This window comes from Sporolactobacillus shoreicorticis (genome assembly GCF_024125445.1).
GTDB classification, from domain to species: domain Bacteria; phylum Bacillota; class Bacilli; order Bacillales; family Sporolactobacillaceae; genus Sporolactobacillus; species Sporolactobacillus shoreicorticis.
Map to the genome: position 1 here is coordinate 57,672 of NZ_JAMXWM010000009.1, position 57,671 is coordinate 115,342.

At 40.1% G+C, this 57,671-nt stretch carries 62 protein-coding genes (2 of these 62 cut by a window edge); 10 read left to right on the forward strand and 52 right to left on the reverse strand.

Going from position 1 to position 57,671, the window contains the following annotated elements:
- The 42 genes from NIE88_RS09335 to NIE88_RS09540 form a co-directional block, all read right to left on the reverse strand.
- Positions 1-250: the 5' end (the start) of a chemotaxis protein CheA gene (locus NIE88_RS09335; protein WP_253061482.1), read on the reverse strand. The gene continues 1,832 nt to the left of window position 1, outside the view; the window shows 250 of its 2,082 coding nt (coding positions 1-250); it begins with the start codon at positions 248-250; its stop codon lies beyond the left edge, outside the window.
- A gap of 2 nt (positions 251-252) precedes the next feature.
- On the reverse strand, positions 253-1,326 hold the full coding sequence (locus NIE88_RS09340; RefSeq protein WP_253061484.1) for a protein-glutamate methylesterase/protein-glutamine glutaminase: 1,074 nt from the start codon (positions 1,324-1,326) through the stop codon (positions 253-255).
- Positions 1,323-2,210 carry a P-loop NTPase gene (locus NIE88_RS09345; protein WP_253061486.1) on the reverse strand — a complete coding sequence of 296 codons (888 nt, stop codon included), beginning with the start codon at positions 2,208-2,210 and terminating at the stop codon, positions 1,323-1,325. Before NIE88_RS09345 ends, NIE88_RS09340 begins: the two co-directional genes overlap by 4 nt.
- Positions 2,200-3,306: a flagellar biosynthesis protein FlhF gene (locus tag NIE88_RS09350; protein ID WP_253061488.1), complete on the reverse strand. Its 1,107-nt coding sequence runs from the start codon at positions 3,304-3,306 to the stop codon at positions 2,200-2,202. The genes NIE88_RS09345 and NIE88_RS09350 overlap by 11 nt, the downstream gene beginning before the upstream one ends.
- On the reverse strand, positions 3,303-5,336 hold the full coding sequence (flhA, locus tag NIE88_RS09355) for a flagellar biosynthesis protein FlhA (protein ID WP_253061490.1): 2,034 nt from the start codon (positions 5,334-5,336) through the stop codon (positions 3,303-3,305). The genes NIE88_RS09350 and flhA overlap by 4 nt, the downstream gene beginning before the upstream one ends.
- An 18-nt stretch (positions 5,337-5,354) precedes the next feature.
- A complete protein-coding gene (gene flhB, locus NIE88_RS09360; RefSeq protein WP_253061492.1) occupies positions 5,355-6,443 on the reverse strand; it encodes a flagellar biosynthesis protein FlhB in 1,089 nt (362 codons plus the stop codon).
- A 4-nt stretch (positions 6,444-6,447) separates the two neighbouring features.
- The gene (fliR, locus tag NIE88_RS09365; protein ID WP_253061494.1) at positions 6,448-7,221 is read right to left on the reverse strand and encodes a flagellar biosynthetic protein FliR; all 774 of its coding nucleotides are present in this window, start codon (positions 7,219-7,221) and stop codon (positions 6,448-6,450) included.
- Between the two features lie 18 nt (positions 7,222-7,239).
- Positions 7,240-7,509, reverse strand: coding sequence for a flagellar biosynthesis protein FliQ (fliQ, locus tag NIE88_RS09370; RefSeq protein ID WP_253061496.1), 270 nt, complete (start codon positions 7,507-7,509; stop codon positions 7,240-7,242).
- A gap of 15 nt (positions 7,510-7,524) precedes the next feature.
- Positions 7,525-8,199: a flagellar type III secretion system pore protein FliP gene (gene fliP / locus NIE88_RS09375; protein WP_253061498.1), complete on the reverse strand. Its 675-nt coding sequence runs from the start codon at positions 8,197-8,199 to the stop codon at positions 7,525-7,527.
- Positions 8,196-8,876 carry a flagellar biosynthetic protein FliO gene (locus tag NIE88_RS22605; RefSeq protein ID WP_253061500.1) on the reverse strand — a complete coding sequence of 227 codons (681 nt, stop codon included), beginning with the start codon at positions 8,874-8,876 and terminating at the stop codon, positions 8,196-8,198. The genes fliP and NIE88_RS22605 overlap by 4 nt, the downstream gene beginning before the upstream one ends.
- 6 nt (positions 8,877-8,882) lie before the next feature.
- Positions 8,883-9,245 carry a response regulator gene (locus NIE88_RS09385; protein WP_253061502.1) on the reverse strand — a complete coding sequence of 121 codons (363 nt, stop codon included), beginning with the start codon at positions 9,243-9,245 and terminating at the stop codon, positions 8,883-8,885.
- Between the two features lie 98 nt (positions 9,246-9,343).
- Positions 9,344-10,534, reverse strand: coding sequence for a flagellar motor switch phosphatase FliY (gene fliY / locus NIE88_RS09390; protein WP_253061504.1), 1,191 nt, complete (start codon positions 10,532-10,534; stop codon positions 9,344-9,346).
- On the reverse strand, positions 10,527-11,525 hold the full coding sequence (fliM, locus tag NIE88_RS09395) for a flagellar motor switch protein FliM (RefSeq protein WP_253061506.1): 999 nt from the start codon (positions 11,523-11,525) through the stop codon (positions 10,527-10,529). The genes fliY and fliM overlap by 8 nt, the downstream gene beginning before the upstream one ends.
- A gap of 31 nt (positions 11,526-11,556) precedes the next feature.
- Complete coding sequence (gene fliL / locus NIE88_RS09400; protein WP_253061508.1) at positions 11,557-11,991, reverse strand: flagellar basal body-associated protein FliL; 435 nt, start codon at positions 11,989-11,991, stop codon at positions 11,557-11,559.
- Positions 11,970-12,206 carry a flagellar FlbD family protein gene (locus NIE88_RS09405; RefSeq protein WP_253061510.1) on the reverse strand — a complete coding sequence of 79 codons (237 nt, stop codon included), beginning with the start codon at positions 12,204-12,206 and terminating at the stop codon, positions 11,970-11,972. The genes fliL and NIE88_RS09405 overlap by 22 nt, the downstream gene beginning before the upstream one ends.
- Before the next feature lie 58 nt (positions 12,207-12,264).
- Positions 12,265-13,059: a flagellar hook-basal body complex protein gene (locus NIE88_RS09410; protein ID WP_253061512.1), complete on the reverse strand. Its 795-nt coding sequence runs from the start codon at positions 13,057-13,059 to the stop codon at positions 12,265-12,267.
- A 77-nt stretch (positions 13,060-13,136) separates the two neighbouring features.
- On the reverse strand, positions 13,137-13,538 hold the full coding sequence (locus NIE88_RS09415) for a TIGR02530 family flagellar biosynthesis protein (protein ID WP_253061514.1): 402 nt from the start codon (positions 13,536-13,538) through the stop codon (positions 13,137-13,139).
- Complete coding sequence (locus tag NIE88_RS09420) at positions 13,531-14,004, reverse strand: flagellar hook capping FlgD N-terminal domain-containing protein (protein ID WP_253061516.1); 474 nt, start codon at positions 14,002-14,004, stop codon at positions 13,531-13,533. Before NIE88_RS09420 ends, NIE88_RS09415 begins: the two co-directional genes overlap by 8 nt.
- A 1-nt stretch (position 14,005) precedes the next feature.
- A complete protein-coding gene (locus NIE88_RS09425) occupies positions 14,006-15,361 on the reverse strand; it encodes a flagellar hook-length control protein FliK (protein ID WP_253061518.1) in 1,356 nt (451 codons plus the stop codon).
- A 32-nt stretch (positions 15,362-15,393) separates the two neighbouring features.
- Positions 15,394-16,014, reverse strand: coding sequence for a MotE family protein (locus tag NIE88_RS09430; protein ID WP_253061520.1), 621 nt, complete (start codon positions 16,012-16,014; stop codon positions 15,394-15,396).
- A gap of 14 nt (positions 16,015-16,028) precedes the next feature.
- A complete protein-coding gene (fliJ, locus tag NIE88_RS09435; RefSeq protein ID WP_253061522.1) occupies positions 16,029-16,463 on the reverse strand; it encodes a flagellar export protein FliJ in 435 nt (144 codons plus the stop codon).
- Positions 16,453-17,781 carry a flagellar protein export ATPase FliI gene (fliI, locus tag NIE88_RS09440; protein ID WP_253061524.1) on the reverse strand — a complete coding sequence of 443 codons (1,329 nt, stop codon included), beginning with the start codon at positions 17,779-17,781 and terminating at the stop codon, positions 16,453-16,455. Before fliI ends, fliJ begins: the two co-directional genes overlap by 11 nt.
- Positions 17,781-18,542, reverse strand: a complete 762-nt coding sequence (gene fliH / locus NIE88_RS09445; RefSeq protein ID WP_253061526.1) for a flagellar assembly protein FliH — start codon at positions 18,540-18,542, stop codon at positions 17,781-17,783. The genes fliI and fliH overlap by 1 nt, the downstream gene beginning before the upstream one ends.
- Entirely contained in the window at positions 18,535-19,551 is a 1,017-nt protein-coding gene (gene fliG, locus NIE88_RS09450; RefSeq protein WP_253061528.1) for a flagellar motor switch protein FliG, read from the reverse strand. The genes fliH and fliG overlap by 8 nt, the downstream gene beginning before the upstream one ends.
- 16 nt (positions 19,552-19,567) lie before the next feature.
- Positions 19,568-21,160 (reverse strand): flagellar basal-body MS-ring/collar protein FliF, encoded by a 1,593-nt coding sequence (gene fliF / locus NIE88_RS09455; protein ID WP_253061530.1) that lies wholly within the window; start codon positions 21,158-21,160, stop codon positions 19,568-19,570.
- Between the two features lie 50 nt (positions 21,161-21,210).
- Positions 21,211-21,516, reverse strand: coding sequence for a flagellar hook-basal body complex protein FliE (fliE, locus tag NIE88_RS09460; protein ID WP_253061533.1), 306 nt, complete (start codon positions 21,514-21,516; stop codon positions 21,211-21,213).
- Between the two features lie 10 nt (positions 21,517-21,526).
- Positions 21,527-21,973, reverse strand: a complete 447-nt coding sequence (gene flgC, locus NIE88_RS09465; protein WP_253061535.1) for a flagellar basal body rod protein FlgC — start codon at positions 21,971-21,973, stop codon at positions 21,527-21,529.
- A 5-nt stretch (positions 21,974-21,978) separates the two neighbouring features.
- Positions 21,979-22,356 carry a flagellar basal body rod protein FlgB gene (flgB, locus tag NIE88_RS09470; RefSeq protein ID WP_253061537.1) on the reverse strand — a complete coding sequence of 126 codons (378 nt, stop codon included), beginning with the start codon at positions 22,354-22,356 and terminating at the stop codon, positions 21,979-21,981.
- Between the two features lie 370 nt (positions 22,357-22,726).
- The gene (codY, locus tag NIE88_RS09475) at positions 22,727-23,503 is read right to left on the reverse strand and encodes a GTP-sensing pleiotropic transcriptional regulator CodY (protein WP_253061539.1); all 777 of its coding nucleotides are present in this window, start codon (positions 23,501-23,503) and stop codon (positions 22,727-22,729) included.
- Between the two features lie 447 nt (positions 23,504-23,950).
- Positions 23,951-25,258, reverse strand: a complete 1,308-nt coding sequence (gene trmFO / locus NIE88_RS09480; protein WP_253061541.1) for an FADH(2)-oxidizing methylenetetrahydrofolate--tRNA-(uracil(54)-C(5))-methyltransferase TrmFO — start codon at positions 25,256-25,258, stop codon at positions 23,951-23,953.
- A 41-nt stretch (positions 25,259-25,299) separates the two neighbouring features.
- A complete protein-coding gene (gene topA, locus NIE88_RS09485) occupies positions 25,300-27,384 on the reverse strand; it encodes a type I DNA topoisomerase (protein ID WP_253061543.1) in 2,085 nt (694 codons plus the stop codon).
- 139 nt (positions 27,385-27,523) lie between these two features.
- Complete coding sequence (dprA, locus tag NIE88_RS09490; RefSeq protein ID WP_253061545.1) at positions 27,524-28,399, reverse strand: DNA-processing protein DprA; 876 nt, start codon at positions 28,397-28,399, stop codon at positions 27,524-27,526.
- A gap of 223 nt (positions 28,400-28,622) precedes the next feature.
- Positions 28,623-28,907 (reverse strand): EscU/YscU/HrcU family type III secretion system export apparatus switch protein, encoded by a 285-nt coding sequence (locus tag NIE88_RS09495; protein WP_253061547.1) that lies wholly within the window; start codon positions 28,905-28,907, stop codon positions 28,623-28,625.
- A 2-nt stretch (positions 28,908-28,909) separates the two neighbouring features.
- Positions 28,910-30,424, reverse strand: coding sequence for a hypothetical protein (locus NIE88_RS09500; RefSeq protein ID WP_253061549.1), 1,515 nt, complete (start codon positions 30,422-30,424; stop codon positions 28,910-28,912).
- A 24-nt stretch (positions 30,425-30,448) separates the two neighbouring features.
- Entirely contained in the window at positions 30,449-31,210 is a 762-nt protein-coding gene (gene rnhB / locus NIE88_RS09505) for a ribonuclease HII (protein ID WP_253061551.1), read from the reverse strand.
- Positions 31,211-31,279: 69 nt separating this feature from the next.
- Positions 31,280-32,155 carry a ribosome biogenesis GTPase YlqF gene (gene ylqF, locus NIE88_RS09510; protein ID WP_253061553.1) on the reverse strand — a complete coding sequence of 292 codons (876 nt, stop codon included), beginning with the start codon at positions 32,153-32,155 and terminating at the stop codon, positions 31,280-31,282.
- Between the two features lie 87 nt (positions 32,156-32,242).
- A complete protein-coding gene (locus NIE88_RS09515; protein ID WP_253061554.1) occupies positions 32,243-33,508 on the reverse strand; it encodes a tyrosine-type recombinase/integrase in 1,266 nt (421 codons plus the stop codon).
- Positions 33,509-33,589: 81 nt separating this feature from the next.
- Positions 33,590-33,838, reverse strand: coding sequence for a hypothetical protein (locus NIE88_RS09520; protein ID WP_253061555.1), 249 nt, complete (start codon positions 33,836-33,838; stop codon positions 33,590-33,592).
- A gap of 347 nt (positions 33,839-34,185) precedes the next feature.
- A complete protein-coding gene (locus NIE88_RS09525) occupies positions 34,186-34,503 on the reverse strand; it encodes a rolling circle replication-associated protein (RefSeq protein WP_253061556.1) in 318 nt (105 codons plus the stop codon).
- Between the two features lie 688 nt (positions 34,504-35,191).
- The gene (locus NIE88_RS09530; protein WP_253061557.1) at positions 35,192-35,422 is read right to left on the reverse strand and encodes a helix-turn-helix domain-containing protein; all 231 of its coding nucleotides are present in this window, start codon (positions 35,420-35,422) and stop codon (positions 35,192-35,194) included.
- Complete coding sequence (locus NIE88_RS09535) at positions 35,419-35,841, reverse strand: RNA polymerase sigma factor (RefSeq protein WP_253061558.1); 423 nt, start codon at positions 35,839-35,841, stop codon at positions 35,419-35,421. The genes NIE88_RS09530 and NIE88_RS09535 overlap by 4 nt, the downstream gene beginning before the upstream one ends.
- Before the next feature lie 957 nt (positions 35,842-36,798).
- Positions 36,799-37,002 carry a hypothetical protein gene (locus NIE88_RS09540; protein WP_253061559.1) on the reverse strand — a complete coding sequence of 68 codons (204 nt, stop codon included), beginning with the start codon at positions 37,000-37,002 and terminating at the stop codon, positions 36,799-36,801.
- 250 nt (positions 37,003-37,252) lie between these two features.
- Here NIE88_RS09540 and NIE88_RS09545 point away from each other — a divergent pair, with 250 nt between their 5' ends.
- Both NIE88_RS09545 and NIE88_RS09550 read left to right on the forward strand, forming a co-directional pair.
- On the forward strand, positions 37,253-37,552 hold the full coding sequence (locus tag NIE88_RS09545; protein WP_253061560.1) for a helix-turn-helix domain-containing protein: 300 nt from the start codon (positions 37,253-37,255) through the stop codon (positions 37,550-37,552).
- Positions 37,553-37,646: 94 nt separating this feature from the next.
- On the forward strand, positions 37,647-38,771 hold the full coding sequence (locus tag NIE88_RS09550; RefSeq protein ID WP_253061561.1) for a hypothetical protein: 1,125 nt from the start codon (positions 37,647-37,649) through the stop codon (positions 38,769-38,771).
- Positions 38,772-38,977: 206 nt separating this feature from the next.
- Here the strand turns inward: NIE88_RS09550 and NIE88_RS09555 are convergent, their stop codons facing one another.
- The 3 genes from NIE88_RS09555 to NIE88_RS09565 form a co-directional block, all read right to left on the reverse strand.
- Positions 38,978-39,682, reverse strand: coding sequence for a DUF3644 domain-containing protein (locus NIE88_RS09555; RefSeq protein ID WP_253061562.1), 705 nt, complete (start codon positions 39,680-39,682; stop codon positions 38,978-38,980).
- Positions 39,679-39,966 (reverse strand): DUF3644 domain-containing protein, encoded by a 288-nt coding sequence (locus NIE88_RS09560; RefSeq protein WP_253061563.1) that lies wholly within the window; start codon positions 39,964-39,966, stop codon positions 39,679-39,681. The genes NIE88_RS09555 and NIE88_RS09560 overlap by 4 nt, the downstream gene beginning before the upstream one ends.
- A gap of 521 nt (positions 39,967-40,487) precedes the next feature.
- Positions 40,488-41,378 (reverse strand): ArsR/SmtB family transcription factor, encoded by an 891-nt coding sequence (locus tag NIE88_RS09565; protein ID WP_253061565.1) that lies wholly within the window; start codon positions 41,376-41,378, stop codon positions 40,488-40,490.
- A gap of 209 nt (positions 41,379-41,587) precedes the next feature.
- On the opposite strand from NIE88_RS09565, the gene NIE88_RS09570 reads away from it, so the two are divergent.
- Together NIE88_RS09570 and NIE88_RS09575 are read left to right on the forward strand one after the other, a co-directional pair.
- A complete protein-coding gene (locus tag NIE88_RS09570; RefSeq protein WP_253061567.1) occupies positions 41,588-43,264 on the forward strand; it encodes a glycoside hydrolase family 43 protein in 1,677 nt (558 codons plus the stop codon).
- Between the two features lie 35 nt (positions 43,265-43,299).
- Positions 43,300-44,571 carry an MFS transporter gene (locus tag NIE88_RS09575; protein WP_253061569.1) on the forward strand — a complete coding sequence of 424 codons (1,272 nt, stop codon included), beginning with the start codon at positions 43,300-43,302 and terminating at the stop codon, positions 44,569-44,571.
- 795 nt (positions 44,572-45,366) lie between these two features.
- Here the strand turns inward: NIE88_RS09575 and NIE88_RS09580 are convergent.
- Positions 45,367-45,519 (reverse strand): hypothetical protein, encoded by a 153-nt coding sequence (locus tag NIE88_RS09580; RefSeq protein WP_253061571.1) that lies wholly within the window; start codon positions 45,517-45,519, stop codon positions 45,367-45,369.
- 43 nt (positions 45,520-45,562) lie between these two features.
- Complete coding sequence (locus tag NIE88_RS09585) at positions 45,563-45,946, reverse strand: helix-turn-helix domain-containing protein (RefSeq protein WP_253061573.1); 384 nt, start codon at positions 45,944-45,946, stop codon at positions 45,563-45,565.
- Between the two features lie 375 nt (positions 45,947-46,321).
- Between NIE88_RS09585 and NIE88_RS09590 the strand changes: the two genes are divergently transcribed.
- The 4 genes from NIE88_RS09590 to NIE88_RS09605 all read left to right on the forward strand — a co-directional run bounded on the left by NIE88_RS09590 (position 46,322) and on the right by NIE88_RS09605 (position 48,773).
- Complete coding sequence (locus tag NIE88_RS09590; protein ID WP_253061575.1) at positions 46,322-46,522, forward strand: hypothetical protein; 201 nt, start codon at positions 46,322-46,324, stop codon at positions 46,520-46,522.
- On the forward strand, positions 46,519-46,725 hold the full coding sequence (locus NIE88_RS09595; protein WP_253061577.1) for a hypothetical protein: 207 nt from the start codon (positions 46,519-46,521) through the stop codon (positions 46,723-46,725). The genes NIE88_RS09590 and NIE88_RS09595 overlap by 4 nt, the downstream gene beginning before the upstream one ends.
- 523 nt (positions 46,726-47,248) lie before the next feature.
- Positions 47,249-48,103 carry a DUF6973 domain-containing protein gene (locus tag NIE88_RS09600; protein WP_253061579.1) on the forward strand — a complete coding sequence of 285 codons (855 nt, stop codon included), beginning with the start codon at positions 47,249-47,251 and terminating at the stop codon, positions 48,101-48,103.
- Positions 48,104-48,353: 250 nt separating this feature from the next.
- A complete protein-coding gene (locus NIE88_RS09605) occupies positions 48,354-48,773 on the forward strand; it encodes a hypothetical protein (RefSeq protein ID WP_253061581.1) in 420 nt (139 codons plus the stop codon).
- Positions 48,774-49,010: 237 nt separating this feature from the next.
- Here the strand turns inward: NIE88_RS09605 and NIE88_RS09610 are convergent, their stop codons facing one another.
- Positions 49,011-49,574: a conjugal transfer protein gene (locus NIE88_RS09610; protein ID WP_253061583.1), complete on the reverse strand. Its 564-nt coding sequence runs from the start codon at positions 49,572-49,574 to the stop codon at positions 49,011-49,013.
- A 79-nt stretch (positions 49,575-49,653) separates the two neighbouring features.
- On the opposite strand from NIE88_RS09610, the gene NIE88_RS09615 reads away from it, so the two are divergent.
- On the forward strand, positions 49,654-49,827 hold the full coding sequence (locus NIE88_RS09615; RefSeq protein ID WP_253061585.1) for a hypothetical protein: 174 nt from the start codon (positions 49,654-49,656) through the stop codon (positions 49,825-49,827).
- A 542-nt stretch (positions 49,828-50,369) separates the two neighbouring features.
- Here the strand turns inward: NIE88_RS09615 and NIE88_RS09620 are convergent.
- The 3 genes from NIE88_RS09620 to NIE88_RS09630 form a co-directional block, all read right to left on the reverse strand.
- Complete coding sequence (locus NIE88_RS09620) at positions 50,370-51,686, reverse strand: preATP grasp domain-containing protein (RefSeq protein WP_253061587.1); 1,317 nt, start codon at positions 51,684-51,686, stop codon at positions 50,370-50,372.
- Positions 51,683-52,828, reverse strand: a complete 1,146-nt coding sequence (locus tag NIE88_RS09625; protein WP_253061589.1) for a hypothetical protein — start codon at positions 52,826-52,828, stop codon at positions 51,683-51,685. Before NIE88_RS09625 ends, NIE88_RS09620 begins: the two co-directional genes overlap by 4 nt.
- Before the next feature lie 160 nt (positions 52,829-52,988).
- Positions 52,989-54,152: a cytochrome P450 gene (locus NIE88_RS09630; RefSeq protein ID WP_253061591.1), complete on the reverse strand. Its 1,164-nt coding sequence runs from the start codon at positions 54,150-54,152 to the stop codon at positions 52,989-52,991.
- A gap of 512 nt (positions 54,153-54,664) precedes the next feature.
- Here NIE88_RS09630 and NIE88_RS09635 point away from each other — a divergent pair.
- Complete coding sequence (locus tag NIE88_RS09635) at positions 54,665-55,906, forward strand: MDR family MFS transporter (RefSeq protein WP_253061593.1); 1,242 nt, start codon at positions 54,665-54,667, stop codon at positions 55,904-55,906.
- 151 nt (positions 55,907-56,057) lie between these two features.
- On the opposite strand, the gene NIE88_RS09640 is transcribed toward NIE88_RS09635, so the two are convergent.
- Positions 56,058-57,671: the 3' portion of an acyltransferase family protein gene (locus NIE88_RS09640; protein WP_253061595.1), read on the reverse strand. It continues 273 nt past the right edge of the window; 1,614 of the gene's 1,887 nt are visible here — the last part of the coding sequence; its start codon lies off the right edge, out of view — the gene reads right to left on this strand; it ends in the stop codon at positions 56,058-56,060.

Genomic DNA, 57,671 nt, shown 5'->3' on the forward strand with positions numbered 1-57,671 from the left:
CTGAATTGACACTAATGTTCTGATGACGAAGTGCGTCGAATACATTTTCCATGATGTGCGTCAGTTCCATCATGTTTTGAAAGCCCATTTGTCCGGAGCTTCCTTTTAATGTATGTGCAGATCTGAAAATACTGTTAATCAGTTCAGGATCATCCGCATTTTGCTCCAGCGTCATCAACTTATCATTCAGATTTTGCAAATGTTCTCTTGCCTCGTCAAGAAACACGCCTAAATATTGACTCATGTCCATGATTATTCATCTCCCTGTAATCCGAATTGACTGCAGATCGCTTCGGAAATATGGTATAGAGGCTGAATTTCATTCACTTGTCCAGTCTCAATCATTGCCTTTGGCATGCCAAACACTGTACAGGTCTCTTCGGACTCAGCGATGGCGTGCACATAATTTCCTGTGGCACATAATTCGGTAAAGCCTTTTGCACCGTCTTTACCCATTCCGGTAAGTATTGAGACAACATAAGAATAACCACGCAATGCCGCGAGTGATTGCAGTGTAACATCTATAGACGGCCGTACACCATTTACTGGCGGTGATTCTGAAAGACGAACTTTAAGACGCATACGCTCATCCTCTTCAATCAGCATATGCAAGCCGCCGGGTGCAATATAAGCGTGTCCATTTTTAAGCAACTCTCCTTCTGCTGCCTCAGTTACAGAAAGAGGCGACATTTGATTGAGCCGTTCAGCGAGTGATTTTGTAAATCGAGGCGGCATATGCTGAACAATGAGAATCGGCGCGGGTAGGCTGCTGCTTAATTTAGGAACAACAGACTGCAATGCCTTCGGTCCGCCGGTAGAAGTACCAATGAGTACAATGGGAGAGCTGTTTAATGAATTGATTAACAAATTTTGTTGCGATACCTCTAATTCGTTCTTCGTTCGTATGGGCTCTTCCACTCTAATTTTTGATACTGCCGCCTGTCTGATTTTCGCCTGCAGCTCATGTTCAATATGTTCCAAATCAGAACGTTTCCCAGACGGCTTAAATATAAAGTCAAAAGCGCCTCTGCTCATCGCTTCAATGACATAATTTGCGTTCTCATCCGAGGCACCGCTGACCATAATCGTCGGTGTAGGCTGCAGCCCCATAATGTCATTTAAAACCCCAAGACCGTCTTTATCTCCCGGCAGAATGATATCAAGTGTGATCACATCAGGATGATAGCGGAATAATTTCTCAAGGGCATCCTTGCCGTCCCTGGCAACTGCTACCACTTGCAGCATAGAATCCTCTTCAATCATTGCCTTAATCGTTTGCCGCATAAATGCTGAATCATCAACAACGAGCACTTTGATCGGATTCATCGCCCGTTCCTCCCTAGCAGCCCAAAATATTTTCTGACTTTATCCGTGAATGTTGCCGTTTTTCGATGACTTACCTGTCCCATACACTGAGCGAGAAAGGAACGAGCAAGCAGTCTCATATGAATACAATAGCGAGCGCGCGGCCTGCTGAGCATACACGGAATCTGTTTTCGCACGGACATCAGAAGATCATGATCTCTTGGTAAAGAAGCAAGCCAAGTCGGTGAAGTACCTAAAAACCGGTCAGCAACCGACGACAATCGTTTCCATGCATCAATGCCTTCCCTGCGATTAAAGATTTGATTAACAACACAGGAAATCTCCAAATCTTTCTTCAGAGCATACACCATTTTCATCAATGAATAGCTGTCTGCCATAGCCGGCGGTTCAGGCGTCGTGATTAAAATCAGACGATTTACCGCAAGCATAAAATGAAGCATATCCGTTGATGCACCTGCACCAAAATCCAATAGAATGAAATCAAATTGTCGTTTCATTTGATCAAGCTGTTCTAAAAAAAAATACAAATAATTTTGATTCATATGAAACAGGCTGGAAAGTCCAGTACCACCCGCGATGAATGAAAGATTTGGTGTCACGACCATCTGAACATCCTGAAACGGCAACTTGCTCTTTATTGCGTTTACAACATTATTTCTTGCATTCTTATCGATTAACTGTTCGATATTTCCCATCCCGACATCCAGATCAATAATCAAAACTTTTTTATTCAATTCACCAAGTGCCAAGGCAAAATTGACACAAAAAACGGACTTTCCAACTCCGCCTTTGCCGCTTGCAACACCAATGATTAGCCCGGTCTGTGATGTATCTTTTTCTTGGGAAATGCGCATTCTTAATTTTTCCGCCTGATCATTCACCATTTGAATCACCCAATAACTGATTAATCAATTCTCGAAGATTAGGATTGCTTAAATCATCAGGTACATCTTGCCCGTTTGTTATGTATGAAACAGTTAACTGCCGATGTTTCAAAAGCATACTGATTACTGACCCATAAGATAAAGTCTCATCCATTTTAGTGAGAATTAAATGTGAAAGATGCAATGAGTCAAACTGCTCGATCACCATGTTCATATCCTCACATTTCATCGTTGCTGAAAGGACTAAAAACATGCCGATTTGAGATTCATCATGAATCAAGCGAATTAATTCGTTTATATAAGCGCCCTTCTTAAAGTTACGGCCCGCAGTGTCAATAAAAATCTGATCAAAGTGAGCAAGTTTTTGCATCAACTGATGAAAATCGCCATCTGTGTAGGCAATTTCAATAGGCACGCCGAGAATATTGGCATACATCTTTAATTGATCAATAGCGGCGATTCTGTACGTATCCGTAGTAATAAAAGCTATTTTTTTCCCTTCATCCAAGACTGCGCGACTCGCAAGTTTGGCCAAGGTTGTCGTCTTGCCGACGCCGGTCGGCCCAACGAGCATAATATAGCGATCATGAAGCACAGATGCTTGAAAACGCGTTGGATCAAGATTTTGGATTAGCTGCCCTTTTAAAACCTGAACCATTTCTTCTCGGGTCATTCGCTCGTCACTTTGATACCATTTTTTGATCAAAACCTGTGTCAATGCGTCTAGATCATGGTTCAGTACACCCTGCTCTAAAAGCTTGCCGCGTAATTCTTCAACGAAAACTGGTGCCGAAAAAAAACGATCCACTTTTTTATTTACGCGTCTAAATGGCATTCCGCTATCGGCCGGTGAATGGTGGTGCGCCATGACTTCCTTATCTCTTACATCGGTTATTTTGCTCGGTTTATTAATCTGCATATCCATTTCAGCATCACTGGCGGCCAAAACCTCGACATTCTCTTTTTTGAACAAATTGAAAAATTTACCTGTGGTCACTTTTTTTGTATGGAAAATAACCGCATCGCTTCCCAATTCCTGTTTTACTTTTTCAATTGCTTGAGCCATCGTTGGTGCAATAATCTTTTTCATTTTCATGCTGCGCTCAGCACCCCAATGCTTTGAACTTCAACATTCGTCTCTAATTCGTTGTAAGATAGAACCCGAACATTAGGAAAATACCGTTCGGTTAACTGACGGACATACATACGTACTGCCGGTGAACAGAGTATAACGGGATCACTTTCCAAGTCCGTCCATTTTTCAATAGAAGCAGACAGATTCTTGAGTAATTGCGATGTCGTCGGTCCATCTAAAGCAAGAAAATTTCCATGCTCTGTTTTCTGTACGGAATCAGATACTTTCCGTTCCAAGTCGGGACTTAGTGTCAGAACCTTGAGCGTTTCTCCCGGATTTGTAAACTGTTCTGTAATTTGTCGCGACAATGACTGACGGACATACTCTGTCAGCAAGCCTGTCTCTTTAGTCATCTGTCCATAATCCGCCAGCGTCTCAAAGATAATCGGCAAATTTCGAATTGAAAGGTTTTCCTTCAAGAGATTAACCAATACTTTTTGTACATCACCAACAGTTAAAGGATCCGGTACCACGGCATCGACCAGAGCCGGATACTGCTCTTTTAAATGATCAACAAGCTGCTGTGTTTCCTGCCGCCCGACAAGTTCATATGCATGTTTTCTCATGATTTCAGTCAAATGAGTTGATACAACAGACGGAGGATCAACCACCGTATAACCTGCCAACTCTGCCTGCTCTTTCGTCTGTTCATCAATCCAAAGTGCTTTAAGCCCAAAAGCAGGCTCCAAAGTCTCAACCCCCTTGATTGACTCATCGTCAATCCCCGGGCTCATCGCTAAATAGTGATCCGGAAGTAGTTCGCCCTTAGCAACTTCGCTCCCGTTGATTTTTATTCGATAACTGTTTGGTTCAAGCTGTATGTTATCGCGAATTCGAACAACCGGCAGCACAAACCCGAGTTCCAGCGCCAATTGACGCCTGATCATGACGATTCGATCAAGTAAATCCCCACCCTGTGAACTATCGGCAAGAGGCACAAGTGCATAACCAAATTCAAATTCAACAGGATCCATATGTAAAAGGTTCATCACGTTTTCTTGACTTTTAAATGTTTCCTCAGCTTTTTTGTCCTCTTCCGCAGCCGCATCCTGCGCGACATTGCCTCTACGTCTGCGAATAAGCAGACCAGAAACAACGAGAACTAATGCGATCGGAAGCGTAGCTAACAGACCGATCGGTGTCAGTCCTAAAATAAAAATGACGCAGCCGGCAATAATCAGCATGATCGGGTAGGACAGGAGCTGGTCTGATACTTCTTTACCCATGTTGTTCTCAGATGATGAACGCGTCACAATAATACCCGTGGCTGTTGAAATCAGCAAAGCAGGTATCTGGCTGACGATTCCATCACCCACCGACAACAGGCTGAAGTTCTGTGCCGCGTCGGCAAGACTCATTCCTTGCTGCATAACACCGATGATCATACCGACAATCAGATTAATAGCTACAATGATCATGCTGGCAATGGCATCACCCTTAACAAATTTGCTCGCTCCGTCCATCGCCCCGTAAAAGTCGGCTTCGCGTGTTATTTTTTCTCGCCGCCGCTTAGCTTCTTGATCGTTTATCAGTCCTGCGTTCATGTCGGCATCAATACTCATCTGCTTTCCCGGCATGGCGTCTAAGGTAAAACGAGCAGCTACCTCAGCCACACGTTCAGCACCTTTCGTGATAACGATGAACTGAACAATAATCAGGATCAGGAAAACGACAAGACCGACAATAATATTTCCTTCAACAACAAATTGCCCGAACGCTTCGATAACACGGCCGGCATCACCTTCAGTAAGGATTAAGCGGGTCGTTGACACATTAAGTGCGATTCGGAACAGAGTCATAATCAACAGCAGTGAAGGAAATACCGAGAAATCGAGAGATTCCGTTACATTAAGTGTGACAAGAAGAACAACAAGAGCAAGCGAAATATTTATGATGATCAAGAAGCTCAGTAAAGATGCCGGCAGTGGAATAATCAGCATCATCACAATTAATACAACACCAATCATCACAATATAATCTCTCGTTTTCATCGATTTCCTCCTTTCCGATCAGGCTTTGCCTTTTAAACGGTATACATAGGCAAGAATCTCAGCAACCGCTTTGAAAAATTCCTCAGGTATGCTGTCGCCGATCTCAAGATGATGGTAAAGCGCCCGTGCAAGCGGCTTTTTTTCAACAATAACAATCTGATTTTCTTTGGCTATTTCCTTGATCCGAAGAGCGATAAGATCCGCTCCTTTTGCGATCACTTTCGGCGCGTTCATTTCTTTCGCGTCATACTGCAGTGCAACGGCAAAATGTGTCGGATTGGTAATAATGACATCTGCGTTCGGCACTTCCTGCATCATACGGTTGAGTGCCATCTGCTTTTGCCGTTCTTTAATCTTTGATTTGATTTGCGGATTTCCTTCAATGGTTTTGAATTCATCCTTAATATCTTGTTTCGACATGCGCATGTTCTTCTCATAATCATATTTTTGGTAAAGATAATCAAGCAGAGACAGCGCAATCAGCGCAATTGAAACAGCAATACCCATGTTCAGCATGATCTGCGACAAAGTACGAACACTTTCTGTGAGCGGCTGACTGGCAGATTGGGCAATTGATTGACGATTCATCCAAAGAATGACAAATGTGATCATTCCAACGAAGATAATCTTGAGCATTGATTTTAGTAGTTCGACAATCGCACGCAACGAATAGGTTCGTTTAAGTCCTTTAAGCAAGCTGATTCGTTCTGATTTAAACATCAATGAATCCGGCAGAAAAAGAAAGCCTACTTGAAAAATTTGCGATGCCGCACCGACAACCAAGGCAATGATAAGAGTCGGCAGAAGCAATTTCAACACTTGAATCGAAAGATCGGAGAACATCTTGTGCACATTCTGCTCAGTTACGGACATATCCAAATTTACATTAAAGAACTGCCCCATCATTTTCGCAAGCTGTTCAATGACTCCGCCACCGGCAAAGCGAAAATATAAAAAGATAGCAAGCATACTGACAGCCGTACACAAATCAGCACTTTTAAAAACCTGTCCCTTTTTCCTGCCCTCTTCACGTTTATGCGGCGTTGCTTTTTCCGTTTTTTCACCTGCGAAGTATTGCAGGTCTACTGAGTAGCGCAGCTTCGTCATCCATCTAACTCCCTAAAAGGCGCATAAAATCACTGAATATTGACGTCATGGATTCAAAAATAATTTGAAACAGGCCGATCAGCGATGGAAAAACAACCAGCATCACAGCAAAACCGACAAGCAGTTTAAGCGGCAGACCAACAACAAATACATTGATTTGCGGCACAGTCCGCGCGACTAGTCCAACGGCCACATCAACAAGAAAAAGGCATCCGACAACAGGTATTGCGAGCTGTGCTGAAATCAGAAACATTTGTGCTGTGACACGAGCAACAAATTCAGCGGTGGAGCCGCTGTCAAACGCAACACCAAGCTCGTTCACTCGTATCAATTGAAAGCTGTAGAGAACACCATTGATCAGCATATGATGCGCATTAACGCCAAGAAAGAAAAGCAACTGCAGTACATAAAGAAACTGACCGGTCAATGGTGTCGGTACTCCGCTTTCAGGACTGATCACGTTCGCAATCGCAAATCCGATCTGCATATCAATAAATGCTCCGGCAAGCTGTACGGCATAGGTAATGATCCCGGCAACAAATCCCATGGTCAAACCGACAAGGATCTCTTTCATCAAAAGCAAAACGTAGCGTCCGTCAAGAGGAACAGACTGGCTGTTAAGCAGAGTCACATCCACCAGCAATGCGAGTGCCGCTGCAAGCCCGATTTTCACCGGTGCGGGAACCGTCCGATATGAGAAAATAGGCATCGTAACAATAAAACTTGTCATTCGCGCTAAAATTAACAGAAATAATGGGATCGCATTAACTAGTGACAAGGCTTCTCAATTCCTTTTCTATCGAATAAAATTCGGTAGATTTGCAAAAATATTTTGAGCGAATGCAAGCATTTTTGAAAGCATCCATGGCCCGAACAAAATTAATCCAAACAGCACTGAAACAATTTTCGGTATGAATGCCAGTGTCTGCTCCTGAATCTGAGTTGCCGCCTGAAAAATACTGACAATCAGGCCAACCACAAGTGAAAGAACGAGAATCGGGCCGCCGATCATTAATATCGCCATAACGCTTTGATCGGCAATGGACAGGATCATTTCAGAACTCATCGTACCTCACCTTTCTCAAAAACTCTTAAGCAATGATTCGACGATCAGATACCAGCCATCTACCATGATAAAGAGAAGAATTTTAAAGGGCAGCGAAATCATGACCGGCGGGAGCATCATCATACCCATTGCCATCAAAATACTTGCCACTACCATATCAATGACCAAAAAAGGAATGAAAATCATAAAGCCCATTTGAAAAGCCGTTTTCAATTCACTGATTGTAAAAGCTGGAACCAATGCGGTAAGCGGGATGGAACTTACCTTTTTCGGCTGCTTATACTTTCCATAGTCAAGGAACAGCTGCAGATCTTTTTCCCGTGTCTCTTTTGCCATAAATTCCTTTATGGGTATCTGGGCTCTTGTCAGTGCCTGCTGTTGCGTAATCTCTTTCTTCATGTAAGGCTGCACCGCATCAGTATTGATTTGTCCGTAAACAGGAGCCATCACAAAAAAAGTTAGAAACAGCGCCAGGCCAACAAGAACCTGATTCGGCGGCATCTGCTGGGTCGAAAGCGATGTCCGGACAAAGGAAAGGACAATAATGATCCTCGTAAAACAGGTCATGAGCACCAAAATGGCCGGAGCAAGCGAAAGCACGGTCAATACAAGCAGCAGCTGTAAGGTTGTTGCAACATCCTGCGGCTGACTCGTGAAAAAATCAGCGGATATACCGGGTATACTGTTCATTTTTTCACGACCTCCCGAATCAGAGCACTTAATTTCTTGGAACGTTCTTTATTTGCCAAAATCAGCTGCTGATGAAAAAGCTGGTTGCCGGTCATTGGTGGTTTTTCTTGTTCCCTCTTCCTCGCAGTCGAGCGGCGAAGTGCGTGATCCGTCGTCCATTTTAAAGCCTTCATCACATTCTCTTCAAAGGGATCTGGAGCGTCTGATTTCTGAGTCAGTGCTTCAATGACTTCCGGGTCCTTAATTTCTTTGAGCAGTTGAACCGTTTCGCCCACACCGACGACAAGAATTTCATCTCCGACACGAACCAATTGCAAGGAACGATTGGTGCCCAGCGAGACGCCGCCCATGTTTTTCAGAGCTGCGACTTGAGCAAATCTTCCTGAACGCTTCGCGACGAAATGATACAGCAAGTAAATCAGTGCGAGTACGATCAGTAAAGCAAAAAATAATTTAATAAAAGTAACGAATAAATTCGTACTGGTACCGGTCACTGATTTTGTTTTTTGAGTGTCGCTGCTGTTCGGCGATGTTTTTTGCGCTTTTTGTCCGTTTTCAATCCAATCCTTAACGGTGCCATTCTCAGAATCCGCATAAGAAACAGAGCTGTGGCCGACGCAGAAAAATATAAGAATGAAAAGCGCAATAATCACTTTAAACCAATGAGACTTCTTCACAGATACTCATCCAATCGCTTTCTTAATTGCCTCGATAACACGGTCCGGTTGAAATGGTTTAACAATAAAATCCTTTGCTCCTGCCTGAATGGCATCAATAACCATGGATTGTTGTCCCATAGCAGAGCACATAATTACTTTGCAATTCGGATCAATACTCTTAATTTTTTTCAGCGCATTAATTCCGTCCATTTCAGGCATCGTTATATCAAGAGTGACTAAATCAGGTTTATATTCCTCATATTTTGCTACTGCTTCATTACCATTTGCGCCCTCGCCGCAAACCTCATAACCATTTTTTGTCAAAATATCTTTCAACATCATTCTCATAAAAGCAGCGTCATCAACAACAAGTATGCGTCCTGCCACGCCAATCCCTCCAGTTACCTTCATATGAAATATAATAATCCGACCAATCGTCTGAGCGAATCGGTCAGAAAAAAACGAGTTAACTTTTATAAGACTGCTTACAGATTTTTCAACCGATCACTTTGATCAAGAATCTCCGTAATCCGAATGCCGAAGTTTTCATCAACGACAACAACTTCGCCTTTTGCGATATATTTTTGATTGACCAAAATATCAATTGCTTCACCTGCAAGCTTATCCAGTTCAATAATTGATCCCGGACCAAGTTCTAATACCTCTTTAATTGTTTTCTTGGTATGTCCAAGTTCAACACTAACATCAAGAGGTATGTCCAAAAGCAGGTTCATGTTTCTGGGCATTGTTTGATCTTGAGAAGGAACATCTTCGTCAAAATCGGAAAATTGAACCGGATGAACATCTTCCTTAGGTACCGCGCGGTTATTAATAGCCTGATGAGCCGCTGCTTCCGGTGCTAATGTTGCAGCAGCTTCATTATGTGAAGGAACATCTGCATCATTCTTACCCTGAGCCCCATCCATAGACTGCATATCCGTTTCTGATTGCCCGGAAGAAATTTGTCCGCCTGTTTCTGTAATCAATGAATTAACAAGTTGTTTGCCAAAGTTAATCGGAATTAATTGCATAATGTGTGAATCGACTAGATCTCCGATTTTCAGCTGAAATGAAATTTCAAACATGGTCTCATCTTTTGGAATATAATCGATTCCCTGCTTTGCTTTCACATCCATCAGACTCAGCTTCGGCGGCGATATATCAATTCGCCGATTAAAAACAGTCGACATTGCGGTCGATGACGAACCCATCATCTGATTCATCGCTTCCTGCACCGCACTCATTTCCATATCACTGATTTGATCAGCAATATTCGTTCCGTCTCCCCCCATCATTAAGTTGGCAATGACGCTTGCATCATGAGTTTTAATGACAAGCATGCATGACCCCTGAAAGCCATCCGTATAATTGACAAGCACAGAAACATGGGGAACCGGAAACTCCTCCGAAAGGTTATTTCGATTGACCAAATGCACTTTCGGTGTCGTAATTTCGACTTTCTTGTTTAAAATGGTGGAGAGTGCGGTTGCTGCACTGCCAAATGAGATATTTCCGATCTCACCAAGTACATCTTCGTCTAAATCAGACATATCATCTTTTGCTTTTTCATTTTCCTGTTCAGACCGATCATCATCTTTGGATGATCCTGAATCCGATTCTGGTTGTTTCCCAAGAAGAGCATCAATTTCTTCTTGTGAAAGTTGTCCGTCACTCATCGACGTCATCCTCCTCTGTTAATTTTTTTATTATTTGGACAGCAATTCGTTTCTCGCGTTTCCCCGCCTGGGCAGTAAACTTCGGGAGACTGCCGACCTCAATAACGATTGGCTGCTCCAAATGCTGATCCAGTTTGATGACGTCCCCGATACTCAAATGCAATAGCTCATTTACTGTTATTTGCGATTGACCTAGTTTAGCAGTTACATTGACATATGAATGCTCAACACTTTTTTTCATTGCCCGGTACTCATCCGTCGTAGCGTCATTCTTCTTTTCGTTCATCCAATAGTGCATCGATAATTTTGGAATGATCGGTTCCAACACCACATGGGGCAGACAGAGATTAATCATACCGCTCGATTTTCCGATCATTGCAGACAGCGAAATAACAATCACCGTTTCATTTGGCGAAACGAGCTGAAGAAATTGTGGATTTGTCTCTAGTTCAACAAGAAAGGGATTAATATCATGTTCGACAGAAGTCCATGCTTCTTTTAGAGCAGGCAGACTGCCTTCAAATAATCCTTTCATTAAATCCGTTTCAATTTCTGTTAAATTCTCGATTTTATTCATGCTCTCACCACTGCCGCCAAGCAGACGATCGAGCATTGCATAGGCAATGTTCGGGTTCACTTCAATAATCAAGTGCCCTTCAAGCGGCGGTGCCTCAATAATATTCAAGACTGTCGCTGAGGGTATTGAGCGAATGAATTCCTCATATGGCAATTGATCAACCGATGCAACGGATATTTGAACATAGGTCCTCAATTGTGCAGAAAAAAATGAAGTGAGCAATCGCGCATAATTCTCATGAATCCGTGTCAAACTCCGGATTTGATCCTTCGAAAAGCGAAGTGCACGCTTAAAATCATAGACACGGACTTTTGATTTTTTCTCTTCATCCTTTAGTTCTTCTGCATTCATTTCTCCTGTTGAGAGTGCGGAAAGCAGTGCGTCAATCTCAGATTGTGAAAGTATATCGGCCATGTTTCTTCACCACCTCCGCCTTTGGCTAAGATCATTGCACAATCTTTTCAGTTGTATATACATGTGTCACCGTACCATTCTTAAGGAAACCATTAATTCTCTTTTTAACCATATTTTCTAAATTTGATATACCTTGCTGATCCTGCAAATCATCCGGAGTCATTCCAGACACCGTATAAATAACTGCATTTTTCACTTGAAAAGACCGCTTTTCGAGTTCCTCTTTCGTTTCTTTACTTGAAACTTGAATGTTAAAATCGAGTTTAATAAAGTGATCTCCTTTTATGTTCGTCGTGATTTCTCCAGTTGCAACGGTTAGATTTTTCACAATCTCATCAATATCCGGGTCTTTCCCAGCTTCCTCGCTGTGACCCGTATTCGACATAATAAAGAAAGTCGCAACCGTTCCGATGATCACCAGAACCATAAAGATAAAAAGGATATTCATTCCTCGGCTTTTGAACATTTACGTACACCTTCTTCCGCAGACAAGCCCGATACTAGTGAAATTTGCTTTAGAAAAACCATCATGATCCGGCTGACTTCTTCCGGGGATTCTCTGACAATGAGCTTCTTTCCATTAGTCAGCGTTATGGTCGTATCGGGCAAAGATTCCACTTGCTCAATTAAAAAAGGATTGAGCATAAACGGCTGGTTGTTAAAATGAGTTAACTGAATCATCCTCGTAACAAAATGTGCCGGGCAAAAAAGAGCCCAGCGCATCATCTCCTTCATTTATTTATCGTTTCAATTGTACTAATTCTTGAAGGATCTGGTCAGCTGTCGTTATTGTACGCGCGTTCGCTTGGTACGCACGCTGCGCTTCGATAAGGGCAGTCATTTCATCAGTCAGGTCGACGTTGGACGACTCAAGGGCAGATTGCTGAATATAGGTTGATGCCCCTAACGCCGGTGTCGACGTATTATTTATACCAATCGGTGCCCCAGAAGCACTTGATTGTTTATATAAGGAATTTCCAGCTTTTTCAAGACCTGCAGGATTATTAAATGCTGCTAATTCCAACTGTGCGAGCGTAGTCGTCGTATTATCATCATGCAATATTGTAATTGTACCGTCCTTCGCAATCGTAAAAGATTGTACATCATCTGGTATGGCAGGAATGGGTGTATTCCCTGTGCCAAGTAAACGGAGTCCCTGGGAATTTACCAATTCTTTAGCATCAGTCAGATGAAAGTCACCAGCTCTAGTATAATAGATAGCTCCCGATGCATCCTGAACTTTAAAATATCCTTCTCCGCTAATAGCAAGATCATAAGGGTTTCCTGTTGAATTGATCGGACCACCTGTAACAATATTGTCAATTGCAGAGGTCTGTGATCCATTTCCTATTTGTATTGCATTACGTGTCGCTTCCGCTCCTTGCATTGACTGACTGAACGTATCCTGAAAATTAACGCGACCTTTTTTAAAACCAGTAGTGCTGACATTGGAAATGTTATTTCCGATAACATCCAGATATGTTTGGAAGTTTTTTAACCCTGAAACACCTGATCCTAATGAGCGTAATAGCATAATGAAATTCCTCCTTTTTTATTTGACTGCTTCTGTCATTCCACAGTCTCAGCTCTCCTTAAAAAGGTCCGGCTGCCTTATTGATTAATGACGATTGTTCCGTTAATGTTTGAAAAAATTCGAGTGCCTGCTTCATCAAGACCCATTGCTGTAATCACAGTCTGATTCGATGTGTTCACTACTAGAGCCGCGTCCTTTGTCAAAACGAGTGAATCATTGATCCCCATTTTTCTCGCTTCCTGCATTTTGGAATGGATAAGCTGCCATTCAGACGATGAGATTTGAATATTTCGTAGATTCATACGTTCACGCGCATGCTTTGACAGCTTTACAGGTAATCGTTCACATTCGGTTTCGAGACTTTTCGAAAATGTTTGATTTGCGTTCTCCTGTTTTGGTTTTTCATCAACTGCTGGCTTTCCGCGAACCGAAGCAGAAATCGGGAATGGACTATAGGTAAAAGCATTTATTTTAGTCACCCTGAACGCCTTCTGCTGCATTACTGATCTCCGAAATCGAATCCGGATTAACTTGATTTCCATCGCTTGTCACGTATAAAACAGAACCGTTTTTCAAGGTTACTGACTGTACAATTCCGCTTAATGAATGAGTGGACGAATTTCCATCGCTATCTATGATCGTTTCATTCCAGCTAATCTGTTTGCCAATCATTGACGCTTGTTCAGATAATGATTGATTCGACTGGGTCGCCACCAGCTTATCGATCGCATCGCTCATGTTCTGTGTCTGTTCAAGTGTCGTAAATTCCGCCATCTGTGAAACAAATTGCGATGTATCCATTGGTGATGTCGGATCTTGATTCGTCAACTGCGCAATCAGAAGTTTTAAAAAAGAATTTTTATCAAGAGCTCCATTCACACTCGATGTCGACGATTGCGTATTCGTTGCTGCTGTTCCTGAGTTTACTGTTATATCACTGCCCATTTCAAATCCCTCCTCCCGTCATGAATTCAAGAAACGAATGGTCATTCTGCTCTGCTTCCGTGTCCATGCGATGGCTTTGCTTATGCTGGTCCTGATTTTCCTCCTGCGGATTTCCCTGTCGGGACGAGCCTTGCTGCTGTCCCTGGCTTGACGAACTGTCGGAAGAAGGTTGATAAAGCTGCCGATTGACATCAATCTGTGTCAAAGTAATGCCTCGGCCTGCACAGTCATGCTTCAGTTGGCCAAGTCCGCTTTCCAGCAAATCTTTCGCTCTTTGTGTTTCGGCGGTTAATTGGGCCGTTAAGCCTTGCTCTCCGCGACCGACAGAGATAACCAGTTTACCAAGATGTTCAGGATACAGTGTGACTGTAAAAGACTGTGTACCGTTTTTTTCCAGCTTAAACGATGCCTTTCCAAGCCATTCGCTGAGATGATTTGCGACTTGTTCATGTACAGATCCTTGACTTTCTACATTTTTTCCAGATTGAAAAGCTGTCCACAGTTCCAATTTACTCATTTGTCCTGTTGCTGCACGATGATTTTCCAACCCGATTTGTATTTTTGAATGATCTGTCTGTGCTGGTGAATCTTTTGCATTCACTTTTTTCGATGAGCTCTGATTATAGTCACCGGAAAATTCTTTTTCTTGACCGCCCAGCAGCATTCGTTGACTGGTGACCGAATCCCTTTCATTTTTAGCATGATTGTTTAACTGGTTGACATGTGGCTGTAAAAGCAGCCTTGTCTTATTTAGTGTTGCTGTTTCAGCGTTCTGTTGCCCTTTAGCTAAGGAATCATGCATAGTTTGCTGTTCAGCAGTTCCCGATCTCAGCCGATTAATGTTTAAGTGCGTGTCACTGTTGAGGTCTGTCTTAGTTTGCCCCTGTTTTGTATTTGCGGTATGAATCATTAACAATGCATCGCTATTTTTGCTTGTTCGATGAATGTGGTTTGGCTTAGGGCTCGGAATCAGTGCTTGGGCTTTCTGAAAATCATTATTTTTATGATCGAAGCCAACTTTTCCAATTATATCTTCCTTTGCCAAACCGTGCACCACTGTTTTCTTCTCTGCACTTTTTATTTTCGTCGCTGCGGGCTCCAATACGTGATTCATTTTTTGCGTATTTTTTGCTGCTGAAGATTTTTGAGATAATAAAGATTTACTGTTATTAAGTTCTGCATCTGAAGAAGCAGGCTGTGCTGCTGTACCGCTGACCATAGCTGCTCCGGCTTGCTGCACAAGCTGCATGATTGATAGAAAAGAATGCTTTGTATTTTTAGCGTTCTTATTCTTTTTTTTCGCTGCAGGCAGTGTCTCTGACTTTTCAGCTTTAATATCGCTCACATTCGTATTCATGTTCTCACCTCCTTTCAAAGATTTCTTATTTACTAAGGTGTTGTAGTTGTCGTTGCTGCAGTTGATGATGAAGAATTTGTACTGGCTGTATTTGCCTTTAGTCGCTGCGTCAGCGCAGCGGCTTTTGCTACATCCATGTTTTCAAGTATCGAAGCCTTCGTTTTGTCATCAAGTAGGTTCATATATTCAGCAGCTTGTTTAACCGACAATTTGTTAAAAATAGCTGCTGCTTTAGCCGGATCCATTGCCTTATATGTCTGAGCATACACCGCTTGACGAGCCGAAGCCGCCTGACTTTTTGTTTGTTTATCTGTGTCATTTGCTTCGCTTTGTGCCTGTTTTAACTGATTTTTCAGTTCTGCAATTTGGTCTGTTAATTTATTTTTGTCGCTTTGCAGCTTCTTAATTGTTGCTTGCTGAGCAGAATTTTCCGTTTTTAACCGTGCCATTTGTGAAGCATCCACTGATGTTGTTTGCTGCGTCTTATTTGTATTGTGACGAAAAATGAAACTTTTGGCTTCGTCGATCGGATCAAGACCGGATAATTTTAGAAACAAGGCCGCAAGCAGCAGCAAAAAAATAATTGGAACAAGAATTGCTGAAATTATTTTGATCAATTTCACTCCCAAACGTGTAGGTCTCCTTTCTTCCATTCCCCTGTACCTCCTCAGCGTGCCGTACGTTGACCAGCTATTTCATCCATCCGTTTGATTTCTGCCTTTTGAGTTAGCCGCCGATAAATACTCTGCTGTTTTTCCTTTATTTTTTCATATTTTTTTACTTCCATTGCTTTTTCCTGCAATTTGGTTTGGAAATCTTCTACTCTGGCTTTCGCTCTTATGTATCGTTTATTTGTTTCATCAATGAGAGAATCCATCGTATTGACATCTGTTATTCCCATCTTCATCTGATCAATTGTAATCGCCTGACTCATCTGATTCTGAAGCTCCGTTTGCGCTTTTTCCTTCAGATCCATCAGCTCGATTAATTTGCGTGCAAGGCTTTCAAACTCATCAAACAGACGTTTATACTGAACTTCCAGGTTGTACTTTTCATTCTCCGCCAGCTTCATCACACGTTCAAAGCGATATTCAAACCCCATTGGTGCTCATCTCCTGCCCAAAATCATGAAACAATTGGTTGACCGAATCCTTAATCGTTACACGAACCTTTTCTGACTGACGTAAAAAGTCCAGCATTTTCGGATGAAAATGAATTGCTTCATCGATCGCCGATGAACTGCCTTGCTTATATGCACCAATATTAATAAGATCCTCGGATTCAGTGTATTGAGACAGCAAGGTACGAAATCTTTGAGCAGCCTGTAAATGTTCTTGTGAACAAATTTCGTTCATGACACGACTGACACTTTTTAATAGGTTAACTGCCGGATATTGGCCCTTCTGCGCTAACGCGCGATCCAGTACAATATGCCCATCCAAAATACCTCGTGCCGTATCGGAAATCGGTTCGTCAAGATCGTCCCCATCAACCAATACCGTGTAAAAAGCAGTAATCGTGCCATTGTTGTCGGTACCTGCCCGTTCTAACAACTTAGGGAGCATAGCGAATACCGAGGGAGGATACCCCTTCGTTGTAGGTGGTTCCCCTATGGCAAGACCGATTTCACGCTGGCTCATGGCAACGCGCGTCAGTGAATCCATCATAAGGAGAACATCCTTTCCCTTAGCACGAAAGTATTCGGCAATCGCTGTCGCGACCATCGCCCCTTTGATCCTCATCAGTGCAGGCTGATCACTGGTCGCAACAATAACGATGGAATGCTTCATACCTTCCGGACCAAGGTCCTTTTCAAGAAATTCCCGAACCTCTCGTCCTCGTTCGCCAATCAATGCAATAACATTCAGATCGGCCGATGTATTCCTTGCGACCATCCCCATTAATGTACTTTTTCCTACACCGCTGCCAGCAAAAATGCCAACACGTTGACCTTTTCCAACCGTGAGCAGGCCATTGATCGAACGAATACCGAGTTCAATCGGTGTCGTAATACGAGGCCGGCTCATTGGATCGGGCGGTTCCTGATTCGTCGGTACACTGTCTGTTGGTTTCGAAAAGGTCATGCCAGAAACCGGTCGTCCCAAACTGTCGCACACTTGACCGAGCAATTCTTCATTTACTTTCACCTCAAGCGGTTTGTCCGTTGCTTCAACTAAACAGCCCGGCGCTATTTGAGCAACCGACGTATATGGCATCAGTAAAATATTTTCATCCTTGAACCCAACAACTTCTGCCATTATTTTTTTTCTTCCTGACTGGATATAGATCAGACAAACATCGCCGACTGATGCCGATGGACCTTTTGATTCAATCAAGAGACCAACAACCCGATTAATTTTCCCATATCGCCGATAGCTGTCAATCGTTGCCAGTTCGTCAATCAGATGCGCCACATTCATCAGCCTTTTTCCTCCATCAACTCGGCAAGTTTCTCCTTAATAACCTGAAGCTGACTATCAACACCAGCGTCGATTTTCCCGAAAGAGGTCTCGATCGTACATGCCTCATCCGAAAAGTCACTGTCGGCATAAACATAGACTTTAGCATCCTGGACTATTTTATCGAATTCCCAGCGATTTTGATTGAGATGATCAAAGTGTTTTGGAGCAACCGTTATTTTAATTGTTTCTTGATCCCGGACTTCACGGACTGCCTTGGCAACCAGAGCAAACCATTTGTATTCATCAAGAGCCAGAGAAGTACCGATTATTTTCTCAGCAACAGCGATTGACAGCTTCAAAATTTCTGGTTGTGCTTCCTTGATGGAATCATTTAAAAAACTTTTTGTTTGCTCAACAAATTGGTTTCCTTGATCAATAAGCGAATCATAATGTTCTTTCGCCGCTTTTGTCCCCTTACTGAATCCTGCCGCATAACCTTCTTTTATTTTCTTTTCATAGGCTTCCGCTCGTTTTTGCTCTGCCGTTTCCTCATCACGGGCAATCTGCTGCCGTATTTCGGCTGCCTTCGTTTCTGCCTCCTTAATCAAACGATTGGCTTCACGCTTCGTTTCATCAATCTTTTCATTTAGTGTTTGTTCAATTGCATCCGAATCCATTCCGGAATTTTTTAATGAATCTAAATGAGGATCGATGACAGCAGAGATATGCACAACCTTTGCCTTTCCCTCAGAGCGAGCCTGTTTGATCAAATTAGACAATAACGTCATCTCCCTTCCCGCGAGCGATCACAATTTCTCCGGCATCCTCAAGCTTGCGAATCGTGTTGACAATTTTGGTCTGCGCTTCTTCGACATCATGCAGTCTCACTGGCCCCATATATTCCATTTCCTCTTTGAAACTGGCGGCCATTCGTTCAGACATATTTTTAAACAGCAGATCTTTGACTTCATCGCTGGCCGTTCTCATCGCAAGAATTAAGTCCTCGTTCTCGCTCTCACGGATAACGCGCTGAATGGCCCGGTCATCTAGCACAACAATGTCTTCGAAAACGAACATACGCTTTTTGATTTCCTCTGCGAGATCAGGATCATGAGTCTCCAATTTTTCCAATATATTACGTTCGGTTGTCCGATCAACTCCGTTCAAAACACTGACAATGGAAGAAATTCCTCCGATCTGAGTATAATCTTCGTTCACTGATGAGTTGGAAATCTTTTTCTCAAGAATCCGCTCAACTTGCGTAATTGTTTCCGGTGACGTACGATCCATTTGTGCAATTCGCCGAGCAACATTTGCTTGCTGTTCAACAGATAGAGCAGATAAAACCGCCCCTGCCTGATCAGGATCCAAATAAGAAAGAACAAGTGCAATCGTTTGCGGATGTTCATTTTGAATAAAATTTAAAATTTGCTGCGGATCACTTTTGCGCATGAAGTCAAAAGGCTTAACCTGAAGCGTTGAAGTCAGCCTTTGTATGACCTTGTTCGCTTCGTCGGATCCGAGTGCTTTCTCTAAAATTTGTTTTGCGTAGCCAATACCGCCTTGAGATATGTACTCTTGTGCAAGAGCTGTCTGAAAAAACTCGTCAATGACTTGTGCCTTAGTTTCCGCATCTATTTTTCGTGCATTGGAAATTTCCAGGGTCATGTCTTCAACTTCTTGTTCCGTGAACTGCTTAAAAACAGTAGCAGAGACATCAGTCCCAAGCGCAATCATCAAAATGGCTGCTTTTTGTTTTCCGGTTAATTTTGTTTTTCGTGTAGGCATAACGGCCAGCTCCCCTTTACTTGTCCTCAGCCATCCAGCTTCTAAGCAGTTTGACAAATTGATCCGGTTTTTGTCTTGCCATTTTTTCAAGTTCGTTGTACTTTTTCTTTTCCGGATTTTCCTTATTCAGCATTGCTTCATAATCTTCCTGTTGAGGTATATCCTCTACAACAGTCTGATCCTCAGCTGCATCTTCAGCCATTTTTCTTCGACGCAGAACAAACCAGATTATAAGACCGATCACTAATGCCAGTAAAATTCCTCCGATAATATAGAACCAATTAAATCCGCCATTCTGTGTCTGCATTGCTGCTTTACCATTAAATTGACCAACGGTTACCGAGGTCTTTTGATTAATCATATTATTTGGCAATTCTTGGCCTTGCGCGTCTGAAACAGATGTTTTAATTATTGAATTAAGAATTTGACGGACATCGTTAATCCTTTGAGCTGATAGAGAATTATTGTTATTCGCAGTTGGTGGTTCGATCATCACCTGTATCCCAAGATCAGTTACTTTATACGGACTGTTGACAACTTCACGATGAATTCTGTTGAATTCATTATTTACTCGGTCTTCAACCTTTTGATAAGTGCCATTGCCATTGGTTCCATTTTGATAAGTCGGAACATCGTTGGTTCCTGTCCCCGCTTGTCCCTGAGCTCCTTGACCCGTGTAAGTTTCAGTGATATGCTCGGTGCTGGTTTGAAGACCTTCCATTGTTTGTTGATTTACAGGCTCTACTAGGTCCTGCTTTTCCTTTGACTGAGTAAAATCAACATCGGCGGTAACATTTACCATAACTTTGCCCTCGCCCATCATCATCGTCAGCATTTGTGTCACTCGCCGCTGTACATTGCTTTCAATGTCGCGAATGATTGACTGCTGTTGATCATAAGTTGATTTTACAGATCCGCTCGATGTACTGTTTTTCAGATCATAATAGTTGAAATATTGATCCATGATCACAATATTACTGGTAGGCAGATTAGGAACACTCTTTGAAACCAAGTGATATAGTCCGTTTACTTGATCCGAGCTCAGCTGTCCCCCAGATGCAAGGTTCAATACGATCGAAGCCGATGCCTTGCTTTTATCATTCTGATCGCTGACCCAGACATCATTTTGCGGCAGCGTAATCATAACCTTCGCTGATTTAACACCCTTAGTATTAGAAATTAAGTTTGCCAATTCCGTCTGCATCGCGGCACGCTGGACAACATCAAACTGCTTATCCGTCATTCCAAATCCTGCATTTTGACTAAAGAATGAGTAATCGATCTGCCCGGTCTTGGGAAGGCCCTCTGAGGCAAGTTCAACCTTAAGCTCATCAACCTGGTTCTTCGGAACACTGATCGTTGTTCCGCCGTCCGAAAGCTTATAAGGGATCTTCTTGCTGTCAAGAGTATCTGTAATTTGACCTGCTTCGCTTTCTGACAGATCGCTGTACAATGGTGTATAATGTTTTACATTTGTTAAAAGCAGCAGCACGATAACTACAATGATGATTGCTGAAGTGCCGCCAATGATCCAAATTTTGTTTTTTTTCGGTAATTCGATCCAGAATTTCTTTAATCGATTTATCCACGCCGACAGCCGTTCCTTCATATCTTCTTCCTCCGTTCATTTTCGAGCCGGATACTAGATACCAATATCAATCAAACCTGCATTCTCATGACTTCTTGGTATGCCTCGACCACCCGGTCGCGAACCTGAACGGTTGTCTTAAGCATGACATCCGCTTTCTGCATGGCAATCATTACATTATGTAAATCAACATCGGTGCTTCCGTTTGCGAGCTTAGTAACCATTTGATCGGCAGTCTGCTGGGAGTTATTGACCGTACCAAGTGCATTTTCCAGTGCATCGGCAAAACCTTGTTGTGCTTGAGCAGTTGTCTGCCGACCGGAAGATGCGGCAGCATCCGTTGCTGCTGTATTAATACTGATAGGTGTGATGTTCACTGTCTAAAACCTACCTTCCTATGTCTAATGCATGTGTAAGCATGTTTTTATTTGCATTCAATACTGTAACTCCGGCTTCATATGAGCGGTTCGCGTCCATTAAATCAACCATTTCCTTAAGAGGATCGACATTAGGCTCTTGAACATAGCCGTTCGCATCAGCATCCGGGTTCTCCGGATCATACTTAACCGGAAAAGCAGATGGGTCTTCGCTTACCGAAGAAACTTCAACACCACCTGCCGAACTTCCAAGGGAAGATTGCAGCATAGAACCGAAGGTATTGGGTCCTATTGTTTTCAAGTTCACCACTTTCCTCGTGTAGGGTTCCCACTTTCCGTTGACATACCGTCCACGTGTTGTATCCTGGTTGGCAATATTTGCCGAAACAACATCCATTCGAAACCGCTGCGCCGTAAGACCTGAAGCAGATATATTAAGGCCGCTGAACATTCCCATCTTAATCAAGCTCCCCCTAACACTATATTAAACTTTTTAAACTGATCGCTGGCAGCTTGACTCAGTGTCTGATAGAGCAATTGATTTTGCGCCAAATCAGACATTTCATGGTCAAGATCAACGTTATTTCCATTATTTTGAACCGTTCCATAGTTGTCGGTCACTGTTCTGTATCCCGAATCTTCAGAGGATGAGAAACTTATATGTGACGCGTTCGTACGATTCGCCTTTAATTCGTTTTGCAATACACGGTCAAATGTAACCTTTTGTGCTTTGTAGTTGGGTGTATCGACATTCGCGATATTTTGTGCAATTGCATTCTGCTCCGCCATTGATCCGTTCAGTGCACGTTCAATTGCGGTTAGGGGTGTGACTGAAATCATCGATCAATATCCTCCTTATTCCAAATATTGGCATAGATCAGTTAGAGTACCTATGTCTATTTTATCAACTTTTTAACCATTGTCTACGCGAATGTATACGATTCGACTTTATTCAACTTTTATTTCGCGTCCAATAATAGTCATATAGTCTTATATATTCGACATATATTTTCAATGTTATTTAATAAGTATGTAATGTAAGCGTGATTATTATTTTTTTCGTCACAAAAAACAGGCCATGAGCACTATATTATATTTATGACTGATACATGTGAAAAAATTGTAACAAAAAGGGGCTCATGGTCATAAATACTCATGGCCAAAAGTCCCTTTTATGTTGCTTAATATGGATCAATTTAAAACTGTGCTATTATTCTCCCTTAATCCGATTCAACTCATAAAGAAATTTATCGTTAAGCACTTTAATATAGGTGCCTTTCATTCCGAGAGAACGTGATTCAATAACTCCTGCACTCTCCAACTTTCTCAGCGCATTGACAATAACCGAGCGCGTGATGCCGACACGATCAGCAATTTTGCTTGCAACCAGCAAACCTTCCTTGCCGTCCAGTTCTTCAAAAATATGTTCAATAGCTTCAAGTTCACTGTACGACAATGAACCGATTGCCATTTGAACAATTGCCTTTTCACGAGCTTCTTCTTCAACCTCATCCGTTTTTTCTCTCAGAATTTCCATACCGACAACGGTTGCTCCATATTCGGCAAGAATCAGATCTTCATCTGTAAACGTTTCGTTAAGTCGAGAAAGAATCAATGTACCGAGCCTCTCTCCTCCACCGACAATCGGCACAACCGTTGTCAATCCATTTTCAAACAGATCTTTGTTTTCATCAGGGAATACACTGAATTCACTGTTAACATCCAAATTCGGTGATGTCTGCGCTACCATAAAAAGATTTTGTGTATACGTATCCGGAAGCTGCCTGCTTTCAAACATCTTTTGCATGCGTTCGTTCTCAAATTCAAGTTTCAATGAAAGACCGAGTATTTTACCGCGACGACTAACCACAAATGTATTTGTTTGAATGACATCACGTAGTGTTTGCGCCATTTCATTAAAATCGACCTGTGTTTTTGTTCCTTGAAGCAGTTGATTAATTTTTCTAGTTTTTTCTAATAAAGTCATCTTTATTCCTCCTGAGTAACGTAAATTCTGGTTTATTAATAAACTGGTTGAGATTATGGCTTGTACAATGGTCAGAGATTCTATTGTTCACAAATTCGGCAAGACATCGCGTAAAAAAACGTAGTCAATTGCTTCGAACGGGCAAACTTAAACAATTTTCCCAAATTTGTATGTAACCTTCTCGTACCAATATTATCTGATATTGCTCGGGTACTTGCGAAGCCATGTCGTTTGTTTGCAGTTTCGTCAGAATATTAAAACTTTATACATAATCACAATAAAGCTGAAATACGATTGACGAACATTCTATTGAGCATTCTTAATCACAAATAGCTTTACTATTTGCAAATCTCGTCTCAAAACGATTGTTTTCAATCATCATTTCGTAAACACTGACAAATCCTGCCTATCTATGTTAGCACAAGGTATTTGAATTAGCAATAATATTTACAATTTTATAATAACATCCCGGAGCAATTCCAAAGCTCTGGATGCATAGTGTTCCGCTCGCAGTTTCTTGTCTTTAACTCGCTCGGTAAGTGGAGGAAGCAGTCCAAAATTGGCATTCATCGGTTGAAAATTCTTTGAACTTGTTGTTGTTATATAATGAGCCATGCTTCCAATTACTGTTTCTTCTGGAAAAGTAACCGGATTCTTATCCAAATACAGCTTCGCTGCGTTTATTCCGGCGATTAACCCTGATGCAGCAGACTCAACATAACCCTCGACACCGGTCATCTGACCGGCAAAAAACAGATCATCTCTCGCCTTCGTTTGATAAGTAGGTTCAAGCAGCAACGGCGCGTTCAAAAAAGTATTACGATGCATTACGCCATAACGAACGATCTCTGCGTGCTCCAACCCTAGAATCATTTGGAATACTCGCTTCTGCTCTCCCCATTTTAAATGCGTTTGGAAACCGACCATGTTGAAAAGTGAGCCGGTTGTGTTGTCTTGGCGAAGCTGCACCACAGCAAAGGGTCTTTTCCCGGTTCTCGGATCTTCAAGACCGACCGGTTTCAGCGGACCGAATAAAAGTGTTTTTGCACCTCGGCGCGCCATGACTTCAATCGGCATACATCCGCTAAAGTAGTTCTCTTTTTCAAATTCCTTCAACGGAGCCGTCTCTGCCGTCACCAATGCGTGAAAAAAAGCATCAAATTCCTCTTTATTCATTGGACAATTTAAGTAAGCGGCATCGCCTTTGTCATATCTGGATTTCAAATATACGGTCTCACGATCAATCGTCTCTCCCAAAATAATCGGAGCAGCCGCATCGTAAAAATAAAAATACTTTTCACCCGTTAACCGTTGAATACTTGCCGACAATTTATCGGACGTAAGCGGACCAGTTGCAATAATCGTGATTCCCTCAGGGATTGATTCGGCTTCTTCCCCCACGACAGTCACATTTGGCATTTCTTTAAGCGTCCTCGTGATCATTCCTGAAAAATCATGACGATCAACTGCGAGTGCACCGCCGGCAGGGACGGATGCCGTATCCGCAGCCTTCATAACTAATGAATCCAGATGACGCATTTCTTCCTTTAAGATGCCGACTGCATTGGTTATACTGTTTGATCGAAGCGAGTTGGTACACACTAGCTCCGCAAATTGGCCAGTATGATGCGCAGCTGTCTGTTTTTCGGGCCGCATTTCAAACAAAGTTACAGGTAACCCGCGCTTGGCGATTTGCCAAGCAGCCTCGCTGCCGGCGAGTCCCGCCCCAATAACATTTACTGCCTTTCTCGCCATCACTTTTCCTCATTTCTTTCAATCAGTCACACAGTCACAATTTATTGTGTCACTTCTTTATAGTCACATTTCGGACATTCGACTGTTTTGCCATTCTTTGTTTTCTTCTCTACCAAATAAGAATTGCATTTCGGACACTTACGTTGAATCGGCTTATCCCATGATACGAAATCACACTCAGGATACCGATCACAGCCATAGAAAATACGGTGCTTCTTGCTTCGCCTTTCAACGACTTCGCCAACGCCGCACTTCGGACATGGCACACCGGTCTTTTTTAAGATCGGTTTTGTATTGCGGCATTCAGGAAAATTGGAACAAGCCAAAAATTTGCCGAATCTTCCCATTTTATACACCATTTCATGACCGCATTTTTCACACTTTATCCCTGCCGGTTCATCCTTAATGGATACAGATTCCATTTCTTTTTCCGCTGTTGACAGCCGTTTCGAGAAGTCTTGATAGAAATGATCAATCAAAGTGATCCAATTTCTCTTTCCTTCTTCAACTTCATCCAAATCGGTTTCCATCTGTGCAGTGAAGTCAATATTAATGATTTCCGGAAAGAATTCAACAATCAGTTTCAGTACGACTTCACCGAGCTCTGTTGGTACGAAACGTTTGGCGTCCATCGTGACATAGTTACGCCTTTGAATCGTATCAATCGTCGGCGCATAGGTTGACGGACGCCCGATGCCGATTTCTTCCATCGATTTGACAAGTGTTGCTTCAGTGTACCTAGGCGGCGGCTGCGTAAAATGCTGTTTCGGATCAGTCTGGTCTTGAATCGCAATCATTCCATTTTCAAGATCGGGCAAATAGTTTTCTTTGGATACTGCATCTGCTTTCTTTTGATCATCGCTGCCTTCAATATAGACTTTCATAAAACCTTGGAATTTAATTTTTGAGCCCGATGCGCGAAAAACAACTGTATTCTGTTCCAGATCCGCACGCACTGTATCAAGTACTGCCGGAGCCATTTGACTCGCAACGAACCGTTCCCAAATAAGTTTATAGAGTTTATATTGATCGCGGCTCAAATAATCTTTAATTTCTTTTGGCTGTCGCAATACAGATGTCGGCCGAACGCCTTCATGAGCATCTTGCGTTGTTTCCGTTTTTTTCGCCCTTTGCGGGTTGCTATTATAGTATTTTTCACCATAATTTTCAACAATAAAGCCTTTCGCTTCTGCTCTGGCGACATCAGAAATTCGTGTTGAATCCGTTCTCATATAAGTAATTAATCCGGTACTGCCGTGTTTGCCCAGTGCAATGCCTTCATAAAGCTGCTGGGCAATCATCATCGTTTTTCTGGCTCTGAAGTTCAGCTTTCGTGCGGCTTCCTGCTGCAGTGAGGACGTGATAAACGGTACAACAGGATACCTCAAGCGTTCTTTCTTTTGAACATTTTTTACAGAAAAACGATCACTGGTTAGTTTTTCAAGCACACCCTTAACATCTGACTCATTCTTAAGCGCTTGCTTTTTTCCGTCAACGCCATAAAATGCGGCCTCAAAGATTGCATCTTCAACATGGAATTTACTGCTGATTGTCCAATATTCTTCAGGGGCGAACGCCTTTATTTCTTTTTCACGTTCAATAATCATCCGCAGCGCTACAGACTGTACCCTGCCGGCACTTAATCCCTTTTTAACTTTTTTCCAAAGAAGCGGACTAATGTTATAACCGACAAGTCGATCAAGAACACGTCTCGCCTGTTGTGCATCGACTAGATCCATATTAATTTTTCTCGGCATCTTAAAGGCTTCTTTTATCGCTGGTTTCGTAATTTCATTAAATACGACTCGACAAGCCGAATGATCATCGATATCAAGACTATGAGCCAAGTGCCAGGCAATCGCTTCTCCTTCACGATCGGGGTCGGCTGCGAGATATACTTTTTTTGCTTTTTTTGCTGCGCTTTTTAACTCTTTCAAAACGGGGCCTTTTCCCCGTATTGTGATATAACGAGGCTTGAAATTGTCCTCGACATCAATGCCCATCTGACTTTTAGGAAGGTCGCGAACATGCCCCATTGATGCCTTGACTTCGAATTTAGAACCAAGGTAACGCTTTATTGTTTTTGCTTTAGCGGGAGATTCCACAATGACTAAATAATCATTCATGTTGTTTTCTCCCCCTTTCTGTGAATATTCAAATCTTCACTAATCTTAATGATTGATCAGAGCTTTGTCAAACTTAATAAATATAATTTCCGAAAAACAATTTGTTTTTTGGGGGGACTTCTCCTTAAAAGTAAGGACATTATTGATCCCAATTCAGTTCATGAACAATATCCTGCCAATCACACACCAGTTTAGCGCCCTGTTGTATAAGACGATTCGTACCGCTGCTTGTCGCATTTAAAATTGAACCGGGGATTGCAAATACTTCGCGTCCTTGCTCCAATGCCTGATCCGCAGTGATCAGCGATCCGCTCCGTTCCTGCGCTTCAATGACTAAAGTTCCCAGACTCATGCCGCTGATAATACGATTTCGTTCCGGAAAACGCCATCGTTCAGGAGGAGCGGGCGGAGGGTATTCACTTATAACAAGCTGTGCATTGCACAGCTGCCGATACAATCCACAGTGCTGACGCGGATAAGGGCGCTGCAATCCAGATCCCAGTACGGCAATCGTACGGCCTTCTAAGGCAAACCGATGCGCCATGCCGTCGATGCCCATGGCCATGCCGCTGACGATCGTCCATCCATTTCGATTCAAAGGCTCAATGATCTGTTTCGTAATTCTGCCGGCTTCACTGCTTGGATGTCGCGTGCCCACAATACTTATCATTTTCTTTTCATTTAAAAGTGAGAGTTTGCCCTTTCCGTAGATTAAGTAAGGAGGATCGTATACATTTTTCAGCAATGGGGGATAGAGTGGATGATGAAAAGGTATCGGCGTGATCTGCTCGTCATGATAAATATCTAATAATTTCATTGAATCTATCGCCCGACGGTCATCCATAAAGAGCTTTGCCATGCTTGAGGAAAGTCGAAACAATGTTTGCAGTTCAGTCAACGAATAGGCCTGTATATCACTCAAATCGGGATCCATCCGAATCATTTGCCATACTGTTCTTCTTCCGATGCCACGGCAGTGATTAAGCAATACCAATTTAAGTGTAAGAGAGTCCATTGGCGCACCTTCTTCACAATATTTAATTGATTTAAGATAAGCATTTCGGATAACGGAATAATGCCAAAAAGAAAGGAGACTGCATTGCTGTAATTAAAGAAGAGGAGTGAGAGAAGTCCAAGGGGCTCATGAACAATGACAAACAACAGATCTAACAAAACCAACAGAAAAATAATTTCATTAATTCTCAGCCAGTAACAAAAATATTATAACAAGGCTAAGTTTACTTACGCGTTTTTTTTTCTGCCTGCTCATCAATAGTATAGATAAATGCAAAAATTTCCGCAACAGTTTGGTAGAGTTCCTGAGGGATCATTTGGTTTAAATCAAGTTTTCCCAGCATCGAAACAAGCGCCGGATCTTGCTGAATAGGTATGTCATGTTTCCTTGCCTGATCAATAATACGCTGTGCAATCTCTCCTTCCCCTTTTGCTGAAACATGAGGTGCTTGATCAGATCCGTTGATATAAGTTAAAGCAACTGCTTTTTTTCTTTTCTCAGAAGTCATGACTACACTTTCACATCCATTCTGTAATCGGTTTGGGTAAGCGGGGTCACAGCCTTCTTCATTAGATTGGAATCAATCTTTTCTGTTTGCGTAAGCGAAAGAAGCTGATAGCCCGCTTTCGACAGCCGTTCTCTCAAAGCAGACTCACCAGATGCCAGCAATGAGCGCAGATCGGCCTTACTGTTCTGCACATTTAATGTCACAGAACGATTTTGCACATGGATAGTCACTAACGTCTCCTTTAAATGGGTCAATTCAAGCCAGAGCACGATCGTGCAAAAATTGGGATCGATCGTCCCTTTTCTATCTCTTTTTCCTTCCCAGTAGACAGATACGTTAGTGAGCGCTTTCTGAAAGGGAATGGGGATCTGCAATGAAAATTGAGCAACATATGGGTCGGCAGACGCCATCTGCAATTGCTCACCAGTAATTTTCTGAACGACCTCCTGAGCTGCTTTTCGCAGCGCATAGGGGGCATCCGAATCCTGAATTACAGCAAGCAGGTGGCCCTTTAGCGTTTCTGGCTGTCTTTCAGACCCAGAATCATTTTTCATCCATTCACTGATCTGGAATTCATAATCAAACCCCAGTTGTTTTAAGGTATCGAAAAGAAGATTTTTAGTGTCCGTTCCGGCTAATCGGTCATTCAAATTTGGAATCCGTTCAAGTACAAAATTTCGGAACGCATCACGAAACGTCTGAGGAGAAGCGTTTATTTTCAATTCCTTCATTAAATGAGTCATATCCTTGAGTGACATCGGACTTGTCATAAATTCCTTAATTGCTTTTTGAGCCGCATTTGAATGGACAGATGTCTGATCCGCTATAAATGATTGAAATAATTTTTCTCTTTTTCCATCACTAATTTGTTGATAAAGCTGTGCAAAATGATTTCCGTCTTTCGGCACTGCAAAATTGCTCAATGCATTTTTCAATCGTTCTACAGAAGGAGTTTGAGTACCAGAGCGCTGAATTTCCTGGACCATTGTGTCAAGCTTCGAACTGATTGAATCGGAATTTTGCAACTCTTTCGCGATTTTAAAGAAAGATTCGGTCAATGGAATCCGACGGTTCATCATCCAGCGAATTGTTTGCATATCTCCAGAAAAATCACTGCTCATTTTCAGCAATGATTTTGCTTGAAGAAGCGATTCGCGCGTGAGCAGATCACCATGATCAAGAAAAGTTTGAGCAATTTTTCTGCTCAATGCGTCTTCTTTTAATTGGAGTGCATGAAAAACATCATCGATCATATTGGGTGAACGATCGGCCTGTTTTCGTTCGATCAGTTTTGCAATGAGCGGACTGTTACCTTGCTTGATTTGAAATAAATAATCTTGACCAACTTTCAATGGCGGATCAGCAGAAGCAATTTTAGCAACAACTTGTTTTGTGCCAAGGCGAACAAGAGCAGTCCGATCAGGAAGCAAATCAAGAACCTTCCCCCGCAAAATCTGCTCCGGTGCATAAGTACCGATGATTTGGCTCTGATTAATCGCATAGGGCTGAAAGTTCACAGGAACACCTTCTTATGCATCTTCTCAGGGTTTTAACGGTGCGAACGTCATGCGATGCTCCGGGCAGGTACCCAATCGCTCGATTGCCTGCAAATGCGCCTGAGTTCCATAACCCTTGTGTTTGGAGAAATCATACCCTGGGTAAATTCGATCTAAATCACACATCAGCCGATCACGAGTCACTTTTGCCAGAATCGATGCAGCGGCAATTGAGTTACTGCGCGCGTCTCCTTTAATGAGTGAGGTTTGAGGTATATCAAGCGGCAATTCCATCGCGTCAATCAGCAGATGATCCGGAACCCTGTCCATTTTTTCGATCGCAAGAATCATTGCTTTTTTAGCAGCTTGATAGATATTGATCTTATCAATTTCGTGAGCTGAAACAATGCCCACACCAAATGCGTCCGCTGACTCGCAAATACGCTCATAAAGATACTCACGTTTCCCGACTGACAATTGCTTGGAATCATTAATCCCGGGAATCATTGCATCCGACTTTAATACAACACAAGCTGCTACAACAGGCCCTGCCAGCGGTCCTCTCCCCGCCTCATCAATACCTGCGATACATCTCGCTCCTTCATTTTTCAGTTCATCTTCAAAGCGATTCATTTGATGATATTTCACTATAAGCTTTTGAAAGTAAGCTTTTCGTTCTTCCCATTTACGAAGCAAGCGGCGAACGCCTATTCGCGCATCCGATTTAAGCAGCTGCATTTCTTGTTCAGACAACTCATTCTTTTCAGACAATCTCTCTTTAATTTCTGCAATCGTCGTTCGTTTCATTATCCGTTTCCCCTGTTAGTATTTATATCGGCAAAGCTTAATTAATGTTTACTTTCTGGTCGATTCAGGTCACTGCGGCCACTCAAGAGTGAGCGAACCGAGTTTCTGACTGCGATAATCACGAATAATAATTTCCGAAACACGATCATAGTCAATGAATCCACCGCTCATCAAGCAGCCTCTTTTCCTGCCGATCTCATCGAAAAGGTCGATCAGCGTTTGCTGATCCGCTTCCGTTCCATTCAATTTGGGGAGTTTTTCTATTTGATAGCGATTGGTCAGTGAGCTTTGGTAGTGTTGCAGCATGGTTTTTAACAAAAACAGCGCAATTTCTTGAAAATCAAGCAATTCTTCTTTAATCGCTCCCGTTGCGGCAAGACACAGGCCGACACGAGGATCATCAAACTTCGGCCAAAGAATACCCGGTGTATCCAATAGTTCCATTGTCATGCCAACCTTGATCCATTGCTGAGCTTTTGTTATTCCTGGCCGGTCACCGATTTTTGCAATTTTCTTCCCGGCCAGCCGATTAATCAGTGTTGATTTGCCGACATTAGGAATACCCAATATTAATGCGCGATCTGCGTGCGGACGAAAGCCTTTGTCCTCCAGTTTACGTCGCCGTTCCGCCGTCAAATGATGCACCGCATCAGGCAATGTTGAAACTCCTTGTCCGGTTTGGCTGTTAACAAGATGGACTTTCACTCCCTCGCTTTCAAACGTATCTTTCCAATCTGCTGTTGCCTGACGATCCGCCATATCTATTTTATTCATAACGAGAAGTCTCGGCTTGCCGGATGATATTTCTTCAACAAGCGGGTTTCTTGACGATGCGGGAATTCTGCTGTCAACAAGTTCAATCACAACATCAATTTGCTTCATTTTTTCGATCATTTGACGCTTAGCTTTCGCCATATGCCCCGGATACCATTGAATATTAGCCATTCTTATAACTCCTTTAATAACAAGGCCTCACGAGCCTATCATTTTTATTTCTTCTGTTTTTGGGCAATTTTTGGGCAAAAGTCATTTTTAAGCCAAACTAGCCAAACCTTTGCTTATACCCATGTGCTCGATGAAGCGATTTATTGCTTCAACTGATTTTTCTTGTGAAGCACTCATTAAATGAGTGTAACCATTTGTCGTTTCTTCCAGAACATGACCGACACGAGATTGAACTTCTTTAAGTGGCACAGTTGGGTCATTGCGCAGAACAGAAATGTGAATATGGCGGAAACTATGAGGAACAGCATTTTTCGTCCATTCAAAACCATACTTTTCTTGGCACTCTGCTTGTAGAACCCTGTTCACCCGACCCAAGATTTCTCTAAAACTGTGAGAAGTAATTGGTGCTCCATATTCTGTTCTAAAAAGAAATTCAGACTTTCGAAAAGCCTCAAATGGAAAATTCTTCACATGCTCATCAAATTGCTTGTTTCGTTCAATCACTCTTATCAATGCCTGCATAACAAACTCAGGAAGTTGTTCCACTCGTTCGCCTGCCCCAGTCTTTGTGGTATCAAGATAAAAATCATCTACTCTCAAATCATGGGCTTGTAAAGATTTATCAATCGTTACCAAGTGATTTTCAAAATCAATATCAGATTCAGTCAATGCAGAAGCTTCTCCGATACGACAACCAGTCCCAATCAGGAAAAGAGCTAAGTCATAATAATTTTGATTTCTACGCTTCCTAAGTTCAGCAAGTAAGACCTTCACTTCACGCTCATCTAAAAACTTCATTTCAAGTCTTTTTTTCTTTGCCCGCTTTTCTTCGACAGTAGCGTTGAGTTTTACAACTCTTGATGGAGAAAATGGAATAGCATTATGAAGAACACCATAATCAAAAATTTTATTCAACGTACATTTGATATGTTGCATAGTCGAATGAGTTGAATGATACTTTTCCCTATATCCATTTAAGCAGTCTTGAATTAGTAATGGTGTGATTTTCTCCAAGAGAATATCATCAGCAAGCAATTCAGAAAGCCTATCAATTACAAGCTCCTCACGTTTCACAGTTTGAGGCTTTACAGTCGTTCGCCAAACATTAAACCAAGATTCTTTCAATTCAAAGAACGTTTTCATTGATTGACCTTGAAATAAACCTTGCTTCTTTGAAATCAGCTCATCAATCTTGTCTTCCAACTCGCGCCCCGCTTGCTTTCTCGCGCGTACCGTATTCGCATGATAGACAACGGACGCACGCTTTGTTTTATCTGTTAACGGGTCGATATAACGCTCTACTGCTACATAAAACGCCTTTCCATCTTTATTTCTTCTTTCTTCAAAATACATATTTTATCCTTTCCAAGCCACGATATGAAAAAAGATAAAATAGAATTATGATTAGCAAACTCTATCTTATCATTTTCACGCTTATTTTGCCTTAATTCTTGAATAACCATGTTGCTTCCACCAGAGGAAATCTTCAAACATCACAAAGTTGATCCAAACCAACTTATGGGTAGGATTGATTACCCCACGTTTAAACTTTTTGTTGTCGCGCATTTCGGAAAGCCAGCGATTAAGGGTATAGACATTTAAACCCTCATAGCGTTTCAAAATTGCACTCTTATTTCCCCACTCTGCAAGACTATTTGCGACAGGCACATATTTTATTTTCATATCGCACCTCAATCTGTCACTCATACCTGAATATGATATAATGACATTACAAAATTATTTTTAGAAGTCCTGATTGCCGTCAGGGCTCTTTGCTTTTTTCAGCTTCCAGACTGTTTCTGGAGGCTGTTTTGAAATAGTTCCCCATCTTCTGAAATATCAATACGATATACGATAGATGGAAATATCAGCTTCAAATCTATTATTATTTGGACTCCTTTCGCCAACAACAAATGATGGTTTGAAATCTGAAAAATAGTTATCAGACAGCTCATCATAATAAATTTCGGGTTGTTTCAATCCACGACTTAAAAAATATCTCGGTTGATGAAATGCGCTAGGCATTTCAATCAACTCCTTCGTGATATATTTGTGATATAGTTGGCGGATTTTTCTTTATGTTGAATTTTAGAAACGGTACTAAATCCATTCTGCCAATTTTCAGCATTGTAAATCTGAATGCCGTTTTTCTTGATAAGTCTTTTATTTTTTGGATAACGAGCTTCTACAAGTGGCGGAGATAAACCACCAGTTACGCCGTGAAAGTGGATTCTACCTGAATTATGCAATTCTGGAATGAACAGAAAGTCAAATTTTCCATACTTTTCACGCTGATATTTTAGCCATGCTCGCAATCGTTGTCTTGATATAGGTATAATTTTTTGCATTAACCTTGTTATCGTTAAGTGTCAGCGTCCAAAACAAATCAAAATCGTTGGCTTCGCAATAATAATTTATTTTACGTTTAATTCTATAAGCTTGCTCAAAAGCACGTTTTTTTTGCGCCTCCTCATCATCTTTGGCATGAATATAGCCATTATTAATTTTTTCAGATGGTATTCGGATTTGAGTGTTCCGTATCTAATAACTTCTATATGATCACTAAATTTCACAATTTTTGAATTGTATCCAACCAGTGCCCACCTCAACTCTACTTAAATCAGCTTATCTTGCGTGTATGTCAAGTCATCCCTTCCTTTTATTTATGAACCGATCACCCCATCGAACAGCTTTGGCTTAGCTCACGGGAATCTCACCCCTGCATGGTTCTCATCCAGCCGCACCCATTGCCTGCGACGTTTTGAACGCTCGGACTATGGCTATGCGGGAGTATCATTATCCTGATAAAGAAGTCATGGCAGTCACCTTGCCAAAGGTGACTTGCGGGACGCTGATCAAAATCGCCTGATTCTTACGCGCATCAGCCCGCCGGCTCGTTCCTTATCGAACGTATTCGATGATGCTATTGAGTTGTCAAAGAACATCGGCTTGTCAGCCTGTCAAAACATACTAGTGACAGTATGCTTTGACAGATTAGCGAACCTTCTTTTCTATCCACACACTCTCATGAAAAAGTCACTTGATTTCAAAGGATAAAATCTTCGTTATCAGCCGAGTTTCCAATCGGCCCTGTAAAGTCTCATCGACAACTAAACGCTTGTTTCCATAATCATCTTTCATCGGGCGGAGCGCCCGTTTGGCAATATACCCTTGATAATGCTTAACCACATGGCTGATGGCTTCCGTATCCCCGTCGGTGGCCGCCGTAATCACATCGAAGGGGACCATTGGATGAGTATTTTTCATTTGGCATGCTCCTCCATAAATTGTTTAATCAAGGCGAGTCCGGTGGTTCGGTGGCGATAGACGGTTGAGCGATTCATGTTGAGTAATTGGGCAATTTCTGAGTCGGTCATCTCCATAAAATAGTGGAGCAGAATAATCTCACGTTTTTTGTCAGGCAGCTTCCGTAGCGCTTCGCCGAGCAAATCATTTTCGACAGTCACGGATAACCCGTTCAACGCAAAAATGTGTAAATCAGCGGGATGGCGGTCGATTGTTGAAAATTGATTGGCAATATAGTCACCAATGCTGGAAAAAGATGTCTCCTTTTGGATCAGGCGTTTGAGGTATTTCAAATAGTCTTTACGCTCATCTTCCATGGCACGCTTGCAGATATAGTCAAATTGATTCTCGATCGTTTGTCGAAAAGCAGACGGCTTCATCCATCTCACCCCCTTTCTATCGTGAGAGAGCGGGGAGTAGTAGCTCCTTCCCCCCTTTCGTACTAAGTCCCGACACGAAAAGGCCTTTAGTTGCATGGCTGATAAAAAAACTTCTGAATAACCTAAAAAACGCACAAACAGACGGTCGAATCTGTTTGTGCGCTTTGTTTACTGCTATATGTAATGTAAAAGGCTATTTTTATGGTCAATCTATCTATTGAAAAAACGGTGGTTTGTAAGCAACCCATTGGCTATTGCATAGGGGTTATTTTCTTAGATGTAGCTAAAATCAGTACCCGATACATTTTAAATCTGTCGGCGGTAGGGCTTCTGCATAGAATTCATTATTTTTAGGAACCATTTCTAATACTAACCGTTTTATTTTAGCCCTGTACCCATGTTTTTTGTTCGTGTTTATATACTGTTTAACGGCATATTCAGAAGAAGCTCCAATCTGTTAGCTTTTATAGAAATGACATATCTGAAATAATTCATGAACAAAGAGAAATGCTAATTTATAAAGAGGACGAAAAAAAAACAATTTTTCTACGGAATAGCATCACGTACTCATTATGATAATTGGATCAAAAATGTTACTGTTCATGTTGTGTATAAGAGATTTTCTTTGCTGTGTGAGAAGGCATTTATACTACAAGGTGTCCTGAACTAGAAACAGTGAGGATGATTCTGTTACTTTGAAAAATAAGGAGATGCTGCTTCATTTTCAATTTATACTCACTAAAATTAAAGGGAAATACGCAAAAATGAAAACCCTTTCTTAATTAGAAGTATAAAGGATTTATCATCAATTTGAAAGGAAAACGAATTTGGCGATAACTTTGGGAAACGTTAATAAATAATCAAATCTATTAGATTCAGCAAGCGGCTTACTGAGGTCGATAATGGTTGTGCAAAAAGCAAAGCCATTAAATTTATTACAATGGTTGAAAACAGAGATCAATAAAGTGTCAGGCCTAAATCAGTCATTAATTGTATTGCTTCATTGATGACTTCTTTGCGCATATTTTGTTCGTTCGTTTCATTTATCGCTGTCTGAAGAATGTTCAGTAAACCCAATTTGGTTTGCGTCAAATCAATATTATGCATCAAGTCTTTTGCATTATGCCATTCATTGCCAAATTTAAAGGAATGAGGGTTCATCATTTTTCCTCCTCAAGATGTTTTTTGATGGCATCATAGCTGTCATCGGCCAGCGAGGTAGCTAAGATTTTTACCATCCGCAGCTGCATGGTCAGCGTATTAATTCACATTGGTCTGTTTTTTAAATTATTCTATAGATTATCTATAAAACCATTATAATATTCTATATAGTATTTTGTCAATATATAATTAATCTATCGCCTATTCATTTTCACAGTTATTGGATATAATAAAAAAATGGGGTGATACTTTGGACTACGGGAAAAGACTGAGAGACATCAGAAAAGCAAAGGGGCTATCAGCTAAGCAAATTGCCGATGAGATGGGCATTAAGCCACCCTATATTTCCGATCTTGAGCTCGGGAAAAAAGGAATGACGATCAATACACTCGAAAGAATATGCGGAGTATTAGATGTTTCCCTTGTTGATTTCTTTCAGACGGACAAAAAGCCGACTGATTTTGATATTTTAGAAGCCATGGATGGACTTTCAGAGAAAAAGAAGCAGCAACTTGTCCAATTCCTCAACGGTTTGACGGATAAAGAGTAATACCCGGCGCTACATAGTTTTGCGAACCGTTTGCCAGTTTCATTTATTCTTGGCTGTGCCAAAGCAAGCAAGTAATGTGAAACGAGGTATTATCATGGCACAAAAAACATGGGCATATATAAAAATAAATAATGAGTGGAAACACATTACAATTTATGAAGCTCTTCATAGAAGAAAAGAAACGCGAAGTAAAATCTTTGATCGTTTTTTCGAAACAAAACATGAAAAAGAGTATCTAGAACTGACGCCCGTGAGAACTTCATCTGACGGTAAAGTGGATCATTTTAGATACAAAAATAAAGAGCATCCAAAAATTGATCAAAATAGGAATAATATGACCTATACCCATGCAGCTTACGAAATGGCTTTAGTCAGTGGCAAATGTAGAAAACTATTGTTATTCGAGAAATTTCCAAATATGCCAACAAAAAAAGTAACCGTTTACGTTCAATCAGCAGAGCCAGAGGTTTATTATGTAGCGCCTACTTCAGGTGAATCCTATCGGATCGATGTCTTATTAAATTTGGATCATACTTTCCCCTACTCTTATTTTTATAAATGGAATGGTAAACTGGCAATTGAAATTTGGGTAAATCATAAGATTACAGACGACAAAAGAAATAACTTTAATGATAGTAACCTACCGATATTTCAGGCTAGAATCAAAGAAAACATGATGTTAAATGAAAACAAAATAGCTACAGCTTTTCAAACAAGCGAAATTTATGGAATTCAATTATTTACACAAGAAATCGAAAACTTAGTGCATAGAATTAATAAGGAAAACGGTTTTATTTTGGGAGCATTTTTTGATCAAGAAGTACGACCTAACTTTGAAAATGAAGGAAGGTATAACATAATGTCCGATTATGAAAATGAATTATTTAATTATAAAAAACGCCTTCAAAAGCAAAGAGAACAAATTGACTCTATTAATCAGGTTATTCAAAAACGGATCAATGGCTATAATAATCAAACCAATAAATTACATGAAGTTACTAATGAAATTGCTAATAACCAAAATCAACTTCAAAATATAAAGGCTGAGATAAATCATAAACTGGCCGTCTTAAATAGCCAGCAACTGAATCCAGATGATTACACTAAATTACAGTTAGAAATCAATAAAAAAAATAAAGAGCTTCTTAATTTAAACCATAAAATGGAGAAAATGAAAAATAGAAATCTTCTTGAAAGGATATTGAATAAAGATTTATAATAAATTGAGAGTTACTGTTTTTCAAGACTTCACGAGGATGAACAATTGAAGAAATTCAAGTCGATATGGCGTATATTTATTGTTGTCGGTTGATTTTTGTATCTAGTGTAACGATGATAAAATACTCACGATCCTAAACCGTAAACCACTTTGTATTTTCAGTGCAGGGTGGTTTAGAGGAAATGCATAACTGCATATATTCTATTTTATTGTGTTGCCTCTAATTCATGATATGTCCGAATCAAGACATCAATAGCACGCTCATCATAAAACTCAGTTTTTAAGCCGGACTTATTTTTAGGGTCAAGGTATCGGACTTGGCATAACGCCTTGTCTGCTTTGATTATCTTCATTGCTCGGTTGAACACATTCCCAAACTTTATACTTGCTTCTTTTTCTTTTACTTCTATACGCAAATCTGCATATCTTAATGGCGGGATGTCTGGTTCGATACGGACCACAGGCGCGTGTGGATCGTCTGTAACGCGGGCTCCTCTCCGTAATTCAACGGCACCCGTTGAATTACTCAATGCAGCAATTATATCCGCATTCTTAACATTTCTAACTTTATCTGTGACAAGGTTAAAACCGACGACAATGCTATCTTGTACACCATCATCATTCAACTTGTGGACAGATTGAATGACATCATTAATAAAATCATTGTGTGCATTACTGTAGTTTTGCTTCAAATAATCCACGGGATCAAATGGCAGTTTCAAGCCAATCGGAAGAATAATCAAGTTATCGTCTCGAGTAATATCTTTTTTGAAATACTTTTTTAAAAACGCATTATAATTCAATACAGCTTTGCTGATCAGCATGAATATTGCCGGGTCAAGTTTGCTTTTAATAAAATGAACATTTGAACAACGATACTCATTTAGAAGGACGAGATTATCAAATATCACCGTGAATACTTTATTTTTTTTGTAGTGTTTATATGATCTCTTACCAAGATTAATGCTTTTGAAAAAGAAATAGTATGTTTTTTATCCCTTTCATATATTCTCTTTATTCCTATGTATTTGTACACATACGCTTTAAGGGCAAGTTCCCATGCATTTATAATTAAAAGAACAGAAGTTGGATACCTGTAATCAATATGAGGTTTATTGTGGATCTCAATACCAGCAAACAGGGTAGCTTGAGATGAGTCAAGCAATAATTTTGTTACAGATTTCCCACGTGGCATATGTGCACCTCCTTAAACACGTCCGTTTTCTCTTCTTCTAATTGTTATGACAGGCTGGTTCGCAGCAGATAAACGTTAAGTGCACCTCACTAAATTGGGAATTACACACCTATTATGAGATTTTCTATGCATACTTACAATCTTACCACCATTACTGATATCTTCTTGGCATTATTTCACAATACTTTGTGGTTCCGGGATATCCTACTCACTAAGAACTATTTCAGTCATACCACTCAGCATCGGAAAGTAATAGAATGTTTCCTCGCTGCAAATTGCATTAAACATCTCAAGGTGAAAATCCCTGAGTATTGGTACATATTTTCTATTCATGCACATTGTTAATTGTCCAAATTTCACCGTCTTCAGGTTTCAAAATACTGACAATATTACCAGTGCCTACTTTACGCAGCATAATAATTGAATATGTCGAGTTAAAATACTCAATTTGTTCATCCATTCTGTCACAAGTGAGCATTATCTGGTATTCATCCATAAAAATTGAGAGCTGATATATTTTGTCAGCTATAAAACAGATCCATCCGTATGTTCTGGTCGTAATTACCAAATCCACTTCCGAAAATTGTTAGACCACCTTGATGTTTCGCGTCGTTCTTCACCTCAAACCTAATGACATAAGTATCATTATGCGTATTTAGATCGCTAAGTGTCACGGGTGAAAAATATTGACCATCAAGTAATGTTTCTGCTTCAGTAATCCTAATTGTCTTTAACAAACCATATTGATTGAAATTATCTTGCACCCAATCGGGAGTATATTTACCACGAACATCGCCAAAATCACCTGGTGCGATCCATGTTCCAATATCTATTCCATTGATTGAAAATGTAATATCAGACGGCCAGTTATTATTTGCATATGGGAATTCTGATCCAAGTTCAACGGATAACACCAACATTTCCAATTTTTGATCAGCTTTCAGCAAATTAGGTGCCTGGTATTCCAGAAATCCCTTCGCAAGCCAGACTATTCCTGCATTGATTCTTTGCGAGTCCATAAAATAGGCGGGTGTATCAATTTGTCCAATATAACCTGTCGAGCCTGCTAAACCACAAGATGGTGCGGCACTGAACGCAGTATACTGTCCAACCGGTAATTCAATTTCATATCTTGAGAATTCTTTAAACAAGCGACGTGGCAAATGAATATTTATATTCTCTACTTTCAGAAAGGAAACTTTGTTATGTCCTTCTCTGCGGGAACCAATTATACCCGCATCTTCAAGCTTTTTTAAATGCATTAAAACGATCGGTCCACTTAAATTCAATTTTTGTTTCAGTTGTGTCACACTCATATCTTTCGTTGATAATTCCTGAATAATTTTTACACGTACAGAACTGGCTAGTGCTTTAAACACGGATAGTGAATCATTGGTTATCTCCAATTCCATTGACTTCTAATTTCCTTTCTATATTATATTTGAATAATGTTTTTAGTAATTTAAATTTTTTAATTAACTAATTGTTTCTTTAAAAATAACATATATACTATTTTAATGCAATATATTTTTTATAAAATAGTAAAAATAATATTGAAAACGATTACAGTTGTTGATAAACTATATGTGTGCACAAAATGTTTTCATGAAAGGGCGATAATATGACGCAAAGTAATATCATTCAGAATCCTATTTTACCAGGTTTTACTCCCGATCCGGTCATTCTCCGGGTTGGAAAGGTTTATTATTTAGCTACCTCTACGTTTCACTGGTTTCCTGGTATCCAGATTTTTGAGTCCAGTGACCTGGCTCATTGGACGCTGCGAACATCGGTAATACATGACGCAAATTTTTTAAAGCTTAAAGGAACAGCTACGCCGTGCGGTGTCTGGGCACCCGATTTGACCTTTGATGAAAGGACGCAGAAGTTTTGGATTGTTATGTGCCAAATGCATAACATGAACGGCAATTTATTTGATCAGGATAACTACGCAATGTTCGCCGATACGATTGATGGCCCTTGGTCAAAACCGATCTATTTGAATTCAATCGGTTTCGACGCCTCTCTTTTTCACGATGATGATGGCAAACATTATTTGGTCACACTCGAATGGGACACACGTAAAGGTTATCAACATCCTGGAGCCATTGTCCTTGAGGAGTTTGATCCAGAACAGAAAAGCCTAGTAGGCAAGACTACCCGTATCAGCCGGGGCGGGACGGACCGCGGATGTCTGGAGGCTCCTCATCTTTATAAACGCAATGGTTGGTACTATCTAATGACTGCAGAAGGTGGAACTGGATATGGTCACGGTGTTGTCATTCAGCGTTCAAGAAATATTCAGGGTCCTTATGAATCCGATCCAATGAATCCGGTCATTACCTCCACACCATATAAGTATTTTCGTCGAAACGATCCTGACTCATTGCGAATTGATCTATACAATGCAAAGGCACCGATGCAAAAATGCGGTCATGGTTCACTTGTCCATACGCACACCGATGAATGGTATATCGTACATCTTTCTGCGAGGCCGCTCCCGGGTACCACCAATTGTACATTAGGGCGAGAGACATCCATTCAAAAAATGATATGGACGGACGATGGCTGGCTCCATATGAAGTCAGGAGGAACTTTGGCCCAGGCGACCACAGAGGGGATGACTAATGTTGAGATCAAAAGTGAATCACAGCTTCAAGTCATTAATGAAAGCTTTGATACTTCAATAGATCAGCGTTTAATCAGTCCCTATGGTCCTCATGACGAGTCTTGGGTTACATTGGATGCGCGTCCGGGATGGGTGCGAATTTACGGACGTCAATCGTTTTTCTCTCGTTTTGATGTATCGCTGCTCGCGACGCGTATCGATTCTTTTCAGACAACCGTTGAAACGTCACTCGAGTTTCATCCCATTCACTATTCGCAATCTGCCGGACTGGTATTGTACTACGATGACTGTAACTGGCTGTTTGCGCGCCTTTATTATTCTGAGACGCTGGGAACCACCGGGCTGGCAATAATGAAAGGAGAAAAAAGTCAAAAGGATGAGTATTTGTTAGATCGAATAGCCGTCCCTGAGGGAAAGGCTGAAATTAAGGCCATCATCGATTACGGAGAAGTCCAGTTTTCTTGGCGCAGACCGGGTGAACAGGATTGGCAACACATTGGTCCCAAAATAGACATTCAATACATGTCAGATGAACAGGCTGGGGGTTTCACCGGTTTGATGGCCGGATTTGGCGCATGGGATGCCTATCGAAGACAATCTTATGCTGACTTTGATTCCTTTAAGATCACGCCAAAACAGATCTGCGATCAATTTGATGAATTAATCTAATGACCTATGCAGGGGAAAAGAAAGGAAGAAAAACTATGACATCATCAGAAAACAATGGTTCAGTTATGAAACATCATGGTATCACAGATGAGGAACAACCCAAACGTCCTGTACGTCTCGGCCTTGCTCTTGTGATTGGGCCGGCATGCTGGCTTGGGCCTTACATTGGGGTCGCGGCGACATTACTTCCGGCTAAAATTGGCCAGCTCGCTCCAGATAATAAGATTGCACTCGTGGCTTTGTTTTCGGCAATAGCAATGATTGTTGCGACAATTGCCAACATCATTGCCGGGGCACTCTCCGATATGACGCGAACCAAACATGGAAAACGCACGCCTTGGATTGTTGTTAATTCCATTTTATCTGCTGTGTTACTCGTGTTTTTATCAATGGCTCCGAATATTGGTACATTGATCTTTGTATGGGCCATGTATCAGGCGGTGCTGAATGCCGTTGTCGCACCAATGATTGCTCAGCTCTCTGATCGGGTCGCGCCAAAATGGCGCGGCACCATTTCTTCTTTCTATGGTGTGGGCATGGCCTTTGGGAACTACGGGTCGGGCATTATTGCTTCTCAATTTCTTGAAAATGTAAGCGCTGGCATTCAAACACTCGCCGCTTTCGCACTTATTGGCGGATTGATTTCTGCCTTCCTGGCCAGTGAACCGTCTAATCTGGATGAACAAAGAGTAAAGTTCAATGCCGTTACTCTTAAACAGAATTTTATGTTCCCGACAAAAAACTGCCGTGATTACTATCTTGCTTTGTTTGGTAAAATTCTTATGGTTACCGGTCAATTTGTTATCGTTGGTTACCAGCTTTATATTTTTACTGATTACATGAAACTTAATAATGGCCAGACGGCCTCGTCAGTTTCTCTTATGTCGTTGATACTGATGATCACCGGTATCGTATTTTGCGCACTGGCCGGCCCGATCTCCGACCGTATCCATCGGCTGAGAGCACCTGTTGCTATAACGACAATTATGCTCGGTATTGGCGCATTTTTCCCGTTTATTGATGCCAGACCATGGACGATGATGGCTTATGCCGTAATTGCAGGAATTGGAATGGGTGCCTATAATGCCGTTGATCAGGCACTTAACGTAGCCGTTCTGCCTAATTCCAAAAATGCCGCTAAAGATCTTGGCATCATCAACATGGCCAATACTCTGGGACAAGTATTTGGCCCACTTATTGCAGCAAGCGTAATTTCCGTGTGGGGCTATCGTGCCATATTCCCTGTTGAGACCGTTATCTGTGTTGTCGGTGGCATTTTGATCATGATGATTAAAAAAGTACGCTAAACCCGACTACTTATATGCTGAAGATAGAGTGAAGGGAGCACGCTGCAAGTATCAAAGCCGCAGAGACTCCGAGGTGATAAACAACTCCTGTAGCTGTTGCATAGAACAAAGCTCTTTAATGGACTGTTATTATGAGTAAACCATAGTAACAGTTTTTTCTGCTAATTAAATAAAATATACACAGATTTTGTTGGGCTAGATGCCCATATTCTATTGGAGTTTGTCTTTTTAAGAAACATCTTTTTAAGACCAGAATACTTACAAAGAGGATAGAGTTTACTATCAGTATAAGTATAAAAGATATTAATCCATTTAGCAAGGGAGTGCCTGGAACCCTGAACGACATGAAAATTTTAAGCAATGTCGAAATTAACAAAGCGACGATTAATGTATTCTCATGGGCCTGCCCAATTGCAGCCCGTCGATAATGTACGGAATTGATTTGTCCGATATACCAAGTGCCATCCAAAGGCGTCTAGGTCAGATCTGTGGAGGTCTTATGGCATTGAGAGTAACGGTATATTTGGCTTTCACCCTTTGAAAAACATAAGTACCGACACACGACCCGCTTTGAACCGCAATGTGGGCAAAAAAATCCTTCTTCGTTTTTTTCTCACGGATGTCCTTGATCAGTGTCAAGGCTTCATGAATGGATATCATTGAGAAGCATTTCGAACATGTGTTCTATATTAGCGAAAAACAACATTAACATAGCCCTTGTTTTAGTAATGATAAATGTCATAGCTTTTCATACAAAACTGAATATAAAAAGAGAAAGAAATAAAGATTGCTTCTTTATGAACAAGCGCATATATTCCAAACTAATTTTTTTTTTTTGCAAATTTCATATTTCCAAATTACGCGCAGATTGCAAGCTTCCATTCCAAAAGTTCCTGCTTCAAAAAAACCATGCAGAATCCACCACACGAACTTTTTCCAGCGAACCAATATACACCTCCTTTATCCAATATTTTGTACGACAGAAAACACATTAATCCTCTCTTTTTCCCTGCTTGTCATCATCACGTTCTTTAATAAATTTCAAAAAGCGAATGAGATCTTTTCTTGCTTCCCCTGGGGTTCCAGGATAATCATGGTAAGCTGCCATAAATTTAGGATCTTTCATGAGTTCTTCTAGCTCTTTATCGGCAGTATTTTGATTTCTTACGTTTGTTCGGCCAAGTAAAAAATCCGTTGATACGTCAAAAAGGTCAGCGATCTTGGTTAGCATCTCACTATCAGGCGTTCTAATGCCATATTCCCAATTTGCATAAGTAGACATTGTCTTAATGCCAAGCTTCTCGGCCGTATAAGTTTTTGTCCATCCTCGTTCTTCTCTTAATTGGGTCAATCGTTTACCGATTATATTTTCCATAAGAAACAACCTTTCACTATTTGAGTAAATTCTACTACTTGCACTACAAAAAAAGCCGTAAATTACACAATTAGAATAACTAATGATTGACTTACTCAATAAGAGTAGTATTATATGAATATAAATGTTACTCAATAAGTGTAGCTATGAAGACGAAGAATGCTACTCGAATAAATTACGAATGCTGCAATGGACGAATTGCATTCTATGATTAACAGTTTACTCATTTTTTCACTATCCATTCGATAATTAATAGAAATAGACGGTACTTATGTACATTTTTAAACTTTATTTGAAAAAGTGGGTAATTATCTATCCTTAATCAATTGGCTCGTTTCCTTAGACAACGAATAGGGCATATGGAGGGGAAAATCAATGAACTATCGGCAAATTATTTCGATAATTATTAGCAACATCAACCAAACGGAACGAAACCTCAATGGTCTGCACAAATATGGCGATGAGGAGGTCATCGAAATACTCACCATACAATTGTGGAAAGTAAAATTTTTGGTAGCCGCGTTGACCGATGACAGCTATGATGCCATCAAAAAACATCTTGAGGAGGAAAAATGATAAATCCTTATTTTTTTAAATTTGACAGCGAATGGCATGACACAAAAGACTTAATGCGTTATATCGACATGGCCCAAGTAAAGCTAGGTTTGCTGACTATTATTCAAACAGCGATAAACGAGACGAACGAACAAAATATACGCGAAGGAGTTATAAATGAGACGACGCAATTAATGAAGGATTTGGGTATAACACTTTATTGAGTATCTATTTTCTATCAAAGGTATTATATAACTTGATACCTTAATCTTAATAATTGGTTTCTATTTAATTAATACTGGAAAGCAAATTATGAACAAATAAAATAATATTATTTGGGGCTTTATTACTCCATGACAACTACCAATACCATATTAAAATTTATTGATTGTGTTCTCTCGTTGTTCCATTCTGGTTTCATAAATCTGCTGTTCAGTCGATTGTTGTCCTAACTTTGGGGCTGATAGTTCGCTCCGACTTCTTTGCCTTCACTTCAAAATTTTATCAGACGGCATATTACTTATCTAAGAACATTTAACCGTTTTGTAAATAAAGTAAATCTATTATTAATTAATTTACAATTATATTGAATATTATCATGTTCAACAATTTTCGACACAATGTGCAAATTAAAAGTTGTAACATGCATGTTAGGAAAGGGGTGAAACTTTAGTAAATAGATAAATTATTTGTATCGATCGTTGCCTGTTCCCGGAAATATATCATTAGGAAAGAGGTATACAGTATATGAATTTACATCAATGTTTAAGAAAAGCGGCTTTTTTTATGATTGTTGCAATCCTCTCTATTGGATTCGTATTCCCATTTTCATCTCAAGCAGCTGAGAATCAAACGTATAAGGTTCCTTCTCGTTTTAAAGGAATACAAAATATACCAGCAAAAGCTCTGGATACAAGTTTAATAGAGTTTCAAAATAAAAAATCCTACTTAACAGATGAAGACATAAATCGTACTAATTCAAACGATTTGCAAATTATTGGTCAAGAGATCATTCAAAAAAAACAAAGCGGGAAGTATACTGATGATGAGTTAAATCAACTTGCAGCTGATAAGATTAAAAAAAGTACGCAAACATCAACAAATTTAAATAGTTACTCTACCACCGATTCAGACTATCCGCCGATACCTGTACCCGGTTTTGGCAAGTTAACTGGTAATGAACTTAAACTCGCCACAAGCAATCCGGCTGAGTTTGCAATATACGCGGCAGATGCTGTCGAAGCATATAACAAAGCTAAACAATTATATAGTGAAGCTCAGCTTAGCAAAGGGAACGGAGATGCATTTAGACACGCTTTTTGGAATGCGATTCTAGTTAAAGATTTTGGGGGTAACAACCGTGATCATGGTGACCAAAGAGCAGAAACTTGGACAGATGCTCATGAACAGTACTCTACCGGAGTAGATCATGAAATGGATCTTTATAACAATTATGTTGGAAGAGAGTATGCATACTTTCATTTCAGCTTTAATCATACTCAATTGAATACTTCTATACAGGGACAAGTGGCTCAAGGCGCTACAGCAAGAATCGTTAACGGAAATTTAGTAGCGACCAATGGTGATACTGGGAAAAACTAAAAGTCAAATTGACCAAATAAAATATTGTTAAGGTGACCACTTGGTGGTCACTATTATTTAACTTTCATGATTATTAGAAACTTATTCATTTGTATTAATTCTATTTTAAAATATTTCAACATGTTGTTTACTTTATTCGATTACTATAACTTTTATAATATACTATTTTTTAGGATATTTCGTTTTCTCTTTCAATCAGGTTAATAAAGTTGGTATTACCCTCAATGAATAAAGAAAAGAGGTCTTATAATTGAAGAAATGGATCATTGTGTGTGTCCTATTTTTACAGTCAATTTTACTTATTGCGTGCAGTGACACCCAACATAATACTCAATTAGAAAAAAACGTTTCCTCCCTTGCTGAACATAGAAACAACATTGATATTAAGTCCTATACACATTTTAAATGGGATCGGGCCTATCTATTTAAACCCTACACATCTCAGGAAAATATAAACAAAGAGCTAGGATTCAAGTTTAAAGATCCGAGTGATATTGATTTTCGAGATGATATCTATCTACTCGTTTTTGTAAAAGATAAAAAGGTCATTCAATATGCAGAGTTACCATGCTTCAAATCAAAACATTCGATTGACTATTCAATCAGTTATGCATATGGGAAAATGTATCTCACACCTGACCGTGCAAAAATTTACATAACTAGAGAATAGATAATAGCTAAAATTTGAATCGTCAAAACGGCTTTTTAAACCTTACAAAATTTGGTTTGGACATCCATGGGAATCTATGAAATCTTTTCTGAAAACGTCGGAAAATGTTCTGACTGTCTGTTTTTTCCCCCTTTCATGATGAGGCACGGACGGTTATCAGTGGGAGCCAAACGATGAAGTACTTCCACTTATGGAGATTTAATCGGGTCAGTATTTCAATATACTTGATTGTATGATTTATTTAACAATCATCCAATTTCTGTTTTTTTCTAAAGTCAAATCAAACTGAGACACCTGCGCCGCTTTTGTCTGTTGGTCAAGATACTTCACCGAGACGGACACCTGTACTCGCCTGTCTTTTTTTCGATAGATTGGATTAATTAGCTCTGAAAGGACGTAATCTTTGTCAATAGGTTTCAGCGCGTTTTCCTTCACGTAATAGGCTAATTCGCTTGCATTTGCTGTGGGGTAGAGCTTAAAAAAGGTTTTTAAAAAGGCATTCATTTCCTCAAGTGTCGCTTCATCCATGTTACTGTCAGTGTCTGCCACTTTAGGCTCGTAAGCTGACTTTGCAGGGAGTCCGCAAATGGTGGAATTCTTAATGATGACCAGATTCCCGGCTTGATCGACATGGACGGTCACTTCATAGGAAACCTTCACCATCTTTCGTTTTCTACTTTTCGTGATCCATTGATCAACGGAAAAAACAACGGTATAATTGTGATCATCCATTCGTCTTACCTTCCAAATGTCCACGTCACGAACTACGGAAGAGGTATCCGTACAACCTGTACAGTCCATCCTGCACTACATAAGCATTTTATATCCTTTTTCATCTAGCTGAAACAGAAAACAGCCAGAAAAAAGGAGTAAACCAAAAATGACCGAATTAAGTGCCTCAGACATAATGATTCATGAAAATAAGCGTAAACTTAAGTTCTTGAAAAAATACGAAGCCGATCATTACAACGACCTGTCGGCTGGTCCTATCTATTGGGTGGTCATTCACGAAATTGAAACTCTTAAAAGACAAAATAGAGAGGTTGTCGAATAATAGTTTTCTTCATTCCGCCACCTAGGCGGATTTTTTGTATATATATTAAGGAAAAAATAAAATGAATATTTTACCAAAATAACAAATGAGCATAGTTATTCACCATGTGCTTGCTCGACACGCGAATCAATGCTAAAAGTTGCTAAAAATACTTTGTAGAGCTATTTTTTAAATTTGTGTAACTATCAACTGTCGAACTCGATTCTCACGAATATATACTATCGTCATCTTTACGCAGTGCAGAACATACTAAAAGAAAAATGATCGTCCATATTTTGACAACCAAGAATAAAAGAAGCCAACATGCAACAGCAAAAAATGGCGAAGCCTGGCAACGGTTATTTTTTATCGGATAATCCATTTAGGAATGCCACAAGTTGTTTTATCTTTTCCTCTGATAGCCCACCGACTGCCTGTAAAATATCAAGATCAATCGGTTTTTTGCCCGTCTGAAAGAAGTCAGCTAAATTCCACTTTTAGAAACAAAAGTCAACTTTTATGTTAATTATACAAAGTCATTTAAAACGACTTAGAGATATATGTCAAGTGCGGAATTGGTTATCAAGCTTTTCATAAATTTCATTTCTTTCTTCTTCAGTTTGATAAACAATACAAAAACTTACGAAACCTCCAACTTCTGGAAGAATAGGAAATGGGATTATAACTCCCTTTCTTATATTTGGATCATAAAGGTATCCAAGTTTTTCAAGATTGGTTAAAAATGTATCGAAGTTTAAAGATCTCCAATTTAAAGGTGCATGATACTGTGCAATAGCCCGTTTCGGATCTTGTGTATATTTAACTACTCTTTTGCCAATACTATTATAAATATGAAGAGAACCCCCAATTCTAGCATTCATTTCAGTAAATGTAATATTGCCATTTTTATCAATTAGTGCATCAGCTGAAAGATAACCGCGGTAACCAATTGATTGATACAATTTGGCTAACTGGGAGCCATAATCTATTAGTTTCTCTCGATCAATTTTTGGAATCCCGTCTAATGGCACAATTTCTTCTACTAGCCTGTGATTTTGATAGCCAAGTCTTCCTGTTTGTGTGTGGCATATTCCTGAATCTGTGGCATAAAATTCAGCGTAAATAGTTTGACAACCAGTTTGAAATTTTTCGATAACAACAGGATGTCTTTCGTTAAAAGATGCCCAATTCCAACGCTGTGTAAGATATTTATTAATAGCATTATTCTCCGGTTTTAAATAATAGACATATTTAGCACCAATATCATCTAGTTTACTAGCGGAGTTTTTTATAATAAGCTCATTACCTACACCCGCGCCATTATGAACCTGCTTAATGATTACAGCATCCGTAACTTTTAATAATCTCCTTAAAGCGTATTTTGCCTCTACAATGTCGTGGCAAACTTCTCCTAACGCAATAGGAATATTTGCTGATGCGGAAAGTGCCCGGAAATAAGCCTTATTATTTACTAACTCAACACCGTATTGCGAAAAGAATTGTGCCCCCTTAAAAGCATTAAGCAAGCCAATTTCCTTGGCAAAATGGGATATCGCTGGAGATGGCCACATTGGAATTATTTCAGTTACTTCATTAATACATCCCAATACTTCGCTGATAAAATTTTTATCTGTTAAACTATATTGATCAAAATGTTTTCCAGAAAATCTTTCTTGAGGTGGGATTAAAAACTTAAGAGTTCTTAAATCTGTCCCAGTTAAAGATGTTGCATATTTTAGAAAAGTGATGTCTGGTTTATCTGATAATATGATTACGTCATCATCTTTTGCAAACCAAATGACTCTTTGTGAAAATATGCGATCGTCGCTATTCATATTTTGAAGTGTATCCTCAGTCTGATTTCCAATTATTATTCTCATTTTGTGTAATCCTCTATTTCCCCTTCTCGTACAGTATCAAGAGTGAAGCAATGAAAGCCTCCACCAAATAATCGACGATGGCGATGTTTTACAGGAATTACATTAAACCCTTCTTTTTCTAGTTTTCTAATCAGATCTACGCCCGACTCATTCACTAAAATTGTATCCACATTAATTGATAAAACATTCAGATCAATATAGGGGCTAGTGAGAACTAAATCACCATCGTCATATTTTGGAAAGTTGTTTTCACTTGGTTCTGGAGCAACGATTATTTTCCATTTATCAAAAGGTTCTGGTAGTAATTTCTTTATATCTGAGTGTCGAGCTAGAAAAACACCTGGACGTAGCGCTAATAACATACTATCAATGTGATTATCACTCATCCGGTATATTCTATGAACTCGATACTCTTTACCTAAATGACGTTCGAGCCAATTGCAACCAAGAGCGTGATTTTTATTAGCAATATTCACCAAAATGTCACGTCCTAATCTTAAACATTGTGCGCCATCAAGCATAGCTTCAAACCCAACATCATATGGTGAGGAGGCTGGATCCTCAATAGGCTCTGTTGGCCCTCCTAACGTAGTCTCCATATCTCGTGCATATGATAAATCAAAAGATAAATCAGTTAAGATAGGTCTTGGCATAGTTGACCATTTTGCGCCCTCGTTAAAGTAATGTGCAAACACTTTTGTCAATAATCTTGTTTCAAGGTACCGAGACCGTACCTGAGGAGCCATTTCTATAATTTCATTACCCACAATTAATGTATTATCGCGAATATTAAGTGCTGGGACCGGAATACTTTCCCACCCGAGTCCCCGAATAGATTGTGCATTAGGTGGTAATTTTAGCGGTCTATGAACTTTAACACCTAGATCTTTTAATGTTTTTACCAATCCCTCAACATCCTCATTCAATTCCTCAACGTATCTTTGTTTGATTTTCCAATTGGAACTTTCTTTTTCCAAACCTTTTCGTCTATTCAAACGCGGATAAGCCCAGTCTGATCGAAAAAGATTATCGTGAAAAAAGGTATCAAAGGACAAATCCCTTTCATGGGAAATATAATTTTCGGCAGAACCAACAATAATTTCTTTAAGTGGTGACCAATCATTATAACTGTTGAGTATCATCAAAATAACTTCCTTTCTAATAAACTTTTATATTCCTTATATGGAAATAATAAGTATATAAATTTTCTCCGGATTCTACTTTGAACCCGGAGAAAAATACAATTAGTGATCATAAATCATAGCAGTCACCTCCTTAAAGAACTTATATATCATGTTATCTTCATTTATAGGATACTGGAAGATCGTCAATGCAGCGTACTGTTGCTGTTTCGCGCCGTCTTGGTTTGTCTACCAAATTTAAAATTTTCGGTGTTTCTTGAAGGCTCTTTATTAATTCTTGAATTGCTAGTTCGCCAAAAAGTTTTCCCAAACAAGCGTGCACTCCCCATCCAAATGCTAGATGAGGATTCTTAGAACGATGTAAAACAATACTTTCTGGTTGTGGAAACATACGTGGGTCATGGTTTGCAGAAGCTAGCAAAGTTATTACACTATCTCCTTTACTAATGACTTCTCCTCCTAGTGTCATTGTTTCTACTGCAAAACGACTGGTCGCTTGCGCAGGGCCGTCAAATCTGATTAATTCATTTATTCCTGAATTAAATAAGCTATTATCCTTTAGTAGTGTTAGAACATCAGGGTTTTTTAATAGGGTAAATACAATATTTCCAAATGCTGCATATAATGTACCAAAACTAGCGTTGAACATCGTCGCCGTTGTATTACGAATATAGTACTCTGGTATTTTTACGTCTTTCTTGTTTTTTCTAATAAATGGTAATATTCCTGAATCCTGTTCATTAGTAAACCATACATCGACAAATTCGTTAAGCCGCATCCTTGCTTTATTTCCAGGATCTGCATATTCCGGTTTTAATCCGGAATCCATTTGATGGGCAATAGCATCAGAAATATCCATATATATTTTTAGATTGGGTTCCTTGACTCCTAATAAAATGGATGTTGTCCGCAAGGAAAGTGGAGCGGAGACCTCTGTCATAAAATTAAATCTATTTTTTGCAGCTTGTTTATTCAGAATTTCACTTATTAATACGTGAATATGATTTTTAATTTTCTCAATATCTTGTGAATTGAAGGCTTTTATCATTAAATTACGCAGTGATTTATTATTGGGAGGATCTAGGGATTGGAGATTATGTTTGACATCAGGTATGTCTTTTCCTATCCTTCTACGATCGCGAGCAAATAGCTGATAATTACGTAATACCTCTTTACAATCATCATAACGAGATAAAACCCATGATTTCATTCTCTTATGCCAAAAAATAGGTGCGTGTTCTCTTAGGCGCTCATAAATAGGATAAGGGTTAATTAATGTTTCTGGATCTAGAGGGTCATAATTTTGAGCAAATTCGGTGTCCATATAAAAGCCTCCTCACTTTAAAACAAATTCAATAAGAATTGTTGAACTCATCTTATTGATTCATTTTTTCCCTACTACATGCTACATGAATTTCGGGTGTGACATTAATCACTTATATGATGTTATATGTTCATTATAAATAAAATGCCAAGTTATTCAACAGATTAGATATAATATTCGGACAATAACTTTCGACATTTTTTGAGCTTTTCTTCTCACTTGTTTCTAGCAGCTTATTTTATGGACACAATTTGCAATTTCAAAACCAATATTGATGCCAACACAAAAAGATCCTGAAAGAATGGCATAAGAAACTCTTTCAGAATCTTAATATATGAAAATACTATTTTTCTATAAAGGTAAGATCAACAAACAAAAGGGTATACATCGTTCCCTTTACAATATTATTATAAACGATGAATAAATATAAGTCTACTTTTTTCCAGAAATATAATGTAAGCTATATGCACTCAGCAGAGATTAACTTTTTTCTTAAGGAGGTAAAATAATACATGCGAACATGGGATTTGAATTTGAAAGTGCGTCTTATTGGAGAGACACTATTTAATCTTTTATTTTGGATGTATTATCCTTTTCTTACAATTTATTTTAGCAATAATTTTGGAAAAACAATCACGGGATTTCTAATGATAATACCCCCAATCGTTGGTATTATAGCCAATCTATTCGGTGGTTACTTATCTGATACACTTGGTCGACGGAAGACAATGCTTATTGGTACAGCAATTCAAGCTATCATGTTCACAATGTTCGCCTTAAACTTATCTGACTGGATAAACTTTACGGCATATTTACTTATTAATGTCGGGCGTACAATTTATTATCCGGCTAGTTCAGCTATGGTTGCCGACTTAACTCAGGAAAAGGATCGCCGTGAAGTTTTTGCAGTTTTTTTAACTGCCTTCAATGTTGGGGCTGTTCTCGGACCATTGTTCGGCTCCCTGTTTTTTTTCCACTATCGATCTGGGTTGCTGTGGACTTGTTCCATCGTTGTTTTCTTATATTTCTGCGCTATCTTTAAACTGATTCGGGAATCAGCACCCCGATTAGATAAATCCGAATCTGTAAAATCACTTGGTTTATTATTCAAATCACAATTTCGTAATTATCAGGTTATTTTTCTTGATAAGATCTTTGCAATGTTTATTATAGCAGGCATTATTGTAATAAGCGCTTTCCGACAAGAAAATTTATACTTACCTATATTTATTAGTGAGCATGTCCCGTATCAAGCCCTTTTTTCATGGAGGAGTTGGACATTTCGACTTAATGGCATTGGTATATTTGGATGGATGATGGGATTAAGCGGCCTAATTTTTGTACTATTTGTTATCCCTGTAACCAAATGGTTTAAAAATATTAGTGATCAAAAAATATTGATAGTTTCGACGGGCTTATTTGGTTTTAGTCTGTTTTTTATGGCCTTTACCACAAATGCATGGATTCTGTTTTTACTTATGGTTGTTATGTCATTCGGTGAGTTGATACAATCGCCGGTCTCGGATAGCTTCGTTAGCAAATATGCACCCAGTGACAAGAGAGGTCAGTATATGGGTGCTGCCACATTACAAAATTCCATTGCTAATTTTTTTGCACCTATGACAATAGTTATGTCGGGATATATGTCAGCAGTTGCCGTTTTAAGCATTGTATTAATCAGTACATTGGTAAGCTGTGCACTTTATAAATTACTCTTTCAAATAAAAAAAAATGGTACTACCTCACAAAAATAGCTTTATTTGAAAATAGGTTACGCAAAAATCTAACCGAAATACTTCTTATTTAATAATCAACCAGTTCCTATTTCTTATCAAAGTCAAATTAAATAGTGAAATTTGCGTTGCTTTGGTTTGGTGATCGAGATACTTTAGGGTCAGTTCAGTCTTAGGAATGAGAAAGTGTTTTTATCAATAGGTTGGTCATTGCTCGAGCGCCATTGCTCGTCAGATGTACTTGATCGGGTGTGAAGTAATCCCAGTGATCTGCACTTAACGTATACCAATCGGCAAGTTTCACATTTGAATAGTGAAAAGCTATTTGAGCAAGCGATTGGTTAACAGAAAACTGCCAAGAACGAGGAACGCGTGTATTCACCAGTATGATTAAGTGGTTATGGCCAACTTTTCGAATAACTCTCTGGATATCTTGCATGGAAAATGGTCCATTTGTTCCCAGTTCGATGATAACAACATGACTTAATTTCCCTTCTCTTTTCAAATGTTGAACAATAGGCAATGCGTCCGTCATATGTCTCCCTATTTTGCCATCGATGGTCACATGTGGCATTGATGCACTAATATACGGTTTCAAATCGATCAATACAGAGTCTCCGATAGCCACCACTGGCTGGCTAATTTTCGAAGCACGGGGTGAAAAAGCGACTGATTGATTGTCACTTTTTGCTGGATGCCCTTTCTCTCTTTTGCCGGAAAGGGAAGGTGTATGTGCACCGGAAAGAGACCTCGAATGATAGATTGGTGGTTCACTCTGCACCGTACGTAGATTTGCCCAATGAGTAAAGGCTGAAAGAAAGGTCAGCATCAAAAGTAGAGAAAACGCAAATATTCCCACTATTATTCTCCGCTTTCTGATCCAAATGCTGCTACATTTTATTCGTTTCCACTCCCGTCCAATGGCACCATGACGAATAGGGTTTTCTATGTACTTGTATGAACTATTGGCAATAATCAAAATTAGAATCAGCGAAACCACGCGAAGCAAAATCTGAAGAAACATGGGTGCCAAATTATTCATCACTAACATAATAATTGGATAGTGCCATAAATAAATGGCATACGAACGTTCGCCGATCCAGCGAAGCGGACCCCAGCTGAAGAGCCTTCCCAGTTTTGTCGCAGGACTTGTAATCGTGCCGATGGATACTCCTGAAAAGATAGAAAAAAGTAATAACCCTCCTCGGTACAGAAAATCATCATAGTCTTGTACATGAGTCATCATGACGATCATAACGATGATTGACCCAATCCCCAATGTATCTAAAACCCACTTAGCCCTTTTGGGAAGATTCCCTGAAAGTCGCCAACTTGGCCAGATAAACGCTAATGATGCGCCAATTAGAATAGAAAAGGCTCGTGTATCGGTCCCATAGTAGACACGGCTTGGATCGCTTCCTGGATGGTACAGCAGTGCCATTAACAAAGCAGAAATACTCGCCCCAATTAGAGTCATTAACAGCATTCGTTGGCGTGAATTATTGCGGCGAAGGCAGAAAATGAGAACGATAGGCCAGATCAAGTAAAACTGTTCCTCTACAGCAAGCGACCAAAAATGGAGTAATAAGGAGGGGTGTGCATAACTTGCAAAATAAGATTGTTGATGGAAAACGTACCACCAATTGCACACATAAAATAACGCAGCTAGAGCATCACCTTTAAACGTCACAAATAGCCGAGGATTAAAAAAGCCCACCCATAAGAAAAGGATACTCACGGTTGTTATCAATGCCGGAAGCAATCTTCTTATCCGGTGCAGCCAAAA

What these genes read in the sequence shown, in the direction of transcription:
- NIE88_RS09340 (WP_253061484.1), bottom strand. Translation starts at nt 1,326, where the DNA reads ATGAATCCGATCAAAGTGCTCGTTGTTGATGATTCAGCATTTATGCGG.
- NIE88_RS09345 (WP_253061486.1), bottom strand. Translation starts at nt 2,210, where the DNA reads ATGGTGAATGATCAGGCGGAAAAATTAAGAATGCGCATTTCCCAAGAA.
- NIE88_RS09350 (WP_253061488.1), bottom strand. Translation starts at nt 3,306, where the DNA reads ATGAAAATGAAAAAGATTATTGCACCAACGATGGCTCAAGCAATTGAA.
- flhA (WP_253061490.1), bottom strand. Translation starts at nt 5,336, where the DNA reads ATGAAAACGAGAGATTATATTGTGATGATTGGTGTTGTATTAATTGTG.
- flhB (WP_253061492.1), bottom strand. Translation starts at nt 6,443, where the DNA reads ATGACGAAGCTGCGCTACTCAGTAGACCTGCAATACTTCGCAGGTGAA.
- fliQ (WP_253061496.1), bottom strand. Translation starts at nt 7,509, where the DNA reads ATGAGTTCTGAAATGATCCTGTCCATTGCCGATCAAAGCGTTATGGCG.
- fliP (WP_253061498.1), bottom strand. Translation starts at nt 8,199, where the DNA reads ATGAACAGTATACCCGGTATATCCGCTGATTTTTTCACGAGTCAGCCG.
- fliY (WP_253061504.1), bottom strand. Translation starts at nt 10,534, where the DNA reads ATGAGTGACGGACAACTTTCACAAGAAGAAATTGATGCTCTTCTTGGG.
- fliM (WP_253061506.1), bottom strand. Translation starts at nt 11,525, where the DNA reads ATGGCCGATATACTTTCACAATCTGAGATTGACGCACTGCTTTCCGCA.
- fliL (WP_253061508.1), bottom strand. Translation starts at nt 11,991, where the DNA reads ATGTTCAAAAGCCGAGGAATGAATATCCTTTTTATCTTTATGGTTCTG.
- NIE88_RS09405 (WP_253061510.1), bottom strand. Translation starts at nt 12,206, where the DNA reads ATGATTCAGTTAACTCATTTTAACAACCAGCCGTTTATGCTCAATCCT.
- NIE88_RS09410 (WP_253061512.1), bottom strand. Translation starts at nt 13,059, where the DNA reads ATGCTATTACGCTCATTAGGATCAGGTGTTTCAGGGTTAAAAAACTTC.
- NIE88_RS09420 (WP_253061516.1), bottom strand. Translation starts at nt 14,004, where the DNA reads ATGGGCAGTGATATAACAGTAAACTCAGGAACAGCAGCAACGAATACG.
- NIE88_RS09425 (WP_253061518.1), bottom strand. Translation starts at nt 15,361, where the DNA reads ATGAATACGAATGTGAGCGATATTAAAGCTGAAAAGTCAGAGACACTG.
- NIE88_RS09430 (WP_253061520.1), bottom strand. Translation starts at nt 16,014, where the DNA reads ATGGAAGAAAGGAGACCTACACGTTTGGGAGTGAAATTGATCAAAATA.
- fliJ (WP_253061522.1), bottom strand. Translation starts at nt 16,463, where the DNA reads ATGGGGTTTGAATATCGCTTTGAACGTGTGATGAAGCTGGCGGAGAAT.
- fliI (WP_253061524.1), bottom strand. Translation starts at nt 17,781, where the DNA reads ATGAATGTGGCGCATCTGATTGACGAACTGGCAACGATTGACAGCTAT.
- fliG (WP_253061528.1), bottom strand. Translation starts at nt 19,551, where the DNA reads ATGCCTACACGAAAAACAAAATTAACCGGAAAACAAAAAGCAGCCATT.
- fliF (WP_253061530.1), bottom strand. Translation starts at nt 21,160, where the DNA reads ATGAAGGAACGGCTGTCGGCGTGGATAAATCGATTAAAGAAATTCTGG.
- flgC (WP_253061535.1), bottom strand. Translation starts at nt 21,973, where the DNA reads ATGGGAATGTTCAGCGGCCTTAATATATCTGCTTCAGGTCTTACGGCG.
- flgB (WP_253061537.1), bottom strand. Translation starts at nt 22,356, where the DNA reads ATGATTTCAGTCACACCCCTAACCGCAATTGAACGTGCACTGAACGGA.
- codY (WP_253061539.1), bottom strand. Translation starts at nt 23,503, where the DNA reads ATGACTTTATTAGAAAAAACTAGAAAAATTAATCAACTGCTTCAAGGA.
- trmFO (WP_253061541.1), bottom strand. Translation starts at nt 25,258, where the DNA reads ATGGCGAGAAAGGCAGTAAATGTTATTGGGGCGGGACTCGCCGGCAGC.
- topA (WP_253061543.1), bottom strand. Translation starts at nt 27,384, where the DNA reads ATGAATGATTATTTAGTCATTGTGGAATCTCCCGCTAAAGCAAAAACA.
- dprA (WP_253061545.1), bottom strand. Translation starts at nt 28,399, where the DNA reads ATGGACTCTCTTACACTTAAATTGGTATTGCTTAATCACTGCCGTGGC.
- NIE88_RS09495 (WP_253061547.1), bottom strand. Translation starts at nt 28,907, where the DNA reads ATGACTTCTGAGAAAAGAAAAAAAGCAGTTGCTTTAACTTATATCAAC.
- rnhB (WP_253061551.1), bottom strand. Translation starts at nt 31,210, where the DNA reads ATGAAACGAACGACGATTGCAGAAATTAAAGAGAGATTGTCTGAAAAG.
- ylqF (WP_253061553.1), bottom strand. Translation starts at nt 32,155, where the DNA reads ATGGCTAATATTCAATGGTATCCGGGGCATATGGCGAAAGCTAAGCGT.
- NIE88_RS09515 (WP_253061554.1), bottom strand. Translation starts at nt 33,508, where the DNA reads ATGTATTTTGAAGAAAGAAGAAATAAAGATGGAAAGGCGTTTTATGTA.
- NIE88_RS09520 (WP_253061555.1), bottom strand. Translation starts at nt 33,838, where the DNA reads ATGAAAATAAAATATGTGCCTGTCGCAAATAGTCTTGCAGAGTGGGGA.
- NIE88_RS09525 (WP_253061556.1), bottom strand. Translation starts at nt 34,503, where the DNA reads ATGCAAAAAATTATACCTATATCAAGACAACGATTGCGAGCATGGCTA.
- NIE88_RS09530 (WP_253061557.1), bottom strand. Translation starts at nt 35,422, where the DNA reads ATGAAAAATACTCATCCAATGGTCCCCTTCGATGTGATTACGGCGGCC.
- NIE88_RS09535 (WP_253061558.1), bottom strand. Translation starts at nt 35,841, where the DNA reads ATGAAGCCGTCTGCTTTTCGACAAACGATCGAGAATCAATTTGACTAT.
- NIE88_RS09540 (WP_253061559.1), bottom strand. Translation starts at nt 37,002, where the DNA reads ATGAACCCTCATTCCTTTAAATTTGGCAATGAATGGCATAATGCAAAA.
- NIE88_RS09550 (WP_253061561.1), top strand. Translation starts at nt 37,647, where the DNA reads ATGGCACAAAAAACATGGGCATATATAAAAATAAATAATGAGTGGAAA.
- NIE88_RS09560 (WP_253061563.1), bottom strand. Translation starts at nt 39,966, where the DNA reads ATGCCACGTGGGAAATCTGTAACAAAATTATTGCTTGACTCATCTCAA.
- NIE88_RS09565 (WP_253061565.1), bottom strand. Translation starts at nt 41,378, where the DNA reads ATGGAATTGGAGATAACCAATGATTCACTATCCGTGTTTAAAGCACTA.
- NIE88_RS09570 (WP_253061567.1), top strand. Translation starts at nt 41,588, where the DNA reads ATGACGCAAAGTAATATCATTCAGAATCCTATTTTACCAGGTTTTACT.
- NIE88_RS09575 (WP_253061569.1), top strand. Translation starts at nt 43,300, where the DNA reads ATGACATCATCAGAAAACAATGGTTCAGTTATGAAACATCATGGTATC.
- NIE88_RS09585 (WP_253061573.1), bottom strand. Translation starts at nt 45,946, where the DNA reads ATGGAAAATATAATCGGTAAACGATTGACCCAATTAAGAGAAGAACGA.
- NIE88_RS09590 (WP_253061575.1), top strand. Translation starts at nt 46,322, where the DNA reads ATGAACTATCGGCAAATTATTTCGATAATTATTAGCAACATCAACCAA.
- NIE88_RS09595 (WP_253061577.1), top strand. Translation starts at nt 46,519, where the DNA reads ATGATAAATCCTTATTTTTTTAAATTTGACAGCGAATGGCATGACACA.
- NIE88_RS09600 (WP_253061579.1), top strand. Translation starts at nt 47,249, where the DNA reads ATGAATTTACATCAATGTTTAAGAAAAGCGGCTTTTTTTATGATTGTT.
- NIE88_RS09610 (WP_253061583.1), bottom strand. Translation starts at nt 49,574, where the DNA reads ATGGACTGTACAGGTTGTACGGATACCTCTTCCGTAGTTCGTGACGTG.
- NIE88_RS09615 (WP_253061585.1), top strand. Translation starts at nt 49,654, where the DNA reads ATGACCGAATTAAGTGCCTCAGACATAATGATTCATGAAAATAAGCGT.
- NIE88_RS09620 (WP_253061587.1), bottom strand. Translation starts at nt 51,686, where the DNA reads ATGAGAATAATAATTGGAAATCAGACTGAGGATACACTTCAAAATATG.
- NIE88_RS09625 (WP_253061589.1), bottom strand. Translation starts at nt 52,828, where the DNA reads ATGATACTCAACAGTTATAATGATTGGTCACCACTTAAAGAAATTATT.
- NIE88_RS09630 (WP_253061591.1), bottom strand. Translation starts at nt 54,152, where the DNA reads ATGGACACCGAATTTGCTCAAAATTATGACCCTCTAGATCCAGAAACA.
- NIE88_RS09635 (WP_253061593.1), top strand. Translation starts at nt 54,665, where the DNA reads ATGCGAACATGGGATTTGAATTTGAAAGTGCGTCTTATTGGAGAGACA.